Genomic DNA, 55,283 nt, shown 5'->3' on the forward strand with positions numbered 1-55,283 from the left:
TCCGACGGGTCGATCCAGAACGCGGTGCTCGCGGCGCCGCCCCACGCCAGCTCTCCGGCGCTGCAGAGCGTCCGGTAGCGGGTCGGGTCGAGCACCACCGACAGCCCGAGGCCGAACCCGACGCCGTCGAACGGCATCTCGGCGAACAGCGGCCGGCCGACCTCGGTCAGGTCGCCTCCGCCGGGTAGGTGATTGCGCCCCATGTAGGCCACGGTGCGCGACCCGAGGATGCGGACGCCGTCGAGCTCGCCGCCGCGCAGCAGCATCTGGGTGAAGCGGTGGTAGTCGGCGGCGGTGGACACCAGCCCGCCGCCGCCCGAGAGCCACGTCGGGGGCGCCAGGAACGAGGCGCCGAACGCGTCGGCCCGCACCCGGGACCCGTCGGCGGCACGGGCGTAGAGCGCGGCGGTGCGGGACGGGTCGTCGGCGGCGAACGCGGTCGCCGTCATCCCGAGCGGGCCGAGGATCTCCTCGTCGAAGAAGGCGTCGAGGCTCTGCCCCGAGACGACCTCGACGAGCCGCCCGAGCACGTCGGTGGCGTGGCTGTAGTTCCACTCGGTGCCCGGGGTGTGGACCAGCGGCAGCTTCGCCCAGGCGTCGACGCAGCCGGCGAGGTCGAGGTCCGAGGACACGCCCCACTCGAACCCGGCCGCCCGGTACATCTCGTCGACCGGGTGGGCGTGGTGGAAGCCGTAGGTCAGCCCGGCGGTGTGGGTGAGCAGGTGCCAGACGCGGATCGGCTCCGGGCTGGGCATCGTCAGCGGCGCGACAGCGGACCCGCGCACGTAGACCCGAGGCTCGGCGAACGCCGGGAGCCAGCGGCTGATCGGGTCGGTGAGCTCGAGCAGCCCGCGCTCCCAGAGGATGAGCGCGGCGACCGAGGTGATCGGCTTGGTCATCGAGTAGATGCGCCAGCGGGTGTCCGGCTCGACGGGCAGGCCCGCCTCGGCGTCGCGCAGGCCGGCCTCGCTCGCGTGCACGACCTCGCCGCGGCGGGTCACGACCGCCTGCCAGCCGGACAGGCGGCCGTCGTCGACGTAGCGCTGGAAGTGGTCGTCGATGCGGGCGAGGCGGGCCGGGTCGAACCCCAGGGCGGCGGGATCCTTCTCGACGGCGAGCGGGGAGGAGGTCATGCCCGCATCCTCACCCCGTCAGGCCCCGGAGAGGAACGACCGCAGCTCGCCGATCAGCTCCTCGGCGGCCTCTTCCGGGACGAAGTGCCCACATCCGTCGATCGCCCGGCCGGTGACCTGGTCCGCATTCCCGTGGTACTCCCGCCAGAGATCCAGGATCGGCAGCGTCGCCATCACCCCGTCAGCGCCCCACAGCGCGAGCAGCGGGGCCTCGATCCGCTGCCCGGCGTCGTAGGACTCGTCGTCGTGGGCGGCGTCGACGTCCTTCGCGCGGTAGTCGTCGAACCCGCAGCGCAGCGCGCCGGGCCTGGAGAACGCCTCCACGTAGACCGGCGCGGCCTCGTCGACGTGCTCGCGCGCCGTCGTCCACTTCTCGAAGAAGTACCGGAGGTAGCCGTCGACGTCGGCGCCGGCGAGCCGCTCGGGGAGGTCGGGCTGGAGGTGGAAGAGCCAGTGCCAGTACTTGGCCCCGAGGTCGGCGTCGAAGCGCGCCCAGGTGGCCCGGGTCGGCGCGATGTCGAGCACCGCCAGCCGGGTGACCTCGTCGGGGCGGTCGAGTGCCCAGCGGTGGGCCACCCGGCCGCCGCGGTCGTGCCCGACGACGGCGGCCCGGTCGAACCCGAGCTGCTGCACCAGGGCCGACAGGTCGGCGGCCATCGTCCGCTTGTCCATGCCGGTCCGGGCCTTGTCGGAGGCGCCGTAGCCGCGCAGGTCCGGGACGATCACGGTGTGGTCCCGGGCGAGGTCGTCGACCACGCGGCGCCAGCACCAACCGGTCTGGGGCCAGCCGTGGATCAGCACCACGGGCGGGCCGTCACCGGCCACCCGGTGGTGCAGCCGGATGCCGTTCACCGACGTCGTGGCGGGGGTCCAGGCAGGGGTCGTCACGGGCCTGGAGGGTAGGTGCGCTGCCGCGCTTGTGAGCAGTAATTGACGCCCTGGCATCAATTACTGCTCACGAGCGCGCAGCGCACCTACAACTCCCCGAGCACCTCGGCGACCTCGTCGACCGCCTCGCGGGCCCACAACCGGTCGCGCAGGCGCCGCGTGAGCCCCTCGGCGTGGGAGAGCGCGGCGAACTCGGCGACCCGGGCGGCGCAGGCGGCTCGGGCCGGGGCGCGCAACGTCTCGTAGCCCTCGAGGCCGGGGAGGATGCGGCCGTCGGAGCGGTCGAACGCCGCGCCGAGCGCGTGCGCGTCGAGCAGCGTCTGGTTCTCCTCCTCCCCGGCGTGCGGCAGGAACGGCTGGGCCGCGGCGCCGAGGACGGTGAGGCGGTTGCGCGTCCAGCGCGACAGCGGGCGCTGGTGGGCGAGGACCTGCTCGGGCTCCCGGGCGACGACGGTGCTCACGGCCCGCCGGAGCTCGGGCTCGAGCCGGGAGACGACCCACTCGCGCTCGGCCGGCGGCAGGTCGGCGCGCATGACCAGGACGACCTCGGCCCCGCCGTGGGGCGACGGCAGCCGCATCGCCTGCAGCTGCGGCCCCGACCACACCCGCAGCTCCGGGCTGGCGGGCTCGCCCGCGCTCGCCGCGACCGTGGTGCGGCGCACGACGAAGGTCGGCGAGAGCGCGCCCGCCCCGCTCTCGAGCAGGCCCCGGACGCGGCTGGACGCGCCGTCGGCGCCCACGAGCGCCTCGGCACGCCACTGCACGCCGCCCTCCAGGGTGACCAGGGCGGCGTCGCCGATGTCCTCGACCTCGGTCGGGCGGCTCTCGAAGTGGACGCCGATCATCTCGTCGCCGGCGCAGGCCTCGGCGAGCACGCGACGCATGTCGCGGCGGGCGACGATGAGGCACGGGTAGCCGAATCGGGCGCGGGCGACGTCGCCGAGCTCGACCTTGCGCAGCGGCTGCCCGCTGGCCGCGTCGAGGTGGGTGTAGCGCTGCACCTCCAGGGCCAGCGGGCGCAGCGCGTCGAGGAGCCCGAGGCCGTGCAGCACCCGCACCGCCGAGGGCCGCACGACCATCGAGCCGGTGGGCCCGGCGTCGTCGAGCGCCTGCGGATCCGGGCCGCGTTCCAGCAGCTCGACCGGGAATCCCTGGTGCGCGAGACACAGCGCGGCCGCGAGTCCGTCGATCCCGGAACCGAGGACCAGGAGCGGCACTTGCTCCATGTGGACCCCCGTTCCCTCGAGCTGTGCTGCGCCGAAAACCCTAGACAGCGCATTCGAGTGACGCCACGGGCGCACGAACACGAGATCCTCGGCTGTGCGTCAGCGTAGCGGGGGCGGAGATACTCCTTCCGAGGGATGGATCTCCGAGGGCCACGCTTCCAGCGCCACCGCAACCGCGAGGGCGATGGCCGCGAGCGCGCCGCCGAGCAGCCACCCCGCCAGGACGTCCGTGGTCCAGTGCACCCCGAGATAGGCCCGGCTCACCCCGATCCCCACGACGAGCACCACTCCGACCAGCACGGTTGCAGCCCGCCCGATGGCACGCCGGCGACCTCCGTCGGAGCCCAGCAGCGTGAGGACACCGAGCACCGCCAGCCCCAGTCCCAGAGCGGCCATCAGCGAGTGCCCGGAGGGCAGCGACGCCGACGTCTCGACGGTCAGACGCGTGTCGACCGGCGGCCGCGGCCGTTCGACGGCGGCCTTCAGGCTGCGGATGGTGAGTGATCCCACAAGCACCGCGACGGCCCAGACGGCTGCCCTGACCAGGCGACCGCGCGCCCAGAGCACCACCGCGGTCACGACGGCGAGCCCACCGGTCCCGACCGTGCCGCCGACCAGCGAGACCGTCTCGGCGATCCCCGTCCAGCCAGGCGTCCGGTGGCCGACCAGCCACGCCAGCACCGGCCCGTCCGCGCCGCGCAGGGCCTCGTCGTCCGCGACCAGCGCGAACACCACGGACGCGAGGACGGTGAGCACCGCCGCCGCCCCCAGGGCGGCCGTCACCGTCGTCGTCGCCCGTCCTCCGGGCCACCGGCGGACCCGGCACCCGACGGCGGCCGCGACGAGGAGCACCGCCGCCGCGGCGGTGCCCGCGACCACCCACCACCCCGCCGTCACCCGCGCCTCGCCGGGCCGCGGCGCCACGCGTGGGAGACGGACACCGGGCACACTCTGCCCAAGCGGCGCCCCGGTCGCCGGGCAGCGGCCCGGAACGGGTATCCGCGTCCCGGGTGCCGGCGGCAGCGAGGAGGAGCACGTGCTGGTCCTCGGTCTCGCGGCGGCCCTCGTGGCGGCCGCGGCCAACGCCGGCGCGGCGATGCTCGAGGCGATGGCGACACGGCGCGCCACCCATGCCGCCGGGGTCGTCACCAGCCCGCTCTACCTCACCGGCCTGACGCTGGACATCCTCGGCTGGGTCCTGACGGTCCTGGCGCTGCGCTACATGCCCATCGTGGCTGTGCAGGCGATCGTCTCCGGGCAGGTCGTGATCACCGTCGTCGCCTCGCACTGGGTGTTCGACACGCCGCTGCGGCGCCTCGACCTGATCGCGGCCGGCGCGAACGTCGTCGGGCTCGGGCTGCTCGTGGGCAGCGCCCGGACCGAGGAGCTGCCGCACGTCGGGGTCGGGGGCACGGTGGCGCTGCTCGCGGTGCTGGTGGTCCTCGCCGTCGTCGGGATCCTCACCGCGCTGCGCAGCAAGCACGCCACGCTCATCGCGTTCCTCTCCGGCCTCGCCTTCGGCGGCACGGCGGTGGCGGTGCGCCTGGTCGACCTGGACGGGTCGGTCGGGGAGATCGCGCACACCGTGGTGACCGACCCGGTGGCCTATGCGCTGCTCGGGTACGCGGCGCTCGGGCTCGGGCTATACACGGTGGCGCTGGCCCGCGGGGCGGTCGGCCCCGTGGTCGCCGTGCTGGCGGTGACCGAGACGCTCGCCCCGGGGCTGCTGGGGCTGCTCCTGCTCGGCGACGGGATCCGCGACGGCTGGGGGATCCCGTTCGTGGCCGGGCTGGTGCTGGCGCTGGGCGGGGTCGTGGTCCTGGCGCGGTCGCCCGCCCAGGCGTCGCTGGCCGGCGACGACGGGGTGGCCCGCCCGCCGCTCAAGCGGCTCTGAGGAGCGGGAACCGGCCGCGAACACACGTCCGGGCCGCGCCCATCGGCACGGCCCGGACGGTTCGCCGAAGCGGCGATCCAGGACTACTTGAAGGCGTCCTTGATCTTCTCGCCCGCGTTCTTCAGGTTGCCGGCGGCCTTGTCCTTCTTGCCCTCGGCCTTCCACTCCTTGTTGTCCGTGGCGTCGCCGAGAGCTTCCTTGGCCTTGCCCTTGAGCTCCTGGCCCTTGTTCTCGATCTTGTCATCAGCAGACACGCAGCGGCTCCTCGCGTTGATCACGTCTGGTGTCGTCGGTGTACCCCGACGGCGTGAGACTCAATCGACCACCGGCAGCAGGTGCTCGGTTGCGCTGGGATGGAGCACCACGTCGCACACGCTCTGTCGTCGGCTCAGGGTGATCCGCCCGACGTCGGGTCGACGCCCTGACGCGCGGACCACCAGTTGGTACATCCCCGGCGCCGTCGCCACGAGTCGGTAGGTGCCGTCCGCGGCGCCGTCGGTGCGGGCGGCCTGATGGCCCGCCTCGTCCACCAGGGTGAGCACGGCGTCGGGGACGGGTTCGCCGTCCTCGGAGCGCACCACCCGGCCCACCACGGTCGGGCCGATGCCGTCGGGTGGGGAGACGCCGTCGCCGTCGTGTGGGATCCCGTCGGCCGCGAGTCCGTCCTGTGGGACCCCGTCCCGCCGGAACCCGTCCTGGGACCCGCCGTCGCTTCGGACCCCGTCCTGGGACCCGCCGTCGCTTCGGACCCCGTCCTGCGAGCCGTCGTGCGGGACCCCGTCCCGCGACCCGCCGTCGTACGCCGGGGCGCGGCCGCCGGGCGCCGGTGTCAGCGCCGCCCGGGCGCTGCGGCGCCGCGCGATCCGCCCGCTGACGAGGTCGGCGATCCCCACGATCAGGGCGAGGACCACGAGCCCGACGGTGACGACGAGCCCGGAGCTGATCGACGAGGACCAGTTCCCGTGGCTCGACGCGAGGGAGCTGAAGAAGACCGAGCCGACCGCCGAGATCCCGATCGCCGACCCGACGCGCTGCCCAGTCTGCAGCACCCCGGCCGCCGTGCCGCCCTCGCGGGCGGGCACCTCCTCGAGGGCGAGGGTCTGGTTGGGCGCGACGACGAGGCCGCTGCCGATCCCGGCGACGAGCAGCGGGCCGGCGATGGCCCAGCCCACGTTGGACGGATCCAACCGCAGCACGATGTCGGTGGCGACCAGCCCGACGACGACCGCGAGCAGCCCGCCGACGACCAGCGGCTTGCCCATGCGCGAGATCAGCCGGCCGCCGAGCGCCGAGGACGCCGCCGACCCGAGCGCGAACGGGGTGAGGGCGAGGCCCGCCTCGAGCGGGGTGAACCCGCGGCCCTGCTGCAGGAACAGCGTGAGCACGAAGAAGATCGATGTGAAGCCCGCGAAGTAGACGAGGCCGAGCGTGGTGCCGAGCGCGTAGCTGCGGGTGCGCAACAGGCCGAAGTTGATCAGCGGGTGGCCGTGCGTCTGCTTCGCCCGCCGTTCCCATGCCACGAACACCAGCAGGAGCAGCACCGCGACGCCGACGAGCCACCACGGCGCGGAGGACGCCTGCTGTTCGGAGAGCACCAGCGGCAGCATCAGCGAGACGACGGCGGCGCCGAGCAGGACCGCGCCGACGAGGTCCAGGGGTCGGCGCTGCCCGCCGGGGACGACGGTGTCGCGCGGCAGCAGCCGCAGCCCGAGCCCCAGGGCGACGATGCCGATCGGGACGTTGACGTAGAACACCCAGCGCCAGCCCTCGGCGTCACCGCCGCACTGCAGCAGCAGACCGCCCGCCAGCGGGCCGACCGCGGTGGAGATGCCGATGGCCGCGCCGAACAGCCCGAACGCGCGCCCGCGCTCGCGGCCGGAGAACAGCTGCTGGATGACCCCGATGATCTGCGGATTCATCATGCCGCCGGCCACGCCCTGCAGCAGGCGCGCGACGACGAGCATCGTCGGGTTCACCGACAGCCCTGCGACCGCGCTGGTCAGGATGAACAGCGCCAGCGCGATGAGGAACATCTTCTTGCGGCCGCGGTCGTCGCCGAGCCGACCGGACGCGACGAGGACCAGGCCGAACGTCAGCGCGTACCCCGAGACCACCCAGGACAGCTCGGCCGACGACGCACCGAGGCTGCGCTGCATCGGCGGGAGCGCGACGTTGACGATGCTGACGTCGAGCAGGGTCATGAACCCCGCGACGAGGCACACCACCAGGGCGCGCCAGCGGTTCGGGTCGGGCTGATCCGGCGGCTGCGCCGGGGCGGCGGGCTGGTCGCGGGCGGTCACGCACGTCAGGATGCCCCCGCCGCCGGTGCCCAAGCACCCCGGAGCCAGGCCGATCCGACGAACGCGTCACGAGGAGGTGCACCGCCCGCGTGGAGGTGCTCAGCAGCAGGATCCTCATCCGTCCCCGCGACCCCGAGGCGGCGTGGGCGTTCTACGGGGGCACCCTCGGGCTCGCGGTCGCGCGCGAGTTCCCCGGGGGTGTCGTCTACTTCCTCGGGACCGGCTACCTCGAGGTCTCGGGGACGTCCTCGGACGCTCCGGTCGGCCCCGACGCGGTGTGGGTGCAGGTCCGCGACGTCGCGGCGACCGAGGCCGAGCTGCGCGCGGCCGGGGTGTCGGTCACCCGCAGCACCCGCACCGAGCCGTGGGGCCTGATCGAGTGCTGGATCGCGGACCCGGACGGCCGCGCGATCGTGCTGGTCGAGATCCCTCCGGACCATCCGATCCGGAAGGACCTCCGGCCCAGGTGAACGAATGTGGTCGCCAGGACGACCACATTCGTTCACATGAGCGAGCGTGCGAGCTCTTCCAGCGCCGGGCGCGGGTCGTCGAACGGGGAGTCGCCGAGGGCCTGGACGAGCACGTGGTCGGCGCCGGCGTCGAGGTGGGCGTGCAGGCTCGCCGCGGCGGTCTTCCCGTCCCCGATACCGACGAGCGCGCGGGCCAGCCGCTCGGAGCCGCCGCGGACCAGGTCGGACTCCTCGAATCCCTGGCGCAGCCACGAGTTCCGGTAGTTGGGGAGCCCTGAGTAGATCTCGAGGTGGTTGTGGGCGCGGCGCAGCGCGTCCTCCTCGGTCGAGCCGTTCACCCCGGTGAGCGCCACGGCCTGCTCCGGGACCACCCACTTGTCCGGCCCGAGCGCGTCCCGGGTGACCCGGGTCTGCTGCGGGAGCACGAGGTACGGGTGCGCGCCGTCGGCCGCCGACCCGGAGAGCTCGATCATCTTCGGTCCGAGCGCGGCCAGCAGGCGGGTCGGTCGCGCGCCGGGCTCGACGGTCTCCGACAGCGCGTCCATGCGCTCCAGGTAGTCGCGGGTCGTCGCCAGCGGCTTGGAGTAGGTGCCGCCGCGGCCACGCTCGACCAGCGGGCCGTGGCTGATGCCGAGCCCGAACACGAAGCGGCCGGGGTGCAGCGAGGTGAGGGTCCGGGCCCCGGACTCGGCGGCGATCGGGTCGCGCGCGTGGATGTTCGCGATGCCGGTCCCGACGACGAGGCGCTCGGTCGCGTTCAGGAACGCCCCGGCCTGCGTCAGGGTCTCCTTGCCGTAGGCCTCGCCGTAGAACAGCGACCCGTAGCCCATCTGCTCGATGTCCCGGGCGACCTCGCAGGCCGCGCCCATCGTCCAGGAGTCGCTGGACCACCAGACGCCGATGCGGGAGGGGAAGTCGACGGTCGGCCGGGTTCCTTCGGTGGTGCTCATGATCCCCGACGCTAATCCCCGGTGTCGGCACCCGCCCGTCCGCCGAGGAGCTGGACCGAGCAGTGCTCCTGGGCGAGGCGGCGCAGGGCCGCGAGCAGGGTGTCCCCGAGGACGGTCCCGACGACGGCGCCCTCGACGGTCCGCGCGCGGTCGCCCCGCTCGACGACGGCGGCCACCTCACGGCGCGCGACGCCCTCCATGGCCTCGGCGTAGAGCCCGAGCTGGCGGGCCAGGTCGTCGTCGCCGAGGCGGGTGTACGTGGCAATCACCCCGACGGCGGTGCTCCAGGCCGGGTTCGCCGGCGAGACCGCCCAGCCGCGGTCGGCCACCAGGTCCGCCAGCGCCTGCTCCGCGCCCGCGCGGGCCTCGTCGTCGGGGTCGGCGTCCTCGGCGTGCCGCGGTGTGGTCGTCGCCTGGGCCCGCCCGAGGGCCTCGTGCAGCGGCACCTCGGGGTCGTCGACCGCCGCGAGCACCCCCCGCGTGGCGGCCACCGACAGCCCGCCGACGTCGATCAGGGCCCGCACCATCCGCAGCCGCCGGACGTGGCCGTCGTCGTACGCGGCCTGGTTCGGGCCGGTCCGCTCACCGGGCGGGAGCAGGCCCTCCCGCAGGTAGTACTTGATCGACGCGACGCTCACGCCGCTGCGCCGGCTCAGCTCGCCGACCCTCATCCGCGCTCCCCTCTCGACATCCTCCTGCGGATAGTAGTACTGTCCGCTTATCGGACAGTACAGCTATCCATAACTGGTCTCCCGGAGGTCGAACATGAGCCCTTACGTGCGCCGTAGCGCGGAGATCGAGGGCGACTTCGTCGTGTTCGTCATCGGCACCCACATCAACCGCTGGCGGGACGTCCGCGCCTGGCTGCCGGTGGCACGGGCCATGCCGCGGATGATCCGTGAGCTCGAAGCTGACCCCTCGCTGGGGCTGCTCAAGGCCTACGGCGGCTGGCTGTTCGGCGGCCCGGCCTACATCCAGTACTGGCGCTCGTACGAGCAGCTGACCGCCTACGCGCGGAGCGGCGACGCCGAGCACCTCCCGGCCTGGCGGGCGTTCAACCGCGCCGCCCGCCGCTACCCGGACTCCGTCGGGATCTTCCACGAGACCTACCGGGTGTCGGCGGGGCAGTGGGAGACGATCTACGGCGCGATGCCCGAGATCGGCCTGCTCGGGGCGAGCCGCGGCGCCGACCTGCGCCGCGGCAGCACCTCGGCGTCGCGGATGGGCACCTTGTCCGAGTCGGCGGACATCGCCCCGGTGGCGGCGCCTGTCCCGTGAGTGGCGGACCTGCGGGGCTGGCGGGCGCGGCGGGCCTGCGGAAAGGAACGAACGGCACTTTGGTCACCTTCGAAGGTGACGAAAGTGCCGTTCGTGCCCTTCGGGGCTACCCCGGGCGGGCGCGGCGGGCGAGCGGGCGGCCGGCCGGCCACCGCTCCGCCCCGCACGGGACGAACGACTCGTTCGTCGCGATAGGCGCCACGAACGAGTCGTTCGTCCCAGAGGGCGGGAGCCGGGAGCTACAGGCCGAGCCGGCGCGCGATGAGCATCTTCTGCACCTCGCTCGTGCCCTCACCGATCTCGAGGATCTTCGAGTCGCGGTAGTGGCGGGCCACCGGGTACTCGTTCATGAAGCCGTAGCCGCCGAAGATCTGGGTGGCGTCGCGGGCGTTGTCCATCGCGGCGTTGCTCGAGAGCAGCTTCGCGATCGCCGCCTCCTTGGTGAACGACTTCCCGGCGGCCATCTTCTCGGCGGCGTCGTGCCAGGCCAGCCGGGCGGCGACGGTCCGGGACTCCATCTCGGCGATCTTGAACTGGATCGCCTGATAGGTCCCGATGGCCGCGCCGAACGCCTGACGCTCGTGGGCGTAGCGCACCGACTCGTCCACACAGCCCTGGGCCGCGCCGGTGGCCAGGGCCGCGATCGCGACCCGGCCCTCGTCCAGGATCGACAGGAACTGGCCGTACCCCTTGCCGCGCTGCCCGACGAGGTTCTCCTCCGGGACACGGCAGTCGGAGAACGCGAGCTCGTGGGTGTCCGAGGCGTTCCAGCCGACCTTCGAGTAGCTCGGCGCGACGGTGAAGCCCGCCGTTCCCGAAGGCACCAGGATGGCGCTGATCTCCCGCTTGTCCCCGGACCGCCCGGTGACCGCCGTGACAGTGACGTGCGAGGTGATCCGCGTGCCGGAGTTGGTGATGAACGCCTTCGAGCCGTTGATCACCCAGCCGCCGCCGTCCTGGGTCGCGGTCGTCCGAGTGGCCCCCGCGTCGGACCCGCCGCCGGCCTCGGTCAGGCCGAACCCGCCGAGCGCCTTCCCCGCCGCGAGGTCCGGGAGCCAGCGCTGCTTCTGCTCGTCGGACCCGAACCGCTGGATCGGCATGATCCCGAGCGAGACGCCGGCCTCGAGGGTGATCGCCACCGACTGGTCGACCTGCCCGAGTTCCTCCAGCGCGACGCACAGCGCGACGTAGTCCCCGCCCATCCCGCCGTACTCCTCGGGCACCGGCAGGCCGAACAGGCCCATCTCGCCCATGGTGGCGACGAGGTCGTACGGGAACTCCTCGCGGATGTAGTAGTCCGCGATCGCCGGCGCGACCTCCTTCTGCGCGAAGTCCTCGACCGTCGCGCGCAGGGCCTCGTGCTCTTCCGACAACTGCATGATCACTTCTCCGGTTCGGGCGTGACGGTGACGAGGGGGGCGTCGAGCGCGACGGTGGCCCCGGCCTTGGCGGGCAGGTCCGTGACGACGCCGGCCACCGGCGCGGTGAGCACGTGCTCCATCTTCATGGCCTCGACGACGACGAGGCGCTGACCGGCGTCGACCTGCTGGTCCAGTTCCACCTCGACGACGGTGACGGTGCCGGGCATCGGGCTGGTGACGGCGCCGTCGCCGGGTCCGGCGCTGCCTGCCGCGGCGAGCCGGGTCTGCTCGCGCAGTGCCCAGGCCGCGCCGTCGCGGGCGAGCCAGGCGATGCCGTCGGGGGTGGTGGCGGTGCGGTAGCGCCGGGTGACGCCGTCGAGGGTGACGACGAGGCCGGTCGCGTCGCGGTGCGCGGAGGCGGGCAGGCGCTCGGCAGCATCGATGGTCGAGCTTCGCTGCGCCGCGTCTCCGGCATCCAGGGCGACGGTCGCGTCGTCGGCGCGACCCCGGACGGCGACGTCGATCGGCTCGGGCTTCTCGACGCCGACCGGGACGAGCGTCCAGCGCGCCGGCGCGGGCTCGCCGCCCAACCGCCAGCCGCCGAGCCGACCGAACGGGTCACCCGACTCACCCGCGTCGGGCAGGCGCAACAGGCCGGCGAGGGCGGCGGCGACCACGACGTCGTCGGGCACCCGCGGATCCGGCGGCGACAGCCGGCCGATGAGGCCGGTGTCGAGGCGACCGGCGCGGACGTCGTCGTCGGCGAGCAGCGTCCGCAGCCAGGCGAGGTTGGTGCCGACGCCGAGCACGGTGGTCGCGGCGAGGGCGGCGTCGAGCCGGTCGAGCGCGGCGGCGCGGTCGGGGCCGTGCGCGATGATCTTGGCGAGCATCGGGTCGTAGGCGCTGCCGACCTCGGAGCCCTCGACGACGCCCGCGTCCACCCGGGCGTGCGCCGGCCACTCCAACCCGAGGATCCGTCCGCCGGTGGGTAGGAAGCCGCGCGCGGGGTCCTCGGCGTAGAGGCGGATCTCGACCGCGTGGCCCTCGAGCGTGATCTCGTCCTGGCCGTACCCGAGCGCCTCGCCCGCGGCCACGCGCAGCTGCTCGGCGACCAGGTCGATCCGGGCGCCCCTGACCCGGACGACCTCCTCGGTGACCGGGTGCTCGACCTGCAGCCGGGTGTTCATCTCGAGGAAGTAGAACTCGCTCGCGTCGGCGTTCGTGACGAACTCGACGGTGCCCGCGCCGACGTACCCGCAGGCCTTCGCCGCGTCGACCGCGGCCTGCCCCATCGCGTCGCGCTGCTTCTCGTCCAGCACCGCCGAGGGGGCCTCCTCGACGACCTTCTGGTGGCGTCGCTGCAGCGAGCACTCCCGCTCGCCGAGGTGCACGACGGCGCCGTGCGCGTCGGCGAGGACCTGGATCTCGACGTGGCGCGGGTCGGTGACGTAGCGCTCGAGCAGCAGCGTGTCGTCGCCGAACGATCCGCGGGCCTCGCGGCGGGCGGCGGCGATGGCGTCGGCCAGGTCGGCGTCGCGGGTGACGACGTGCATCCCCTTGCCGCCCCCGCCCGCGCTGGGCTTGAGCATCACCGGGAAGCCGACCTCGCGGGCGGCATCGGCGAGCTCGGCGTCGGTGAGGCCCTTCTCGTGCGAGCCGGGCACGAGCGGCACTCCCGCCGGAGCGACGGCGGCCTTCGCGGAGATCTTGTCGCCCATCATCTCGATCGCGGCGGCGGGCGGGCCGACCCAGGTCAGGCCCGCGTCGGTCACCGCACGGGCGAACGCCGCGTTCTCGGCGAGGAAGCCGTAGCCGGGGTGGACGGCCTCGGCGCCGGCCCGCAGTCCGGCCTCGACGATGGCCGCACCGTCGAGGTAGTCGTCGACGCGCACGGCGACGTCGGCGGCCTGCGGCCCGACCACATGCGGCGCGCCCGCGTCGGCGTCGGTGTACACCGCGACGCTGCGCAGGCCCCGCGCGCGCAGGGTCGACGCGATGCGGACCGCGATCTCGCCACGGTTGGCGATCAGCACGCTGGAGAACACGGTGCTCCTCACATCCGGAAGACGCCGAAGCGCGGGTCGTCGAGCGGCGCGTGCGCGCAGGCCGAGAGGGCCAGGCCCAGCACGGTGCGGGTGTCGGCCGGGTCGATCACGCCGTCGTCCCAGAGCCGGGCCGTCGAGTAGTACGGGTGGCCCTGGTGCTCGTACTGGTCGCGCACGCCCTCGGCGTCGGACGACCCGACCGTCCCGAGCACGGTCGCGGCCTGCTCCGCACCCATCACGCTGATCCGCGCGTTCGGCCACATCCACAGGAAGCGGGGCGAATACGCGCGGCCGCTCATCGCGTAGTTCCCGGCGCCGTACGAGCCGCCGATCACCACGGTCAGCTTCGGCACCCGTGTCGTCGCGACCGCGGTGACCATCTTCGCGCCGTCCTTGGCGATGCCGCCGGCCTCGTACTCACGGCCGACCATGAACCCGGTGATGTTCTGCAGGAACACCAGCGGGATGCCGCGCTGGTCGCACAGCTCGACGAAGTGCGCACCCTTGAGCGCCGACTCCCGGAAGAGCACGCCGTTGTTCGCGACGATTCCCACCGGGTGCCCGTGCAGCCGGGCGAACCCGGTGACCAGCGTGGTTCCGTAGTCGGGCTTGAACTCGGTGAGCTTCGAGCCGTCGACGAGCCGAGAGATCACCTCGCGGACGTCGTACGCCGACCGGCCGTCGACCGGCACGACGTCGTAGAGCTCCGCCGGGTCGGCCGTGGGCGGCACCGAGTCGCGGCGCTCCCACGGCGGACTCGGATCCGCCGGCAGGGTGTCGACGATGTCGCGCACCGTCGAGAGCGCATCGGCGTCGTCCTCGGCGAGGTGGTCGACGACGCCGGAGGTACGGGCGTGCAGGTCTCCCCCGCCGAGCTCCTCGGCGGTGACCTCCTCACCCGTCGCGGCCTTCACCAGGGGCGGGCCGCCGAGGAAGATCGTCCCCTGGTTGCGGACGATCACCGCCTCGTCGCTCATCGCCGGCACGTAGGCGCCGCCGGCGGTGCAGGAGCCGAGCACCGCCGCGATCTGCGGGATGCCGGCCGCGGACATCGTCGCCTGGTTGTAGAAGATCCGGCCGAAGTGCTCCCGGTCGGGGAAGACCTGGTCCTGCTGCGGCAGGAACGCGCCGCCGGAGTCGACGAGGTAGACGCAGGGGAGCCTGTTCTGCAGCGCCACCTCCTGCGCGCGCAGGTGCTTCTTCACCGTCATCGGGTAGTAGGTCCCGCCCTTGACGGTGGCGTCGTTGGCGACGACGACGCAGGTCCGCCCCGCGATCCGCCCGACGCCGGTGATGATGCCGGCGCCGGGTGCCGCGTCGTCGTACATCCCGAACGCCGCCAGCGGCGAGAGCTCCAGGAACGGCGACGACGGGTCGAGCAGCGCGTCCACCCGGTCCCGCGGGAGCAGCTTGCCCCGCTCCACGTGCCGCGCGCGGCTACGGTCCGGGCCGCCGAGGCGCACCGTCGCCAGCCGCGTCCGCAGGTCGTCGACCAGTTCCCGGTGCGCCGCCGCGTTGCCGCCGGCACCGTGACCGACCGAGGGCGCTCCCGCGTCCGCCAGGGTCACCACTGACCTCCCCGTCCGTTAACGTTGACTAACACCAGACGTTAGCGGGCGTTCACACGACGCCGCAAGGGCCGTAGGCTGCGAGCGTGGAACCGGGAAGCGTGGCGACGATCGACACCTGGTCGGGGCCGGGCTCCGCGCCCACCCGACGACGCGAGCAGATCCTCGTGGAGGCCTCGCGCCTGTTCGCCCGCCACGGCTTCCACGGCACCTCGATCGACGGGATCGGGTCGGCCGCCGGCGTGAGCGGGCCGGCGATCTACCGGCACTTCCCCTCGAAGGAGGGCCTGCTCGTCGAGATGCTCGTGGGCATCAGCGAGTACCTGCTCGACGGCGGGCGCCGGCTCGCCGACACCCATCCGGCCCCGACCGACCGCCTCACGGCACTCGTCGCCTTCCACGTGGACTTCGCCCTGCACCGCCCGGAGCTGATCTCGGTGCAGGATCGCGACCTGGCGAACCTCCCCGACGACGCCCGTCGTCGGGTCCGGGCGCTGCAGCGCGCCTACGTGGAGGTCTGGGAGGACGCGATCGCCCGCTCGGGCCCCGAGCGCTCCACGGACGAGGTGCGCATCGCCGCGCACGCTGCGTTCGGACTGATGAACTCGACGCCGCGCAGCGCGGCGCACACCACGCCGGCCACGGCCGCGCCGGTCCTCACGGCGATGGTCGAGGCCGCGCTCCGGTCGGAGACGGCCGCCGACGCCGCTCCGGTGGCGACGGCGCCGGCCGGCGGTTCCTAGACCGTGGCGGCGGACCGGTGGCGGGCCGACGCCGCCGGGCGCCGGAGCCGGGACACGATCAGCCGCGCCAGGCCACGGGCGAGGGTCCAGAGCAGGTAGCAGAGCCCGACCACCGGGAGCGCGAGGAAGAGCAGCCGGATACCGGTGGAGAGCCAGTCCAGCACCGGGTGCGCCGAGACCGACGCCCGCGCGACGAGCCCCCGGGCCTCGTCCAGGCCCGAGGTGACGATGTCGGGCAGGTGGGCCACGACGAACCCGAGCTGGATCGCGAGCGCGGGCACCACGCACATCACCCACACCGCGACCAGCCGCTGCGGCCAGGGCCGGAGCTCCTCGAGCCGCGGCTCGACCGGACGGCGCAGCAGGTGGCGACGCACGATCGGCCCGATGTACTTGAACAGGTCCGGGACCCCGGCGAGGTCGGAGACGATGTAGTAGCCGTCGAAGCGCAGCGAGGGCAGCAGCTGCTGCATGATCTCGAGGTTCGCCGCGATCACGGCCACCAACAGCGGCGGCCAGCCGGTCGCGAGGTACCCGGCGACCAGGCCGAGCACGACGACGGCGTTGAAGTAGACCCCGCCCAGGTCGGCGCGGATCCGGCCGGCCCGCCCGAGCTGGTAGGTGGCGGTGATGTCGGTGTAGAAGGCGGGCCACACCAGGTAGATCCCGGCGCCCATGCCCCCGGGGGCGACGCCGCCGAAGCGGCAGGCCGCGGCGTGCCCGGTCTCGTGGAACGCGGCCGAGCCGATCGCGAGCAGCAGCACGGTGAGCACGCCGACCGGGTCGAGCATCGTCGTGGTCAGCGCGCCGGTGGTGTCCGCGCTGGTGAACACCCAGGCCTGGGCGAGCGCGAACGCCACGAGCACGGCCACCACCACGGGGACCGCGAACATCCAGGCGAAGGCGCCGCCGACCCGCGAGGACCACTCCGGCGAGAGCAGGGTGGTGCGCAGGCGCAGCGAGAGCCACGGCGGGCGGCGCTCGACGTCGGGCGCGCTCCCGTCGCTCGCGTGCGCGAGGCCGAGCGGGGCGAGCTTGCGGTCGAGGAGGAACACGATGTGCTCGGCGGCGTACTCGTCGCCGGTGGCACGGGAGAGTGCCGCGGCGACCTCGTCGACCGTGCGGTAGCCGCGGGCCGGCGGACGCAGCCCGGCGAGCCCGGCGTCGGGCGTCCCGGTGCCCGCGCGCACGCGGCGCCGACGACGGCGGGGGCGCGCCGACACGTCGTGCGCGAGCAGCGCGACCAGGGCGTGCAGCAGCGGGGGCAGCCGGACCAGCTGCCCGTCGGCGCGGGCGACGAGATGCGGTGGGTCGACGTAGCCGGAGCCCTCGAACGGCCCGAGCATCCGCGTCCCCTCGACGAGGCGCGGCGCGGGCAGCTGGGTGGGCAGTTCGGCGGTGAGGGCCTCCGAGTGCCAGGACGGTCCGGGGTCGTCGACGGCCACCAGGACGTCGGTGTCCGGGCCCGCGGTGTCCGGTGCGGGGCGCGTCGGCGCGCACATCGAGGGGTGCCCTTTCGCCGAGGGTCACGGTGGCGGCGCGTACGGGTGCCCCGTCGTGCGCCCGCATCACCGGAACGGGGTCGCCGCGAATCCGCCCGCGGGGCGCGGACGCCCACGGCGGGTCATGGGGTAGGAATCACGGCACGACGGGCCGGCGGAGGAACGGCTAGGCCCCGCTCCTCCCCGACCCGTCGGCTCGCGCGTGCTGCTACCGCGTGACGACGGTGCTCGGTGTGCACGTCGTCGTGGTGTGCGGCTGCTCCGACCCGAGGCCCAGCGAGCCGAGCAGGCCCGGTGTGCCGTGGCTGGTCGTGGTCTGGCAGGAGTTCACCACGGTGGTGCCGTGACCCGAGCCGGACGAGGGCGCGGCCGGGGAGGCGCCGTGGAAGGGGCTGGACACCGTCGACAGGACGGTGCGCTCCGGGAGCACCTCGCCGTCCAGCGCGTCGAGGTCGGAGAGGGCGGGTCGGCCCATGGACGTGTCTCCTGACATGAGGACTCGTGCCCGGCTGCCGGTCGGCGCGAGCGGGAGGGCCGGCCGGGCCCGGCCCCCGGACGGCGGGTGGCACGCATGGGTGCACCCGCACGTCGGGGGCCGGACTCCGGCCATCGGGAGCGACGCGGTCGTCGCTCCCTAGGGACGACCTCAGGAGGTGCCGAAGGCACCCGGCGTCGAGGACAGGTCGGAGTGGGGGTTCTCCGAGCCGAGGCCCAGCGAGCCGAGGAGGCCCGGCGTGCCGTGGCTGACCTCGCCCTGCTGACCGTTGATGCCGGCGGCGCCGTGGCTGCTGTCCGAGCCGCCCGCGTTGTTGAAGGGGGTCGACACGGTGGACAGCACGGTGCGCTCCGGCAGGACCTCGCCGGTCAGGGCGTCGAGGTCACTGAAGTTGATCGCCACGAAGGATCTCCATCCGTCGTTTCGATCCGGAGTCGCTAGGCCCGACTCCGAATCTCGGGTCGCTCTCCGTGTCCGAAGAGCACGCCCTGTGTAACAGCCCGATCACGACGGTGTCGGCGGCGACGTCGATCACGCACCGACCACGCACCGCGGCAGGTGCTGGGCCGAGCGTGGGGCGCGCCTCCGTAGATCCTCGGGATCCGCCCACGGTCCGGCCCACCGGCCGCGCTGTGGAGATCTGAAGCCTGCGCCCGAGTGAGACGTGTGTCGTCATCGGCGTTCGGACCGATTTTCGACGACCACTCGTTCGGGTGAGCGGATCAGCCGAGCAGTTCGACGTCCTCCCGCATGCGGACCTGGCGCATGTGCATCTCCTCGAGCCGGGCCCGCACCGAGATCCGGCGCTGGATGAGCTCGCGGACGTAGTCGCCCCGGGCCCCCGCCTGCTTCTCGTGGATCTGGCGGGTCAGGTTGCGCTCGAAGGTCTCGAGGACCGTGACCTCGCTGTCGAGACGACGACGGCGGGCCTCCGCCTCCGCACGTCGGGCGCTCGCCGCTTCCTCGGGCGAGCCGATGATCTGCTCGGGCGAACTCGCTTCCGGCCTCGTCATGGCGCACCGCCTCTCGTGTGTCGTCGATCACCATCGTCCCCCGAGATCCGGCGGGATAAAAGACCTACTTCGGACGGTGACCCGCTCGTGACGGGTTGCCGGACGACGAGGCGGACGGAAACTGACCGCATCGGCCGCGACCATGGACCTCATGGCCGAGCTGAAGCCCTTCACCGTCGACATCCCGCAGGCCCGACTGGACGACCTGCGTCGTCGGCTGGAGGACGCCCGCCTCCCCGACCAGCCGTCGGGCGCGGGCTGGGGGTACGGCGTGACCCGGGGGTACCTCGGAGAGCTGGTCCGGCTCTGGCGCGACGAGTTCGACTGGGCTTTGGTCCGGGATCGGCTCAACGCGTGGCCGCAGGTCATGACGACGATCGGCGGGCAACCGGTGCACGCCGTCCACGCCCGCTCGTCGGCGCCCGACGCGGTGCCCCTGCTGCTCCTGCACGGCTGGCCCTCGACGGTCGCCGACTTCCTCGGCGTCCTCCCGGCGCTCACGGAGCGGTTCCACGTCGTCGCGCCGTCGCTGCCGGGCTTCGGCTTCTCCGGCCCGACCCTCGAGACCGGCTGGGACCTCGACCGGCACGCGGACACCCTGCTCGAGCTGATGACGCGGTGCGGGTACGAGCGCTTCGTCGTGCAGGGCGGCGACTGGGGCGGGCTGATCGGCCCGCACGTCGCCCGTCGAGCTCCGGACCGCGTGGCGATGGTGCACGTCAACGCGCTGGTCACCCCGGTGGACTGGACCTCGGGCGACCCGACGGCGGGTCTGTCAGCCGAGGACGCAGCCCGGGTGTTCGCCCTCGGCGCGGCATGGCGGGAACGGCAGGGCTACGCGGCGATCCAGAGCTCCCGGCCGCAGACGCTCGCCTACGCGCTGAACGACTCGCCCGTGGGTCTGCTCGCGTGGGATCTCGAATGGTTCGTCGACTACGACCCGGCGGCCACCGTGCAGACGCCGAACGACCCGACGGCGATCCTCACCGACGTCACGATCACCTGGCTCACCGGCACCGCGGGCTCGTCGGCGCGGCTCTACAAGGAAGGGGCCGCGGCGTTCGGTGGCGGGTTGCCGTCCTCGGGAGTGCCGACGGCCGTCGCGTGCTTCCCCGGGGACAACACGATCCGGGGGCTCGCGGAGCGCTCGCATCGGATCGTGCGATGGACGACGTACGAGCGGGGTGGGCATTTCGCGTCGCTGCAGGCGCCGGACCTGTTGGCGGCGGATCTCGTGGGGGCATGCGGGGAGCAGCAGGTGTGGTGACGGTCCGCGGCCGAACGTGCCGGGTGAGTCCAGCGGGAGCTCACCCGGCACGGTGGGCGGCTACCGAAAGTCGAATTCGCCCGCTTTGACCCCGAGCACGAAGTCTGACCATTCCTGCGCGGTGAAGCGATGGGGAGCGAGGGCCACGTTCTTGGAGTCACGCACGTCGACATCGCCACCGGGGAGCATCGCGACCTCGACACAGTTGCCGCCGCCGCAGAACGATGATCTACGGAAAGGCGGGTCGACCTCGACGTTCACAGACGAATCCTCTCGGGGGCGGGGAGCGGGGGCGAGGGTCCGGGACCCTCAACCGATCAAGCTTCGCACAGCCGCTAACGATTCGTCAGCCCCGAGGGATTCGGTCCACAACGCCCGGAAGGCGCCTTGGTACTCCAGCACGTCGGCGGCCTCCTCCAGGTAGTAGTCCCTCCCGGCGGCCTCGATGTTCACGACGGCGTGGTCCACGGTGGTCAGACGCGGATGGAAGATCGCGAAGGAACTGAGCGCGAAGCGTCGGACCGGGGCTGTCAGAGGCCGGACTCGCACCTCGACGCTCCCCATCACGTCTTGGAGCGCGATGAGTTGCTCCCGCATCACCTCGGGGCCGCCGACCATGCGCAGAAGCGCGACCTCGTCGAGGACCACTGAGACTCCGAGTGGGTTCTCCGCTCGCCGCAGCGCCGCCTGGCGACCCATCCGGATGTCCACGAGGCGGTCGAGGTCCCCCTCGCCGATGTGGTCGACGTCGACGAAGAGGTCGGCCAGCAGTGCGCGCGCGTAGGAACGGGTCTGGAGCAGAGCCGGCACCAAGGGGGCGTAGAGCGACACCGAGGCCGCCTCCGCCTCGAGCGAGATGTAGTAGTCGAGGTTCATCGGCAGGACGTCCGAATGCGGATGCCACCACCCGAAGGCCTTGCTCTCCTCGACCCATCCGAGGATCTGCTCACGCCGATCCGGATCCTCGACGCCGTACACCGTGAGGAGGTTGCGGACGTCCCAGGTCTTCGCCGCCGAGTGGCCGGTCTCGATCCGGCTGATCTTGGCGGGCGAGACCTCGAGCTCGGCGGCGACCTGCTCGAGCCGCAGGCCGGCGGCCTCACGCAGCCGGCGGAGAGTCACACCGAGGCGTCGACGGACGACCACCGGCCCGGACACGCCGGGCGATCCTGTGGTCATCCGGCCCCCAAGATCGGATGCGGGTCGTTCGGTTCAGCGCACTCGGACACTGCAATTTGCAGGACTCGTTCGATCCAGAGTGCAACTTGCAAACCAGCAAACTATCATCAGCCCCCAGCGATGCACTCGAAGGATCGTGCCGACACGCGGTCCGGTTCATCGCTCAGGGAGGGTCGCCCTCGATGACCACAGACGACACGCCGGAGCCGTCGAGCTGGGACGACGTGACCAGCTACCTCGCCCAGATGCACAACGCCTGGCAGTGGGGGTACTGCGACCGAGCACTCCAGCGCCGCGTGCGCCACCTCTTCGCCGAGCGGGCGGCAGGCCGGGGCGGTGACGGGACCCTCGACGAGCTGTTGATGGCGTGGCAGGTGCTCCACGGCTTCCCCCTGGAGTACCGGCTCCCGATCGGCGTCTGACCGCCGCCTCACCGACGCCTGACCGGCGTCGACGACTTCTCCCTGCACGTGCAGATCGCCCACGTGGCGTCCTGGCGTGTATGCCGAGTGCGTATTACGCTTCGGCACCACCTTGCGCGGGCGAGGGTGGAAGAGGGAGTCCGTTCATGGCCGAGTCCCCGGCGCCGACGACCTTCCGGTTGGCGCCCGAAGAGCGTGCGCTGCTGGAGGCGGTGGCGCACGCGAACGGACGCACGCTCTCGGCGTACGTCCGCGAGGCCGCGCTCGCGGCCGCCCGTGGGTACCTCGCGCAGGAAGGCGTGGAGAAGGTGCTCGAGCGGGACCGGGAGTACATGGAGGAGCGCTCCAGGACCTCCACCAAGATCGCCGACCACAAGCGGGCGCTCCTGGACCAGGAGAACTCCGACCACCGCTGACCCGTCAGCGCACGTAGGTCTCGCCACCGCCGGCGTTCACGTGCGCGGCGGCTACGGCGTTCGCCGCCATGGCGATCTTGTCGCGGATCTGCCAGACCCGGTTCGACCCGTCGAAGCGTCCGCACTCGTTCGCCAGATCCGAGAGCACCGAGTGCAGGCAGGCGCACGTGTTCACGATGCTGGTGATGCGGACCCGCACATCGGGCTTCGCCAGCAGGCGCAGCGACTGGATGTAGTGCAGTGCGAGTGCCGCGGTGGCCGCCACGCGCTCGTCGTCGGTCCACTCCCGATCGACCGATGACACGTCGAGCACGTGCTGATCCGGGACCCCGAAGAGCTCCCGGACGGCCGCGAACATCGGCGTTGTCTCGTCGTAGAGCGCCACCAGCTCGGCCGGCTTCTCCAGACACATCTGCGCTTCCCCCTCGCGCGCCCGTCCGCCGCCGGGGACGCCACTCCGTCACTCGGCGGAGCGCTTCAACCTAACCGACCCACGGCCGAGTGACCTGATACGACGACCCTCGGACGTCCGACCACTTGACGCGGCGACGAGTATGCGTACGCTGACTACGTATTACAAGCCGGTCCTCGGGGAGGCCGCCATGCCGTCACTGCTCGCGCTCCAACTCGCCGCCGCGGACGCACCACCTGCCGGCGCCACGACGGACCGCACCGGGCTGATCGTGCTGGGGGTCCTGGTCGCCGCGGCCTTCGTCGCGATGTGGCGCGTCGTCATCCGACTCCTGCTCATCGCGCTGGTGGCGCTGGTCGTCATCGGTCTCGGCGTCGTGATGACCCCCGACCGCGCACCGGCCAACGTCCCGTCGACCTCGACGCCGCAGACGCCCCAGGCGCCGGCACCCACGTCGACGCCCAAGCCCGCGCCCACCACGACGGCCCCGAGACCGACGTCCCCGGCTCCGGCCCCGCCCGACCCGCAGCGCGCTGCCCAGAGCGGCTGACGCGACGTCCGGGATCCATTCAGTACGTGACCGAGGTGTGACCGGAGCGTGACCGGCCAACCCCGATGTCCAGCCCACGACGGTCCTGGAGGGGGAGAACCGATGGGACGCCACACCCGACCCGAGGACGCTGAAGACGCCGGCGCCGGCGCCGCACCGACGGCCCGGCCGCGCCTGATCGTCACGATGCGAGCCGTCAACCCGCGGCCACCGCTGACCGCGACAACCGCCGTCGTCACGACCATGTCCGCGCCACCGCCGGCCCGGGGCGTGCTCGGCCCGACACCGGGGATTCCGCCGGCCCCGGTCATCGAGCCGATCGGACCACCCGCGGCGGTCGGGTGGCGCGGGCGCCGTGCCGGTCGACGTCAACAGGCGGAGGCCGAGGCGCTGGCCGCACGGATCGCCCGGGCCCAACGACGAGCCCGGCAGGTCGCGCTCTCCGGCGCGCCCGCACCGTCACCCGCCCTGACGCCCGGCCCGGCGCAGATCCCGGTGCCCCGGCCCGCCGACGACGCCGCCCCACCCTGGCGCTCGGAACTGCCGTCGCCGCGGGAGTCAGCCGGCTGAGCGCTCCTGGTCCCGGAGCACGTTCTTCTGGATCTTGCCGGTCGACGTCTTCGGCAGCTCACCGAACACCACGCGCTTCGGCGCCTTGTAGCGGGCGAGGTGGGTCCGGACGTGCTCGACGAGCGCGTCCGGCTCCACCTCCTCGCGCACGCTGACGTAGGCGACCGGGATCTCGCCCCAGCGCTCGTCGGGAGCGCCGACGACCGCCGACTCGATCACCGCCGGGTGGCTGTCCAGCACCCGCTCGACCTCGACCGACGCGATGTTCTCCCCACCGGAGATGATCACGTCCTTGCTGCGGTCCCGGATCTCGACGTAGCCGTCGGGATGCACGACACCGAGGTCGCCGGTGCGGAACCAGCCCACGGCGTCGACCTCCGCCGTCGCCGCGGGATCGCGGTAGTAGCCGAGCATGACGTCGTTGCCCCGCAGCACCAGCTCGCCCATCGATTCGCCGTCGGCGGGCACGTCGTGGCCCGTCGTCTCGTCGACGACCCGCAGCCGCGCCGCGACGACGTTCCCGACGCCCTGCCGGGCCTGCAGCCGCGCGCGCTCCTCGCCGGAGAGCTCGTCCCACTCCGGGTGCCAGTCGTTGACGACGGCGGGTCCGTAGGTCTCGGTGAGTCCGTAGAGGTGGGTGACGTCCATGCCGAGGTCGCTCATGCGGGAGAGCAGCGTCGGCGACGGCGGCGCGCCACCGGTGGCGACGGTGACCCGGTGGTCGAGCGCCGGACCGTCGGCGGTCGGGGCACCGGCGATCATCGTCAGGACGGTCGGCGCCGCGCAGAAGTGGGTGACCCCCTCGGTCCGCAGCAGGCGCCAGATCTCCTCCGCGTCGATCGCGCGCAGGCACACGTGGGTGCCACCCGCCGCGGTCACCGCCCACGGGAAGCACCAGCCGTCGCAGTGGAACATCGGCAGGGTCCACAGATACCGGGACTCCGGGGCGAGCCGCACGTGGAAGGCCATCGCGAGCGCCTGCAGGTAGGCCCCGCGGTGGTGGTACATCACGCCCTTGGGCCGCCCGGTGGTCCCGCTCGTGTAGTTGATCGCGAGCAGGCCCCGCTCGTCGGCCACCGGCACCACGCTCGGCGCCGCCGACGCGAGCCGGTCCTCGTACTCCGCGCCCTCCACCAGCAGGGTCGCCCCGGTGCGCTCGGCGACGACGGTGGCGAGCTCGGCCAGCTCCGTCGTCGCGAGCATGACCCGCGCGCCGGAGTGCTCGACGATGTGGATCAGCTCGTCGGCGGAGAGCCTCGTGTTCAACGGCACCAGGACCGCGCCCGCGTAGGGCACGCCGTGGTGGGCCTCGAGCATGACGTGGCTGTTGGTCGCCAGCACCGCGACGCGGTCGCCCGGGTTCGCCCCGAGCGCGCCGACGACCCCGGCGAGCCGGCGGGAGCGCTCCGCGAACTGCCGGTAGGTGAAGCGTCGCTCGACCGGCGACTCGCCCGTCGCCGAGCTCGCTCCGGGGTCGACGATCGCGGTGCGCTCGGCGAAGGCGTGCTCGGAGCGGTCGAGGAACGCGGTCGGCGTCAGTTCGGCGAACGTGAACGGTGCGGGCATCGGCGTGTTCGACATGAACGGGCCGGTGGTCACGGTGTCCTCCCGCGGGGCGACGGTGCGCGGACCCCGAGCGTAGGACCCGCCGCCCGGATCATGCCTGTTCGGCACTGCACCACCACGTCGTGCGGGTCCCGACGGTGCCGCGCTCCATCGGCGCGCCGCACCGCGGGCAGGCCACGTCGCGCTGCCGGTGGGGGATCACCTCGCCGGTGTGCACGCCGCCGTGCTTGATCGCCGCGCGGGTGGCCTTGCGGAGCACCCGGCGCAGTTCGTCGAGCTCGGGCTCGGAGAAGGTTCCCGACGGCCGGTGCGGGTCCACCTTCGCCTGCCACAGCGTCTCGTCGGCGAGCAGGTTCCCGACGCCGGAGAGCACGGACTGGTCGAGCAGCCGCGCCTTGATCGGCGCGGTGCCCCGGCCGACCCGGGCCCGGAAATCGTCGCGGGAGATCTCGGCGGCGTCCGGGCCGAGGGCGTCGAGGTCGGGCTCGAGGCGCACCCGCCCGAGGCGACGCTTGTCGAAGAGCCGGAACGACCCGCCGTCGTCGAAGCTGACCGTGACCCGGTCCCATTCGTCCTTCTGCTTCTCCTCGGCCGACTTCTTCGGCAGCCCGCCGGCGAGCTCGCCCTCGCGCGCGCCGCCCGGCCCGGTGATCCGGACCCGTCCGCCCATCCCGAGGTGGACCCCGAGGTGCGGACCCGGATCGCCGTCGGCGGTGACCGTCTCGCACCACATCGTCTTGCCGCGGCGGTGCGCCGCGACCAGCTTCCCGCCGACGAGGGCCTTGGCGATCTCGCCGGGGCGGTGCGGGCGGCAGACGTAGGAGTCGGAGTCGTCGACGTCGGTGATCGTCCGGTCGAGGGCCTTCTCGAGCACCTGGCGGGCGTTCTCGACCTCGGGAAGCTCGGGCACGTCCGGGTGTTCCCCGGCGGAGCGGTCCTCACGCGGCGGACACGGAGGGGAAGCGTGCGGTCACGGGCGGTGCGGAGGTCGCGCGCGCCACGTCCCCGGGGCGTGTCTTTAACGGTGTTGTTACCTCGGAACGGGACGCCAGGGGTGACAGTGTCGCCCGTGATCCCCGGTCCGCACGAGATGCTCGCGGTTGCGCTGGAGCAGGCCCGTCTCGGCGCGGCGGCCGGTGGCGTGCCCGTCGGGGGAGCGCTGTTCGCCGCGGACGGCACGCTGCTCGGCGCCGGGCACAACCGCCGGGTGCAGGACGGCGACCCCGCCACCCACGGCGAGACCGCCGCCTTCCGCGCCGCGGGCCGCCTCCCGCACTACGCGGGCACGACGATGGTCACGACGCTCTCGCCCTGCTTCTTCTGCGCCGGCCTGATCCGCCAGTTCCGCATCCCGCGCCTCGTCGTCGGGGAGGCCCGGAGCTTCGGCGGGCAGCACGAGTGGCTCGCCGAGCACGGCGTCGAGGTCACGGTGCTCGACGACCCGGAGTGCGCCGAGCTGATGAGCCGGTTCGCGGAGGAGTTCCCCGACATCTGGATCGAGGACATCGGCGGCCCGGAATGAGCCGACACCACACGCCCTGAACCGTCCACCCCGAGACCCCGGAAACGGAGACCCGAGTGTCCATCGTCGACGAGCCCACCGACGTCGTCCTGCGCGACGGCGTCTACGGCGACCGCGTGGTCGCTGTCGAACCGGGTGGGGCGGAGTTCATCCCGCTCGCCGAGCGGCACGGGAAGCCCCGCCAGCTCTTCTGGACGTGGTGCTCGCCCAACCTCGAGTTCGCGACGATCTTCGTCGGGGTGCTCGCGGTCAGCGCCTTCAGCCTCGGGTTCTGGGGCGCGGTCCTCGGGATCCTGGTGGGCACGGCGCTCGGGTCGCTGACCCACGGGCTGCTCTCGTCGCGCGGCCCCGCGGCGGGCGTGCCGATGATGGTGCTGTCGCGGCTCGGGTTCGGGTTCATCGGCAACGCGCTGCCGGCCGGGCTCAACGCGGTCGTCGGCGGCATCGGCTGGTTCGCGGTCAACAGCGTGTCCGGCGCGCTCGCGCTCTCGACCCTGACCGGCATGCCCGCCTGGCTGGGGCTGCTGATCGTCGCGCTGGTGCAGATCGGGGTGGCGCTGCTCGGGCACAACCTGATCCACGGTTTCGAGAAGGTCGTGCTCCCGGTGCTCGCCGTCGTCTTCGCGATCACCTCGGTGACGATCCTGACCCAGGTCGACCCATCCTTCGTCCCGACCGACGGCCAGCCGGCCGGGACGACGGCGGGCTTCCTGCTGACCGTCGGCGCGACCTTCGGGTACGCCGCCGGCTGGAACCCCTACGCCACCGACTACACCCGCTACCTGCCGCGCGACGCCAGCCCGAAGGCCGTCGGCTGGGCCGCCGGGCTCGGGGTGTTCGTGCCCTGCCTGATCCTCGAGATCGTGGGCGCCGCGTCGGCCACCCTCGCCACCGACCCGAACGCCACCCCGACCGCCGCGTTCACCGAGCACCTGCCCGGCTGGCTGGCCGCGCTGACGCTGCTGTGCATCGCGGTGGGCGCGGTCGCCGCGAACGCGATCAACATCTACTCCGGGTCGATGTCGTTCGTCGCGCTCGGCATCCGGCTGCCGCTGACGCTGCGCCGCGCGCTCGCCGTCGGGATCTTCGGCGTGCTCGGCTTCGTCGTGGCGCTCTTCGGCCTGGCCGACGCGGGCGAGGCGTACGAGGGCTTCCTGCTGATCATCGCGTACTGGATCGGGCCGTGGCTCGCGGTCGTGTTCGTCGACTGGTACCTGCGCCGCGGTCAGGACACCGAGCCGCTGCTGTTCGACACGAGCCACCGCAACGTCGCCGGGCCGGTCGCGATGCTCGCCGGGATCGTCGTGTCGATCGTGCTGTTCTCGAACCAGACCTCGTTCACCGGCTTCGTCGCCCAGGCGGTGCCGCAGATCGGGGACATCGCCTTCGAGGTCGGCTTCGTCGTCGCGGCCGCCGTCTACTGGCTCATGCGGAGGTCGGCTCCGGCTCGGTGAGCCGCAGCGCGAGGACCCCGTCGACCGCCGCCGCGACGGCGCCGGCGGGGTCCGCCGCGTCCCGGGCCGCCGTCTCCGCGACCCCGAGCCCCCGCAGCAGGGTCAGCGCGAACTCGGCGGCGACCGCGCCGGGCTCGAGGCGGCCATCGGGGTCGAACCACGTCCACATCCAGTGCAGCGAGCCGAACATCTGCAGGCTCCGCAGCCGCGCGTCCCCGGGCACGAAGGTGCCGTCGGCCTCGCCGTCGCGCAGCACACCGACGACGAGATCGCGGTAGGCGTCGCGCAGCGCCCGGGCGGACTCCATGCCCGGCCGGTCGACGAGACGGACCACCTCGCGCTGGAACGCGACGGTCGTCGCGGGCTCGTCGGCGGAGTAGCGGACGCCGGCGTGGACGAGCGCCGCGATCCGCTCCGCCGCCCCGGGGAGGCGCGCGAAGAGCGCGTTCGCCTCCGCGAGCCGGGTGCGCATGTAGCGCTCCTGGACCTCGGCGAGCATCCGGTCCTTGGTCCCGAAGTGGTGGACGATCGTGCCCTTGCTCATCCCGAGCTCGGCCGCGACGTCGGAGAAGTTCGCGCCGTCGTACCCCCGCTCGGCGACGTGCCGGGTGAACGTCCCGAGGATCTCCGAGCGCCGGCCGCCCCGCGCGTGGCCCGCCATGCCGGACTCCCTCGCTGACTGACCGCTTGCTCACTGACCGCACGTACGGGCAAAGTATGGCACGGCACCGGGCGGCGAGGAGGCGGCGCGATGGACGAGGGCATCGGGGCATGGGTCGCCCGTCGGGCGGAGCGTTCGCCGGACGCCGTCGCGCTGGTCGACGGACCGACCGGCGCCCGCACCTCCTACGCGGAGCTCGACGAGCGCGTCGGCGCGCGGGCGGGTCGGCTCGCCTCGCTCGGCGTCGGTCACGGGGACCGGGTGGCCCTGCTCGGGGAGAACTCGACCGGGTACCTGGAGTGGCTCTTCGCGGCCGCCCGGCTCGGCGCGATCGCGGTACCGATCAACATGCGGCTCGCGGCGGCCGAGGTCGCGTACGTGCTCACCGACTCGGGCGCGGGCGTGCTGGTCCGCTCGACGGCGTTCGCCCCGCTCGCCGACGCCGGCTGCGCGCTGCTCACGACACCGCCGCAGCTCGTGGACGTCGCCGGAACCCCGGACGGGGCGGTGCGGCGCGAGCCCGAGCCGACGGCCGACCGCGGCGCCGAGCCCTGCGTGATCATGTACACGTCGGGGACCACGGGACGCCCGAAGGGCGCGGTCCTCACCCACGACAACATGCTGTGGAACGCGATCAACATGCTCTCCGCCGGCCCGGGCATCGCCTCGACCGACGTGACGATCGCCGCGGCGCCGCTGTTCCACATCGGGGCGCTGGGCCTCTCGGCGCTGCCGCTGATCTACGCGGGCGGCACCGTCGTCGTCGTGCCGTCGTTCGACCCGGCCGGCTTCCTGGATCTCATGGCTGCCGAGCGGGTGACCACCCAGTTCCTCGTGCCCGCAATGTGGGCGGCACTGACCCGGGTGCCCGACCTCGACGACCGCGCGTTCCCCGCGCTGCGCTTCGCGATCTCGGGCGGCGCCCCGTGCCCGGTGACCGTGATCGAGCGGTTCCTGGAACTGGGCTGGATCTTCACCGAGGGCTTCGGCATGACGGAGCTCTCGCCCTGTGCGCTGTTCCTCGACGCCGCCGACGTCGTCACCCACGCCGGCTCGGTCGGGCGGCCGTTCCTGCACGTGGACGCGCGCCTGGTCGACGAGGCGGGCGACGACGTGGCCGTCGGGGAGGTCGGCGAGCTGGTGCTGCGGGGCCCGACGGTGTTCGCCGGCTACTGGAACCGGCCGCAGGAGACCGCCGAAGCGATGCGTGGGGGCTGGTTCCACTCCGGCGATCTCGGCACCCGCGACGACCGCGGCTTCGTCACCCTCGTCGACCGCAAGAAGGACATGATCATCACGGGAGGGGAGAATGTGTACCCGGTCGAGGTCGAACAGGTGCTGCACCGGCACCCGGGGGTCGCCGACGTCGCCGTCGTCGGCGTCGGGGACCCGCAGTGGGGCGAGGCGGTGCTCGCCGTCGTCGTGCCCGCGGACCCGGCCGCGCCGCCCCCGTCCGACGAGGTCATCGCCTTCGCACGGGCACGGATCGCCCACTTCAAGGCGCCCCGGCGGGTGGAGGTCGTCGAGGAGCTGCCGCGCAACGCCACCGGCAAGCTGCTCAAGCGGGTGCTGCGGGAGCGGTTCGCCGGGTCGGCCGCGGCAGTCTCGCGGTGACGGCGCTCGGTTCCCCGCCGGTCAGCGCGCACGACGCCTGGGAGACCCCGGAGCGCCGCGAGCTGCGGGCGCTGGTGCGGCGCTTCACCGAGCGGGAGATCGTGCCGCACCTCGACGCATGGGAGGACGCGGGCGAGCTGCCGCGCTCGCTGCACCGGCGGTCGGGTGAGCTGGGTCTGCTCGCGCTCGGCTTCCCGGAGGACGCGGGCGGGGACGGCGGGCACCTCGACACCGCGCTCGTCGCCGAGGAGCTGATCCTCGCAGGCGGGTCGAGCGGGGTCTGCGCCGGCCTGTTCACCCACGGGATCGCGGCGCCGCACATCGCTCTGAACGGCTCGACCGAGCTGGTGGACCGGTTCGTGCGCCCCACGCTGCGCGGCGAGCTGATCGGCTCGCTCGGCATCACCGAGCCCGGCACCGGTTCCGACGTCGCCGGGATCACCACCCGCGCGGTCCGCGACGGCGAGGACTACCTGGTCACCGGCGAGAAGACGTTCATCACCTCCGGGGCCCGCGCCGACTTCGTGACCACCGCCGTCCGCACCGGTGGACCGGGCCACCGCGGGGTGTCGCTGCTCGTCGTCGAGACCGACCGCCCCGGCGTCGCACGCACGAAGTTGCGCAAGATGGGCTGGCACTGCTCGGACACCGCGACGATCCACTACGACGAGGTGCGGGTGCCGGCGACGAACCTCGTCGGCGCCGAGGGCAGCGGGTTCCGGCAGATCATGGAGCGGTTCGCCTCCGAGCGGCTCTCGCTCGCCGTGCAGGCGTACGCGACGGCGCTGCGCTGCGTCGAGCTGACCATCGCCTGGGCCCGGCAGCGCGAGACGTTCGGCGCGCCGCTGTCCTCCCGCCAGGTCGTCCGGCACCGGATCGCCCAGATGGCCCGCCGCGCGACGGTGGCCCGGACCTACGTGCGTGACGTGCTCGCCCGGTACGAGGCCGGCGCGGACGTCGTCACCGAGCTCGCGATGGCGAAGAACGCCGCGGTCGAGGCCTGCGACCAGGTGGTCGACGCGGCCGTCCAGCTGCACGGCGGCGCGGGCTACCTGCACGGCGTCGAGGTGGAGCGCCACTACCGCGACGCCCGCATCCTCGGGATCGGCGGAGGGACGAACGAGATCATGGACGAGGTCATCGCCGGGCGTCTGGGGCTCGACGGATGAAGGTCGACGCCACCCTGGTGACCGGCTCCCCCGACGACTTCGTCGACGCCGCGGTCAGCGCCGAGAAGAGCGGCTACGACGCCGTCTGGGTCGCCGAGACCCAGCACGACCCGACCGTCGGGCTCACCCTCGCGTCCACCCGCACCGAGCGGATCACGCTGGGCACCGCGATCACCGTCGCGTTCGCCCGCACCCCGATGACCACCGCGATCACCGCCAACGACCTGCACGCGGTCTCCGGCGGGCGCTACGTCCTCGGGCTCGGCACCCAGATCCGGCCGCACGTCACCAAGCGGTTCTCGATGCCGTGGTCGCGCCCGGCCGACCGGATGCGCGAGTACATCCAGGCGGTCCGCGCGATCTGGGCGACGTGGAACGACGGGGAGCCGCTGCGCTTCGTCGGCGAGTTCTACACGCACACCCTGATGACGCCGTTCTTCTCGCCGCCGCCCAACCCGTACGGCACGCCGCCGATCCACCTCGCCGGGGTCGGGCCGCGGATGACCGAGGTCGCGGGCGAGGTCGCCGACGGGTTCCTCGCCCACGCCTTCACCACCGAGCGCTACCTGCACGAGGTGACGCTGCCGGCGCTGTGGCGGGGCTTCGAGACGGCCGGGCGGGGCGGCAGCGGGTTCGAGTTCTCGGGCACCGCGCTCATCGCGACCGGCTCCACGGAGGAGGAGTTCGCCGCCTCGGTCCGCGACGTCCGTCGGCAGGTCGCGTTCTACGGCTCGACGCCCGCCTACGCGGGAGTGCTCGAGCTGCACGGGTGGGGCGAGCTCGCCACGGAGCTCAACCGGCTCTCCAAGCACGGCGACTGGGACGCGATGGGCGACCTGGTCGACGACGAGGTGCTGCACGCGATCGCCGTCGTGGCCGAGCCCGACGACGTGGGCCCGGCGCTCGCGCGCCGCTTCGGCGGCATCGCGGCGCGCATCCCCTTCTACGCGCCGACCGGCGCCGACCTGGACCGGTGGGAACCGGCCCGCCGCTACCTGCAGGACATGACGGGAGAGCACTGAATGGTGGCGTTCACCGAGGAGCACCAGGCGTTCCGCAAGGCGGTGCGCGGGTTCGTCGAACGCGAGATCGACCCGTACGTCGACGCCTGGGAGCGCGACGGCGCGATGCCCACCCACGAGCTGTTCGCGAAGATGGGCGCCCTCGGCTACCTCGGTCTGGAGTACGACCCGGCCTACGGCGGCGGCGGCGCGGACCACCTGTTCGCGGTGGTGCTGGCCGAGGAGATCGGCCGGTGCGACGCGGCCGGGGTCGGGATGGCGATCGCCGTCCAGACCGACATGGCGACGCCGTCGCTGGCCCGCTTCGGGAGCCACGAGCTCAAGGAGCGCTACCTGCGCCCGGCGATCGACGGCGAGATGGTCGCGGCGATCGCGGTGACCGAGCCCGACGCCGGGTCCGACGTCGCGGGTCTGCGGACGCGCGCGGTGCAGGACGGCGACGACTGGGTGATCGACGGCTCGAAGCTCTACATCACCAACGGGGTGCAGGCCGACTGGCTGTGCCTGCTCGCCAGGACCTCGGACGAGGGCGGCGCGCGCGGGATGAGCCAGATCATCGTCCCGACCTCGACGCCCGGGGTCAGCGTCTCCCGGAAGCTCGACAAGCTGGGCAACCGCTGTAGCGACACCGCGGAGCTCGCGTTCGACGGCGTCCGGGTGCCGGTCTCGAACACCATCGGCACCGCGGGTCGCGGATTCCAGCAGCAGATGGCGCAGTTCCAGAACGAGCGGATGGTGGCCTGCTACGGCCGGGTCGGCGCCTGCGAGCGGGCCCTGGACCGCACCCGCGACTACCTCAAGAGCCGCCGCGCGTTCGGCGGCCCGCTGATCGACAACCAGTACCTGAGCTACCAGCTCGCCGAGCTCTACGCCCGCGTCGACATGTGCCGGCACTACAACTACGCGTGCGCCGAGGCCTACGAGCGCGGCGAGGACACCTCGCGCTTCGCGACGGTCGCCAAGCTGGCGATCGGTCGGCTCTGCGAGGACGTGGCCCGGACCTGCCTGCAGTACCACGGTGGGCTCGGCTACATGGAGGAGACGTGGACCGCGCGGTTCGTCCGCGACATGCGGATCACGTCGATCGGCGGGGGCGCGGACGAGGTGATGCTGCAGGTCGTGGCCAAGATGCACGGCATGTAGCGGCGATGTCGTAGGTTCCGCCGGGTGACTGCCCCGTCCGGCCCCGGTGACTCGTCCGAGCAGCCCTCCACGGTCCGCACCGCGTTCGTGGTGTGGGTCGGGGCGCTCGGGCTGTACCTCGTCGGCCAGATCCTCGCGGTGCTCTTCCCGCCGTCGGCGGCGGACTACGCCACCTACGTCGCGAGCCTGCATCTCCCGCCGGCCCAGCAGGCGCAGGTCCTGCGGACCGTGAGCTCGCTCTCCGGCGGGGCGGCGCTCTTCGGGCTGATCGTCACCGCGCTGATCGTCATCCCGGGCGTCTGGATCGGCCTGCGCATGCGGGCCGGTGTGGGGTGGGCGCGGATCGTGACGCTGGTCGGGGCCGGGCTGGGCATCCTGAACGGGCTGGGCAGCGGGCTCCCGGCGCTGGTGAGCACCCTCCCCACGCCGGCGGGCGGGGCCGTCGCGGTGGTGCAGGTCATCACGGGGCTGCTGCTCGTCGGCTACCTGGTCCTCCTTTTCCGGCCGGCGTCGACCCGGTACTTCACGGCGGTCTCCGGTCGGTCGTGACGCCCGGCGTGCGGTAGAACGGCGGGGTGGAATCCGGCCGTCAGCAGGACCGCCCCTGGGGCTTCGCGACCCGCGCCGTGCACGCCGGCGCCGTGCCCGACGGGGCCACCGGTGCGCGTGCGGTGCCGATCTACCAGTCGACGAGCTTCGTCTTCGAGGACACGGCCGACGCCGCGAACCTCTTCGCGCTGCAGAAGTACGGCAACATCTACAGCCGGATCGCGAACCCGACGGTGGCCGCGTTCGAGGAGCGGGTCGCGAGCCTCGAGGGCGCGCTGGGTGCCGTGGCCACGGCGTCGGGCCAGGCCGCGGAGTTCCTCACCTTCGCGTGCCTCGCGGGCTCGGGCGACCACGTGGTCAGCGCCGCCAGCCTCTACGGCGGCACCGTCACCCAGCTCGACGTGACGCTGCGCCGGTTCGGCGTCGACACCACCTTCGTCGCGGGTGACGACGTCGAGGGCTTCCGGGCCGCTCTCCGGCCCGAGACCCGGTTCCTGTTCGCCGAGCTCGTCACCAACCCGTCCGGCGAGGTCACCGACGTCGCCGCGCTCGCCGAGGTCGCACACTCCGCGGGCGTCCCGCTGATCATCGACGCCACCACCGCCACCCCGTACCTGTGCCGGCCGATGGAGCACGGCGCCGACATCGTCATCCACTCGGCGACGAAGTTCCTCGGCGGCCACGGCACGACCCTCGGCGGCGTGGTCTGCGAGTCGGGCCGGTTCAACTGGGGCAACGGGAACTTCCCGCAGATGACCGAGCCGATCCCCTCCTACGGCAACCTCACGTGGTGGGGGAACTTCCAGGAGTACGGGTTCCTCACCAAGCTGCGCTCCGAACAGCTGCGCGACATCGGCGCCACGCTCTCCCCGCACTCGGCGTTCCTGCTGCTCCAGGGCGTGGAGACGCTGCCGCAGCGGATGCGCGCGCACGTCGCGAACGCCCAGCGGATCGCGGAGTGGCTCGACGCCGACGACCGCGTCGACTGGGTCCGCTACGCCGGGTTGGCGTCGCACCCGCATCACGAACGGGCGCGGCACTACCTGCCGGAGGGGCCCGGGTCGGTGTTCGCGTTCGGGGTCCGCGGCGGCCGCGAGGCGGGGCAGCGATTCATCGAGTCGGTGCAGCTGTGCAGCCACCTCGCCAACATCGGCGACGCCCGCACCCTGGTGCTGCACCCGGCGTCGACCACGCACCAGCAGCTCTCCGAGGACCAGCTGCGCGAGGGCGGGGTGCGCCCCGACCTCATCCGGATCAGCGTGGGCATCGAGGACGTCGACGACATCCTCTGGGACCTCGACCAGGCGCTGACCGCCGCAGTGAAGGAGACGACCTCGTGACCGCGACGACCTGGACCGGACCCGGCGCGTTGGAGCGCCAGGAGATCCTGCGGCGGACGAGGACCGTGGCGATGGTGGGCGCGTCGGCGAACCCGGCGCGGGCGTCGAACTTCGTCGCGACCTACCTGCTGTCGTCGACCGAGTTCGACGTCTACTTCGTCAACCCGAACGCGGACGAGATTCTCGGCAAGCCGGTCTGGCCCTCGCTGGCCGCACTGCCGGTGGTGCCCGACCTCGTCGACGTGTTCCGCCGCCCCGAGGACCTCGGCGGCGTGCTCGACGAGACGATCGCCGTCGGGGCGTCGACGTTCTGGCTGCAGTTCGGGCTCTACGACGAGGACCTGGCCCGTCGCGGCGAGGCGGCCGGGCTGACCGTCGTCATGGACCGCTGCCTCAAGGTCGAGCACGCCCGCTTCCACGGCGGCCTGCACCTGGCCGGGTTCAACACGGGCGTGATCAGCTCGCGTAGGTGCGCTCCGCGCTTGTGAGCACTCATTGACGCTCTGGCATCAATGAGTGCTCACATGCCGTCAGGCACCCAGGACCGGATAGCCCGACGGCGGGTCGGTGCGGTCCGGGTCGAACGCGTACCCCTCGGGACGGACCACCTCGTCCGGGACCTTCGGCGTCGAGCCCGGCGGATAGTGCTTGCCGTCGAGGGGCCAGTCGTAGCCCTCGAGCTCGTCGGTGTGCGTCCCGAGGATCTCGCCCGACCGCTCGTACTCCTCGAGCACGGCCGGCAGCCCGTAGGCCTGCACCGGGCAGACCTTCATGCACACCGAGCACCCGGCTGCCTGCGTGACGATCGGCAGGCACCGCTTGGTGTTGAGCTTCGCCTTGACGACGCCGCGGTGCTCGCGCCGCCGTCCCGGGATCGCCCCGACGGGACAGCGCCGGACGCACGCCTGGCAGCGGTCGCACACCCCCTCGATCCCGAAGTCGACGGGCTCGTCGAGCGGGAGCGGCGCATCGGTGTGGATGACGTTGATCCGGCACCGCGAACCGGCGTGCGGGGTGAGCAGCTGGCCGTTCAGGCCGAGCTGCCCGAGACCGGCCGCCACCGCGTAGTGGATGAACATCGACTCGCCGATGTAGGACTCGGCGCGGGCGGAGAACCCCCGGGCGTGCAGCCAGCGCGTGAGCTCGACGAGCCGGTCCTGCAGCTGCGCGTACGTCGAGAGGGCCGCCTGCTCGGAGCGCTCGGCCGGGATGCGCTGCGTCGCCTCGTAGTTCTGCTCGAGGATGCAGACGATGACGCGGTCGCCCACCTCGGGCCCGGGGAACTCGGCGAACTGGTAGCGCGGGTCGTACGACGTCACGCCCGTCGCCGAGATCCCGAGCGCAGCCGCCTCGGCCCGCAGCGACCCGGCGAGCGTGGTCGGATCCTCGGCCGTGGCCCGCCCGGCCGGCTCGCTGCGGGAGGCGATCAGCTGCGTCGTCGAACGGACCAGGCGCGGCGCGACCGACACCAGCGCCGGCCACAGGTACCCGGACACCTTCGCGACGGCATCGGCGTGCAGCGCGAAGAAGTGGTGCAGCGGGCGGTCGCGGGCGGCCTCGTCCTCCGCCGCGGACGTCCGGCCGATCCCGGGCTGGGTCCGCAGCTCCGCGGGCGGTTCCGGGACGGCCGCGGTCCACGGCCGGGCGGGCGAACGCAGCCGCGGCACCGCGGACGCCGGCACCGCGGGCACGCGCCCGAGCCACGCCAGACGGGCCGGGTGCACGAGCCGCCCCATCACCGGTTCCGCCCGGTGGAGCACCTCGTGGCTGAGCCGCATCCACGTCCGGCCGACGAGTCCCCGGGGGCGCACCGTTTCCTGGGTCACACCCGATTGTTGCCCCGAGCTAATGATTCCTAATCGTCAGCGGTTCCTCGCGGTGGGCAGGAACGCCCAGACCGCCACGACGACGGCGCCGATCGTCAGGATCATCGCCCCCGGGACGTGGATGTAGAGGGTCCGACCGCTGCCGTACCAGGCCTGGACGAAGGTCAGGACGAAGACCACCGCGGCGACGACCCCGGGCCACAGCGGCGCCCCGCGCAGCCGCCAGTAGGCCAGCGCCGCGAGGGCCGCCAGGCCGGACAGGACGTGCAGCACGATGGCCCCGCCGGCGTGGATCGGCTCGACCGCCTCGTTGCCGCCCCGGGTGACCAGTTCGCCCGCGGTGAGGAACTGCACGAGCAGGTTCAGCACGGTCAGCGCGGCGAACACGCGCAGCGTCGTCAGGAGCGGGTCGGACGTGCGCACGGCAGGCATGGCGCCGGTCGTGTGAGCCATTCGGGGTCCTCTCGGATGGTGGGGGGACGATCGGAGTACCCGCCACGGAGGCGCGGGGACCGAATTCGCACGGTTGAAGGAACAATATGTTGTCACCCGTCCTGGCGACATGTGAGATCGCTGGGGATCCGCTGTTCGTCCGGCGAGCGGTCGCCGACGACGTCCGGGCGCTGGCCGCACTCCTGGGCGCCGACCCGGTGACGGCGGCCCGCGGCGACTCCGGCGACGGCGACCTCGCCGACTACGGGCGCGGGTTCGCGGCCGTCGACGCCGACCCGCACCAGTTGCTCGTCGTGCTCACCGGCGCCGAGGCCGTCGTCGGGACCCTCCAGATCTCCTTCCTGCCCGGCCTGGCGCGACGAGGCGCCTGGCGGGGTCAGCTGGAGTCGGTGCACGTCGCGGCGTCGGCGCAGGGCCGGGGGCTCGGCTCGTGGCTGGTCGGGTGGGCGGTCGACGAGTGCCGACGGCGGGGGTGCGGGCTCGTGCAGCTGACGAGCGCCTCGGAGCGCGAGGGGGCGCATCGCTTCTACGAGCGGCTGGGGTTCGCCGCGAGCCACGTCGGCTTCAAGCGCACCCTCTAGCCGGGGGACGGCGAACGCCGGTCAATGATCAGGGAGTTGCCACACGGACGAATCACGATCCGCGGGCCGTGCAGCGACTCCCTCGCCCATCCTGCGGTGGGTTTCCCGGCGGCCGGTGCCCGCGAGGGGTGCTGGAGGCAGGCAGCAGCCGTGCTCGAGGTGCGTGACGTGCTCCTGATCAACGCGCCCGGGCCGGCCCACACCACGAGGGGCACAACAGTCATCACACCGGCGCGCCCGCGCGGCGTGATGTGCTCCTGATCAACGTCCCCCGTCCGCACGGAGCCGCCGCCCCTCGACGTCGTCGGGAATCCGCTCGCGCCGCGGGGGACAATGGAATGCCGGAGCGCACGCACGCGCTGATCCACGAGCACCGCTTCACGACCCCGGGACCGGAGTGACCACACCCACCATCGACCACCGCGAGCTGACCACCCGTGTCCGCGCCCTCGGCGGCGCCGACGCGCACCGGCTGGCCCGCCGGCTCGACGGCACCCGGAAGATCGCCGACGAGGCGAAGCGGGCCGGGACGCTGGAGCGGATCGCGGCCGACGTCGAGAAGGCCGAGCAGCGTCTCGAGCGCCGCCGGGCGTCGGTGCCCGCGGTGTCGTACCCGGAGCAGCTCCCGATCTCGGAGCGGGTCGACGACATCAAGGCGGCGCTCGAGAGCCACCAGGTCGTGGTCGTCGCGGGCGAGACCGGGTCGGGCAAGACGACGCAGCTGCCCAAGATCGCGCTGGAGCTCGGGCGCGGGGTGCTCGGGACGATCGGGCACACCCAGCCGCGGCGGATCGCGGCGCGCACGGTCTCGGAGCGGGTGGCCGAGGAGCTCGGGACGCAGGACTCCGACGTCGTCGGGTACCAGGTGCGCTTCACCAGCCACGCGAGCGAGGACACGCTCGTCAAGCTGATGACCGACGGCATCCTGCTCGCCGAGATCCAGCAGGACCGGCTGCTGCGCCGCTACGACACGCTGATCATCGACGAGGCCCACGAGCGCAGCCTCAACATCGACTTCCTGCTCGGCTACCTCGCGCAGCTGCTCCCGCGCCGGCCCGACCTCAAGGTGATCATCACCTCGGCGACGATCGATCCGGAGCGGTTCTCGAAGCACTTCGGCGACGCGCCGATCATCGAGGTCTCCGGGCGGACGTTCCCCGTCGAGGTCCGCTACCGGCCGCTGGTCGATCCCGACGATGCCGGCGGGGCGAGCGGAGCGACGGGGAACGGCAGCGCAGCCGAGGAGCGCGACCAGCTCGACGGCATCGTCGACGCCGTCGAGGAGCTGCGCCGCGAGGGCCCGGGCGGCGACGTGCTCGTGTTCCTCGCCGGCGAGCGGGAGATCCGCGACACCGCCGACGCCCTGAACGCGCTCCCGGACCGACCGACCGATCCGCTCGACGTCCTCCCGCTCTACGCACGCCTCTCGGCCGCCGAGCAGCACCGGGTGTTCGAGCCCGGGCGGAGCAACCACCGGCGCATCGTCCTCGCCACCAACGTCGCCGAGACCTCGCTGACGGTGCCGGGCATCCGTTACGTCATCGACCCCGGGCTCGCCCGCATCTCGCGCTACAGCCAGCGCACCAAGGTCCAGCGGCTCCCCATCGAGAAGATCTCCCAGGCCAGCGCCACCCAACGCGCCGGGCGCTGCGGCCGCGTCGCCGACGGCATCTGCGTCCGGCTCTACTCCGAGGACGACTTCGACGCCCGCCAGGAGTTCACCGACCCGGAGATCCAGCGCACCAACCTCGCGTCGGTGATCCTCCAGATGGCCGGCGCCAAGCTCGGGCCGATCGAGGAGTTCCCCTTCGTCGACCCGCCGGAGACGCGGGCGATCCGGGACGGCGTCCGGCTGCTCACCGAGCTCGGGGCCGTCGTCGACGGGGACGCCACGCGGCTGACCGACATCGGGCGCAACCTCGCGCGGCTGCCGGTGGACCCGCGGATCGCCCGGATGATCCTGGCCGCGGACCAGCTCGGCTGCCTGCACGAGGTCACCGTGATCGCCGCCGGGCTCTCCGCCCAGGACCCCCGCGAGCGGCCGACCGAGAAGATCGCCGAGGCGGACGCGGCGCACGCGCGCTTCACCGACGCGCGCTCGGACTTCCTGTCGTGGCTGCACCTGTGGGAGCACGTCCGGACCAGCCGCCGCGAGCTCTCCGGCAACCGGTTCCGCAAGCAGTGCGCCGCCGAGTACCTGAACTTCCTGCGCATCCGCGAGTGGCAGGACCTCGCCGCGCAGCTGCGCCAGCTCGGCGACGAGCTCGGGCTGACCCGCAACGAGCCGGGACAGGAGATCACCAAGGACCTGGCCGACCGGGTGCACCAGGCGCTGCTCACCGGCCTGCTCTCGCAGCTCGGGCTGGCGCACGAGCCGCCGAAACCGAAACAGGGCCAGCCGAAGCCCAAGCGGAAGCCGATCACCGAGTACGAGGGCTCCCGCGGCGCCCGGTTCGCCGTCTGGCCCGGCTCGACGCTCGCCAAACGGCCCCCGACCTTCGTCATGGCCGCGGAACTCGTCGAGACCTCCCGGCTGTGGGCCCGCACCGTCGCCGGCATCGATCCCGCCTGGGCCGAACAGGCGGCAGGGGACCTCGTCACGCGCACCTACTCCGAGCCGCGCTGGTCGAAGCGACGGGGCAGCGCGGTCGCCACGGAGCGGGTGACGCTGTTCGGGGTGCCGCTGGCGATGGACCGCTCGGTCGACTTCGGACGCATCGACCCGGAGCTCTCACGCGAGCTGTTCCTGCGGCACGCGCTGGTCGAGGGCGACTGGAACGGCAGGCACGCGTTCGTGCGCCGCAACGCCGCCGAGCTGGAGCGGGTCGCGGAGATGGAGCGCCGCGCCCGCCGCGAGCTGCTGGTCGACGAGGACACGATCTTCCGGTTCTACGACGAGCGGGTCCCGGCGTCGGTGGTCTCGGCCCGGCACTTCGACCGCTGGTGGCAGAAGGCGTCCCGCCGGGATCCGCACCTGCTCGACCTCGACCCGCGCGCGCTGCTCGCCCACGAGGCTCCCGACGCCGAGGCGTACCCCGACGAGTGGCGCGCGGGCGGCCTGACGCTGCCGCTGTCCTACGCCTTCGAACCGGGCGCGGAGCACGACGGCGTCACGGTGACCGTCCCGCTCGCGGTGCTCGGGCAGGTCCGCGCCGAGGACCTGGCGTGGCAGGTCCCGGGGCTGCGCGAGGAGATGCTGACCTCGCTGGTCCGCTCGCTGCCCAAGCCGCTGCGCCGGTCGCTCGTCCCCGCCCCGGACACCGCCCGGGCGCTGCTCGCCCGGCTGGCGGCCGACCGGCGACCCGCCGACGGCGAACCGCTGCTGGGCGCCGTCTCCGACGCGGTCAAGCGCCTCTCCGGCGTCGACGTGCCGGTCGACGCGTGGAACGTCGCCGGGCTCCCGTCGCACCTGCGACTCACGTTCCAGGTGATCGACGACGACGGGTCGGCGGTCGCCGACGGCACGGACCTGAACGCGCTGCGGCGCACGTACGCGCAGGAGACGAAGGCCGCCGTCGCGAAGGTGGCCGACGGACTGGAGCGGCGCGGGCTCACGTCGTTCGCCGAGGTCGGCGAGCTGCCGCGGACGCGGGAACAGGAACGCTCCGGCGGCACCGTCACCGCGCACCTCGCACTGGTGGACGAGGGGACCCGCACCGACCCGGCGGGCAGCGTCGGGGTCGGCGTCTTCGACTCGGCCCTCGAGGCCCGCGACGCGATGCGCGCCGGCACCCGGCGGCTGCTGCTGCGCGCGGTGAGCTCCCCGGCGAAGGCCCTGGTGCGCTCGCTCGACAACCGGGCGGTGCTGCGGCTGCGCGGGTCGATGGCCGAGTCGGGGTACCGCGACGTCGCCGACCTCGCGGACGACTGCGTGGTCGCCGCGATCGACGGCCTGGTCTCCGCCCGCGGCGGACCGGCGTGGAATCCGCCGGCGTTCGAGACGCTGCGCGCCGACGTCACGGCCCGCCTGGCCGGCGGCGCGGCGGAGGTCCTCACCCGCGCCGAGGCGGTGCTGGCCGAGGCGAACACCGTCCGGCTGGCCCTCGACGAGCTCGCCGCGCGCCCCGGCAGCGGCATGCTCGACGCGGCCCTCGACGACGTCCGGGCGCAGCTGTCCGCGCTGGTCGGCGGCCGGTTCGCCTCCCGGCACGGGGTGACCCGCCTGCCCGACGTCGTGCGCTGGCTGCGCGCGGCGGCGAAGCGGCTGGAGAAGCTGCCCACCGCCCCGCGACGCGACGCCGAGCTGACCGACGAGGTGCACGCCGTCGCGGCCGACTACCGGGCACGTCGGGAGAAGGCGGAGCAGGAGCCGCGCACGTTCGACCGCGACGCCTGGGACGCCGTCGCCGCGATGATCCAGGAACTGCGGGTCAGCCGGTTCGCCCAGGAGGTCGGCACCGCCGGGTCGATCTCACCGCAGCGGATCGCGAAGGCCCTGGGTGCGCTGACGCGCCCGTGAGCAGTAATTGACGCTATAGCATCAATTACTGCTCACAAGGCCGAAGGCCACCTAGGGGTAGACCCGACCCTGGCGCAGCGCCCACACCACCAGCGTCGTCGGGATGACGACGAGCAGCGCCACCGCGGCGATCGCGAGCACCCACGCCGAGGAGAGCACCAGCGGCCCGACGGCGACCGGCACGACGACGGCGAGCACCAGCAGCAGCGTCCGCCAGCGGTGCCCGGGCCGCCGCACGTCACCCGTCGCCAGGGAGTCGGCGAACCCGGCGTCCCACCGATGCTCGTGGGCCGAGATCGCGGCGAGCACGGCCTGCTCGTGGCCGGTCAGCGGGGAAGGGTCGGGCGGGGTGGCGGGATTCATGGCGGTGCTCCGGAACGACGTCGTTGTCCTCCGCCGACCAGGATGCCCCGCGCACGCCTCCCGCCCCACCCCCGAACCCGGGTGAATCGATGCGATCTAGGGCTCCAGGCCCGTCGCGGCGAGGAACGAGCCGTCCATGTGGAACGGCACCGACTCGTGCTGGTGGACGATCAGCCAGCGCCCGTCGATGCGCCGCAGCCCGTACGTCGACCGGAACCACAGCGTGAACTCGCCGCCCTTCGTCCCCGTCATCGAGCTCAGCGTGTGCACGAACGCGACGTCGCCGTCGACGTGCACCGTGGGGTCCCGGTGCGCGAGCCGCGGCGGGGCGTCGAACGAGGCGATCCAGCCGGCGAGGGCGGCGACGTCTCCCTCGCGCGAGCCGGTGCCGTCGACGAGCGGCGGCGCGAGGCTGAAGACCACGGTGCCCTCGGCACACGTGTCCAGGGCCCGCGCGGCGTCGCCGGCGCCGATCGCGGCGTGCATCTCGTCGAGGGTGGCCAGGATCGCGTCGGTGTCGGTCCGGGTCTCGGTGCTGGTCATCGCTGAACCTCCGTGAGTGGTGTCGGCCGGGTGTCGAAGCCGCGCCCCGGGTCTCGACACCCCGGCGAAGATTTCCTCGCGGACACCAGGAGGCCGGAAGTGAAGTTCATGATCCTGTTGCACTCGAACCCGCGGTTCGCCGAGCGCTGGGAGGCGCTGCCCCCGGAGCAGCGGTCGCGGTTCGGGGTCGACCACCTCGCGCTGACCCGCGAGCTCGCCGAGTCCGGGGAACTGGTCGCGTCCGAGGGGCTCGCCGACCCGTCCCTGGCGCGCTGGGTGTCCACCGCCGACGGCAGCCCGGTGGTGGCCGACGGCCCGTTCGCGGAGACCAAGGAGCACCTGGCCGGCTTCTACCTCGTCGACGTGGAGTCGGCCGGACGGGCGGAGGAGATCGGGGCGCGCGTGCCGGACGCGGTGTGGGGGCTCGTGGAGGTGCGGCCGATCCTCGACATGAGCGGCTGGGACGTGTGACCGGGACCGTCGACGTCCTGCGCGAGGTCGCCCCGTCGGTCCTCGGGGTGCTGGTCCGCCGCCACCAGGACTTCGACGCCTGCGAGGACGCCCTCCAGGAGGCACTCCTCGCGGCGTCCACGACCTGGGCCGCCGACGGGATCCCGGCCAACCCGACGGGCTGGCTGGTGACCGCGGCGTCGCGGCGCCTGGTCGAGGCCTGGCGGCGGGACTCCGCGCGGCGGCGGCGCGAGGAGAACGACGCCCGACGGGACCTGCCCGACGCCGAGCCGGTGCCGGCCGTCGACGACACCCTCGCGCTGCTCCTGCTGTGCTGCCACCCGGACCTGCGCCCGCCGAGCCAGGTCGCCCTGACCCTGCGGGCCGTCGGGGGCCTGACGACCGCCGAGATCGCGCACGGCCTCCTGCTGCCCGAGCCGACGGTCGCGCAGCGCATCAGCCGCGCCAAGGCGCGCCTGGCCGACGGACTCACCCGGCCCCGGGAGGTGTTCGCCCCGCCCACCGAGGAGCAGCGCCGGGAACGGGTGCCCGCCGTGCTCGCGGTGCTGTCGCTGGTGTTCACCGAGGGCCACACCGCGACCGCGGGCGACCGGCTCCACCGCACCGACCTGACCGCCGAGGCGATCCGGCTCACCCGGGCACTGCTCGCCGCGCTCCCGCCGGAGGCGGGCGAGGCCGGGGAGGTCGCGGGCCTGCTGGCCCTGATGCTGCTCACCGACGCGCGGCATCGGGCCCGGACCTCCGACGACGGCGCGCTGGTGCCGCTCGCGGAGCAGGACCGGACGCGGTGGGACGCCGCGATGATCGCCGAGGGGACGGCGCTCGTGACCGCCGTGCTGCGCGACGGCGTGCCGGGCCCGTACGCGGTGCAGGCCGCGATCGCCGCGCTGCACGACGAGGCGGCCGACGCCGCGGACACCGACTGGGCCCAGATCCTGGCGCTCTACGACACGCTCGTCGGGCTGTGGCCGGACGCCATGTCGCGGCTCGGGCGCCTGGTCGCGCTCGGCGAGGTGCACGGGCCGGACGCCGCCCTCGCCGAGCTCGGCACCCTCGCCGACGACCCGGCCCTGCGCGGCCACCACCGGGTGGCCGCGGTCCGGGCGCACCTCGAGCAGACCGCCGGACGCCCCGGGCCGGCCGTCGTGGCCTACCGCGAGGCCGCCCGGCTCACCCGCTCCGCGCCCGAGCGGGCCTACCTGCTCGACCGGGCCTCCCGGCTGACGTGAGCCCCCAGCGGCACGTCACCGACGCGGCATGATCACCCAGAGCGCCAGGTAGATGATGAACTGCGGGCCCGGGAGCAGGCAGGACAGCACGAAGATCAGGCGCACCACGTTGGCGGGCACGCCGAAGTACTCCCCCAGTCCGGCGCACACCCCTCCGAACCAGGCGTCCTCGCGGTTGCGGGTCAGCACGGCCATGACAGGTCCTCCGGTGCGTCGTGACGCGGCGGGCACCGCGTCGGGATCGGTCGTCCCCCACACTCGTCCAACGTCCGGGCCCCGGCCTCCGTGCCCGACCCCGGTTCCTCTCGGGGTCGTCCCCGAGGGGTGGGAGGGGTGTGAGGCGCCCGACCGTCCGTTTCAGGGCGTCCATGTGTCCCACATCGAGACAGGCACGGGGGCGTCGACCCTCCTATGTTCGTGGTGTGAGCGAGGACACGTCGGGCGCGCGGTCACTGAAGACGGCGGCGATGGTGCTCAGAGCGCTGCGGCTGCTCGGGGACCATCCCGAAGGTCTGTCGCCCGCCGACATCGGCGCCCAGCTGGGCAAGAGCTCGGCGACCGCCCGCTACATGGTCAACACCCTCGTGGAGGCGGGTTTCGCCCGTCGCGACACCTCCGGGCGGTGCCGGCTGGGGGCGGCGCCGCCCTGGGGGGCCTGGGTGCCCGCCGAAGGTGCCGACGATCCCGAGCCGACGGCCGCGCCCGACCTGGGCCCCGAGGACCCCGCGCCCGGCGCGATCCTCGCGGAGGCGGTCACCGAGCTGTACCGCCGCACCCGGCAGCGGGCCTACCTGGTCCGGCGCACCGGCTCCGTCGTCGCCAGCATCACCGACGTCCGCGGCCACCAAGGTCTCGCCCGCCTGCCCGGACTGGACACCCACATCCCGCCGGAGCGGGCGCACGCGCTGGGCCTGACGAAGGTGCTGCTCGCCGCGTCGCCGGTGTACCGCGAGGCGGTGTGCAGCGAGCAGCTGGAAGCGGTCACCCCGCAGACCGTGACCTGCCCGGTCCGGTTCGCCCACGAGCTCGACGACGTCGCGGCGCGCGGCTGGGCCCTCGACGACGGCGAGTTCGCGCTCGGCTTCGCGACCGTCGCCGCGCCGGTCATCGCGCCGTCGGGGACCTCGACGGTCGCCCTGGGCCTGTCCTGCTCGACGCGCCGGCTCGCCGCGCAGCGCGACGAGCTGGTGGCCGCCGTCGTCGAGGTCGCCGCGCAGGCGCGCCGTCAGTGGGGCACCGGCGGGTGCGACGACGGGTGCGGGCTCGGCAGCGCCGACGACGCCGACCACGAGGACGACGTCGAGGTCGCCGAGCACCGTCCCGCGGTCGAGGAGCGGATGCTCGCGCGCACCGGCACGCTCCGACGGCGTCCGGGACGGACGGTCACCGTCCGACGTCGGTGAGGCCGAACGCCCGCAGGCGCCGGTAGAGGGTCGCGCGGCCCATCCCGAGCGCGGACGCCGCCTTCACCCGGTTCCCCCGCGCCTCGATCAGCGCGCCGACGATGAGGTCGCGCTCGGCGGTCTCCAGCGGCGTCAGGCGACGGCGGGTGCCGTGCACCGCGACCTCGGCGGGCAGGTCGCCGGCCTCGATGTCGCCGGCGGGCCGGGCGACCAGGGCCCGACGCAGCACGTCCTCGACCTGGGCGACGTTCCCGGGCCACCGGGCGCCGCCGAGCAGGGCCATCGCCTCGGAGCTACATCGCACCCTCCGCCCCGGCGCCAGCCGCGCGAGCAGGGCCTCGACCAGCGGGGCGACGTCCTCGGGACGGCGACGCAGCGGCTCGATCGACAGCGACCCGTCGAACCGGCCGAGGACGTCGTGCACACGGCGTCCCTCCCCGACCTCCTCGCCGGTGACCAGCGCGGCCACCCACACCTCGGCGGCCGCGGTGTCGATGACCTGGGCGAGGGCTGCGGCACCCTGCTCGTCGAGCGCCTCGACCCGGCGCACCACGACCGTGGCCGGGTCGGTCCCCAGCTCGACCGGCAGGGTCGCGAGCTCCTCGGCCGCGGTCGGCGCCTCGCCGTCGACGACGACGAGGCGGGCGGCGGGGCGGACCTCCCGGTGCGCGGCCCGGACCGCGGCCGCCTTGCCGACGCCGGTCTCGCCGAGGACGACCGTGCTGTTCACCCCGGCCGCGGCGGCCCGCAGCGCGGCCGAGGTCGAGCGCCAGGAACGGGACGTCCCGGCCAGCCCGACGAGGGGCCGGGCGGGCGGAGCGGGATGGGCCGCGGGACCGCGCGGCGGCACGACGCCCGCCCCGCCGGTGCCGCCGGCGAGACGCAGCGTGCTGGTGCTGCGCAGGACCTCGACGACGACGCCCGACGGCCGGTGCGCGGGGGACGGCGTGAACAGCAGGCGGACCGGGCCCTCGGCCAGCAGCACCCGCTCCTCGCCGGGACCGCCACGGCGGTGATCGGCGGCGTGGCGGGCGACCAGGTCGCGGTCCTGGGCGTCGAGGGTCTCGTGGGCGGAGCGGTTGGCGATGACGAAGTCCTCGGCGAGCGCGAGGACCGGCCCACGGGCCCGGACGCAGGCGGTGCGGAAGGCGGCCATCACGGCGCGGGCCCCGGCGCTGCCCCGCTCGCGCAGCACCTCCTCGATGTCCTTCGCGGTCTGCCGGGCGAGGAAGCGCATGAGGTCGTTGGCCTCGGCGGCCAGGCAGGTCACGTCGAGGATGCCGGCGAGCGAGCCGCCGGGCCGGTACACCGGGGCGCCCGCGCAGGCGAAGGCGCGCAGCCGGTCGGTGAAGTGCTCGGCGCCGATCACCATCGCGTGGGCGGAGCCCTCGAGCGCGGTGCCGACCCCGTTGGTGCCTGCGAACTCCTCGGCGTAGCTGAAGCCCGGAGCGAGCGAGATCGCGTCGAGCCGGCGCCGCAGCTCGCCCTCCCCGACCCGCCGGTCGAGCACGTTGCCCTCGGCGTCGGAGAGCACGACGGCGACCGCCATGCCCGAGAGCCGCTCGGTGAGGTCGTCGAGGACCGGGCTGGCGCAGTGCACCAGGCTGCCCTCGAAGTCGAGGTCCGGGTCGTAGGGCAGCGCCAGGTGATCGGCGTCCACCCCGGCGCGCCGCGAGCGTTCCCAGGACTGCACGATCTCCGGGCGGACCACTCCCCGCTCGTCGACCGTGCCGTCACCCAGGAACCGTTCGCGGGCACGGTCGAGGCCGGGATCGGTCCGTGCGTCCATGGGCCACCTCGCCTGCTGCGCCCCGCTCGACCTCGAAGGATGCGCAACCGGGGATGGTAGGCGTGATCGGCGCCACGACGCGAGTCCCTGACGTCTCGATCCGAGACACCCGCTGTTCAGCTCCGGTCTCAGCCCGTGATCGTGTCCACCAGGAGCACGACGTTGAGGCACACCACGACCGCGCTGATGGTCCCCAGCACGGCGGTCATCCCGCGGCCGATCGCCTCCGACCCGAGCACCCGTTCGTCCCGGGCCACCTTGAGCAGCGCGAACAGCGCGAAGGGGATGCCGAACGAGAGCACCACCTGGCTGCCGACCAGCGCCGTCGTCGGGCTGGTCCCGATCGCCAGCAGGACGAGCGCGGGCAGCATCGTCACCGTGCGGCGGACCGTCGGTGAGAGCCGGACGTCGACGAAGCCCTCCATCACGACCTGGCCGGAGTAGGTCCCGACGGCGGCCGACGAGAGCCCGCTGGCCAGCAGGGTCGCCGCGAACGCCAGGGCGACGGCACCGCCGGCGAGCTGCCCCAGCCCGGCGTGGGCCGCCTCGAGGCCGTCCACGCCCTCGCCGGCGGGCGAGCTGCCGAACACCCGCGCGGCGACCAGCAGCATCGCCAGGTTGACCAGGCCGGCGATGGTCAGGGCGCCGATGACCTCGGTGCGCTGGAACGCCAGCAGCCGCTTGCGGCCGGGGCGGCCGACCCCGCGGGAGCGCCCGGCCGTCAGCGCGGAGTGGGCGTAGATCGCGTGCGGCATCACGGTGGCCCCGACGATGCCGACGGCGAGGACGAGCTCGGCGGAGCTGTCCAGCCCCGGGACGAGTCCCGCCGCGACGCCCCCGGGGTCGATCCCCACCGAGGCGAGCTGGAACCCGACGCCCGCCACCACGAACGCCAGGAAGGCGACGATCCCGACCTCGAAGGGCCGGTGGCCGCGCCGTTGCAGCGCGAGCACCCCGAACGCGATCACCGCGGTGATCAGCCCGGAGGGCAGCAGCCCCAGCCCGAACAGCAGTTGCAGCCCGACCGCGGCGCCCAGGAACTCGGCGACGTCGGTGGCCATCGCGACCACCTCGGCCTGCAGCCACATGAGGACCCGGGTCGGCTTGGACATCACCTGCCGGCAGGTGCGCGGCAGGCTCCGTCCGGTGACGATGCCGACCTTGGCCGCGACGTACTGGACCGGCATCGCCATCAGCCCGGCCGCGACCACCACCCAGGCGAGCGCGTAGCCCGAGGTGGCCCCGGCGACGCTGTTGGTGGCGACGTTGCCGGGGTCGACGTAGGCGACGGACGCCACGAAGGCCGGGCCGGCGAGCACCACCGGGGGGCGTCGGAACACGGGTCAGTGATCCTGTCCCGACTCGGGCGGCTCGGAGGTCGGCCCGGACCCCCCGAAGTCGTCCGCGGTGACCTGGTCGAGGAAGTCGCGCATCTCGTCGACCTCCTTGCTCTGCGGGTGCGGGTCGTCGCCCTGCAGCTCCTTCCACGACTGCCCGGCCTGCTCCATCACCTCGTCGTCGACCCCGATGGGCAGCGCGTCACGGACCGCCAGGGCGAGCGCGTCGCTCGGACGGGCCGGGAGGCGGGTGCCGTCGTCGAGCACCAGGACCGCGTGGAAGCGGTCGTCGACGAGGTCGGTGATCTCCGCGCCGGCCAGGCTGCGCCCGAGCGCCGCCGCGAGATCCGCGACCAGATCCTGGGTGAGGCGGGAGTCGTCGTCGCGCGTGGGGTGCGGCCCCTGGGCCATGACCTCGGCCTGCTGCGGGCGGACGGAGACGACGAGGCACTGGTCCTCCTCGGCGTCGCCCAGCACCGCCAGCGGCTCACGCGTCATGGCGTGGACCACGAGCGTCACCAGGTGAAGCTCCTGCACGGCGACCTCCTCCCGTCCTCTCCGGCGCCGATCCGGGCGGCTCAGCGTCCCTCGGAGCCGGTCTCCGAGTCCACGGGTTCGAACAACGACCGGATGTTGGCGAGCTGGTCCTGGATCTGCTCGGGGTCCTGCCCCCGCGCCCACGACGGGTCGCCCGGGGTGATGCCGAGCGCGCGCAGCAGTTCGCCGGCGGGCTCGGACGGGTCACCCGAGTCGCCGAGCACGGGGTGCAGGCCCTGCGCGGACAGGTGGTCGAACACGAGGTGCACCACCGACCAGGGATTGAAGCGCTCCTCGGTACCGGGCTCCTCGCTCACGACGTCGTCCCCTCCCCGTCGCCTTCCGGCGCGGCCTCGTCGGCGGGCCCGGGCGGCGGGCGCCCGTCCCCGGTCACCTCGATCTCGTCGAGCGTCTCCAGCTCCTGCTGCGAGAGCGCCGCGGCCCCGGCGAGCACCGTGGCCTGGTGCTCGGCGATCCGCGCATCCACGAGCTGGGTCAGGGCGTACACGAGCGCGCCGGTCTGGCGCACCGTCTGCTCGTCGACCGGGACCTGGCGGGTGGACGTGATCGCCACGCCCGCGGGCTTCCCCTCGGCGACCGCGACCCCGATGGTGAACTCCTCGCGGGGGTTGGCGGCCGGGTCGGCGAAGTGCTTCTTGAGCCGGCGGAGCATCCGGTGCCAGGCGAGCTTCTCGCCCTGCAGCTCGAGGCCCTCGATGTCGTCCTCGGTGAGACCCATGCCCCGCTCGCCGCCGGCGAAGCAGCGCGAGTAGGAGATCAGCGCGGTCGTCCAGAGGGACTCGACGACGACCTCGTCGACCTGGCGGCCGACGCCGGGACGGACCTCGCTGACGAGCCGCTCGCAGCAGAGCAGCACGGTCTGCAGGTCCTCGAACATCGCCGCGAGATCCGCGAGCGCCGCCGCGGCGGGCGAGCCGATCCGCCGCACGGTGTGCGGTGCGGTGGCGCTGGTCATGCCGTCAACGCCTCCTCTCGTGGGTGGTGGTGGGTGTCAGGAGCACCGTCGGTGCCGGTGACCACGTCGAGCGCGTCGTCGAGCAGCGCGGAGAGGACGCCGTCCCGCTCCGGACTGCCGGCCGGGCCCGCGACCGCGAGGACCGCGTGGAAGGCCCCGACGAGCTCGTCGAGCGCGCCGAGGCCGACCGCGACCAGCGCGGCCCGCGGGAGGCGCGTGCGCAGCCCGCCGGGCAGCACCCACGCCATCCGCCCGCGGGCACGACCGCTGCGGGCGAGCCGCCGGCGGGCGGCCGCGTCGCCCGGGGACCGGGCGAGCACGGCCGTCGCGCACACCTCGACCAGGCGCCAGCCCAGCCCCGGGTCGTCGCTGTCCGCCCGGCGCAGCCGCTCCGCGCGGCTCACCAGCGCGGCGCGCCCGGCGTCGGACGTCCGGTCGTTGACCTGCATGACGAGTGCCGCGAGCGCCGGGTGGGTGCAGCGCGGCAGCGGCCCGAAGCGTCCCCCGTCGAGCACGGAGACGTACTCCATCAGGCAGCAGCCCGCGTCCGGGTCGGGGTGGTTGCCGCGATCGAGACGGATCGCGTCGCGCGACATGGTCTCGCTCCTCTCACGGGGATGCGGTCAGCTCGCGTCGGTGGTCGAGAGCCCGTAGCGGACGGCGAGCTGTCCGCGACAGATGCTCGTGTTGGCGTCGACCCCGACCTGGAACGAGCGCGCCTTGCGCAGGTGCAGGGGCAGCGCCTCGACGCCGACCTTGCGACCGCTCGGGTCCACGACCAGCGGGTCCTCGTCGGAGGACGGGATGCCGAGCTCGCGACGTCGCCGCCGCAGCCGGGTCAGGTCCTCGGAGTCCGGGGCGTCGCCCAGCGTCATCGCCGCCAGCTCCTCGGGGGTGCTCCCCGCCTTCGCCAGCGGCCGGACTACGAGGTCGGTCCCGGCCATGAGCGCCCGCTCGGTGAACTGCCTCCGCAGCGTGTCGAGCTCCTCGACGGCCTCGCCGACCTCGGTGCCCGCCATCGAGTGCACGAAGCCGGCACGCGCGGCGACACCCCGGTTGATGGCGTCGGCGGCGAAGTGGTCGATCAGCTCCACGTCGACGTCGCTGAGCCCGTCGACGGTGGAGGTCGCGTCCCAGGCGTCGGCCACCATGAGGAACGCGAAGTTGGGTGCGCAGAAGTACGTGGGGAGGCGCAGACGCACGTGCGCGACCCGGTGCTCGTCGACCTCGCAGGAGGCGACGAAGTCCAGGGAGACCACGTCGTTGTCCAGCTCGGGGTCGCGCACCGTGCGCAGCGCCTCCCACACCCGCCCGACGACGGCGGCATCGTCGCTGTCGGCCGGGCGGGTGAGGAAGGAGATGCTCATGCCTGGGCCACCTCGCGCTGTCCGAGCTGGAGCTCCGCCGGGACCTCGATGTCGTAGAGCTTGGCGGCGTTGAGGCCGAGGATCTTCCGCTTCCCGTCCTGGCCGAGGCGCGGGTAGTCGGAGAACTCGTCGGACGGGTAGTCCCAGTCGAGGAGGCCCTCGATCTGCCACTTCGGCGTCCAGATGTTGTAGTCCGAGCCGAAGGTCATCTTGTCCTCGCCGACCCAGAAGAGCAGCTCGCCCATGACCTTGGCGAAGAACTTCGGGCGGGCGTGCATGAGGCCGCCCAGCACGACCGAGAGGCCGGCGTAGACGTTGGGCTCCTGCGTCGCCATGAAGCAGAAGTCCTCGATGCGCGGCAGGCCGACGTGCTCGACGATGAAGTTCAGGCCCTGGAAGTCGGTGGCCGCGTGGTCGACGTCGGAGACGTCGAACGCGTCCTTGTCCAGCGGCCAGATCGTCGGGCCCTTGTGGACGTGGATGTTCTTGACCCCGAGCTCCTGGGCACGCTCCAGGAAGCGGTAGGCCTCCGGGTCGGTCAGCTTGAAGCCGCGCGACTCGCCGTTCCACTCCGCGGTGTAGAGCTTGGCGCCCTTGCAGCCGAACTTCTCGACATTGCCCTCGAACTCACGCATCCCGGCGTCGCCGTCACGCGGGTCGAAGCGGGTGTTCAGGATGAACTTCCCGGGGTACTTCTCGGCGAGGTAGCCGTTGCGCTCGGTGGTGTTGAAGCCGTCCTTGTACCACTCACGCAGGTAGGTCGACTGGAAGATCGCGACGTCGACGCCACCCTCCTCGAACTCCTCGCGCATCAACTGCTCCTCGGAGACCTTCTGGAACTCCTCGAGCGGCTGGTGCGTGTCGGCCGGGCCGAGACCCTGGTAGGCGTGGAAGCACTCGATCCACCCCTTGGCGTACTGCTCGGCGCCCTTGACCCAGTTCTCGGGCGAGGCGTCCCAGTAGTGCATGTGGGAGTCGACGATGAAGTACTTCTCGCCATCCTTCTCGTACATGGTGGAATTCCTCCGCGCAGTTCGTGGTGGTTGCGGCTGGATGTGATGAGAGGGTCAGGGAACCAGAATGGCCCGACCGCGGACCTTCCCCGCGTCGAGATCGTGCAGTGCCTCCAGTGCGCTCGCGAGCGGATACTGGACGGTGTGGAGGGTGACCTTCCCCGCCTGCGCGAGCACCATCAGTTCCGCGAGGTCGTTGTAGGTGCCCACGATGTTGCCGATCACGTTCTTCTCGCCGGCCACGAAATCCAGGGTCGGCGCCCGGAACTCACCGCCGTACCCGAGCACGAAGCAGTAACCGGCCGGGCCGGTCATCGCCCACGCGTCGAGCTCGGCGCCCTGCTCGGCGACGAAGTCGAACACCACCGTCGCCCCGCCGCCGGTCAGGTCCTGGACCGCGGCGACGTGGTTGCCGTCGGCCACCACGGTCTCGTCGGCGCCGATCTGCTTGGCCAGCTCGAGCGCCGCCGGGTTCCGGTCCACCACGATGATCTTCGTGGCGGTCAGCGCGGCCAGCGCCTGGACCGCGATGTGGCCCAGGCCGCCGACACCCTGCACCACCGCGGTCGTGCCGGGGTAGAGGTAGGGCACCGCCTTGCGCACCGCGTGGTACGCGGTGATCCCGGCGTCGGCCAGCGCCGCGACGTCGGCGGGGTTCGTGTCCGGGTTGAGCTTCACGCACGCCCGGGCGGTGGTGCGCAGGTACTCGGCCATCCCGCCGTCGTTGTTCGACAGCCCGGGGAAGAACGCGTCCCCGGTGCACTGCATGTCCCGCCCGGCCCGGCAGGACAGGCACAGCCCGCAGGAGGGCTGCGGGTGCAGGATCACCGTGTCGCCGACCTTGACGTTGGTGACCGCGTCCCCGACCTCGTGGACCCAGCCGGCGTTCTCGTGCCCGATCACGTACGGCAGTGACGGGTTCTGGATCGCCTCCCAGTCCCCGTTGACGATGTGCAGGTCGGTCCGGCACACCCCGGCGCCACCGACCTTCACGATCACGTCCAACGGCCCCTGGAGCTTCGGCTCCGGAATGTCGTCGATCGATGGATCCGACTTGTACTCGTGCACGCGCACGGCCTTCACGACAGGCTCCTCTCCGTCACAACACTGGGTCGGGTTCGCACCGGCGTTCGATCAGCCCATCGAGGGACCGAGGCCCATCGACTGCGGCGTGCTCGAGTCGGGGGCCGGCTGCGGCAGGCCCTCGTCGAGC

At 73.3% G+C, this 55,283-nt stretch carries 59 protein-coding genes (2 of these 59 cut by a window edge); 23 read left to right on the forward strand and 36 right to left on the reverse strand.

Annotation, left to right across the window (positions count from 1 at the left end; all coding sequences use genetic code 11):
• The 4 genes from LQ327_RS04985 to LQ327_RS05000 form a co-directional block, all read right to left on the reverse strand.
• Positions 1-1,133, reverse strand: the 5' portion of a protein-coding gene (locus LQ327_RS04985; RefSeq protein ID WP_230730411.1) for a serine hydrolase domain-containing protein. Its footprint begins 118 nt before the window's first position; only the first 1,133 of its 1,251 coding nucleotides appear in the window; the start codon lies at positions 1,131-1,133; its stop codon lies off the left edge, out of view.
• Between the two features lie 18 nt (positions 1,134-1,151).
• The gene (locus LQ327_RS04990) at positions 1,152-2,021 is read right to left on the reverse strand and encodes an alpha/beta fold hydrolase (RefSeq protein WP_230730412.1); all 870 of its coding nucleotides are present in this window, start codon (positions 2,019-2,021) and stop codon (positions 1,152-1,154) included.
• Between the two features lie 86 nt (positions 2,022-2,107).
• Entirely contained in the window at positions 2,108-3,247 is a 1,140-nt protein-coding gene (locus LQ327_RS04995; RefSeq protein ID WP_230730413.1) for an FAD-dependent monooxygenase, read from the reverse strand.
• Positions 3,248-3,346: 99 nt separating this feature from the next.
• Positions 3,347-4,171: a phosphatase PAP2 family protein gene (locus tag LQ327_RS05000; RefSeq protein WP_230730414.1), complete on the reverse strand. Its 825-nt coding sequence runs from the start codon at positions 4,169-4,171 to the stop codon at positions 3,347-3,349.
• 112 nt (positions 4,172-4,283) lie between these two features.
• Here LQ327_RS05000 and LQ327_RS05005 point away from each other — a divergent pair, with 112 nt between their 5' ends.
• On the forward strand, positions 4,284-5,141 hold the full coding sequence (locus LQ327_RS05005) for a hypothetical protein (protein WP_230730415.1): 858 nt from the start codon (positions 4,284-4,286) through the stop codon (positions 5,139-5,141).
• An 83-nt stretch (positions 5,142-5,224) separates the two neighbouring features.
• Here LQ327_RS05005 and LQ327_RS05010 read toward each other — a convergent pair whose 3' ends face one another.
• Complete coding sequence (locus LQ327_RS05010; protein ID WP_230730416.1) at positions 5,225-5,395, reverse strand: CsbD family protein; 171 nt, start codon at positions 5,393-5,395, stop codon at positions 5,225-5,227.
• Positions 5,396-5,455: 60 nt separating this feature from the next.
• A complete protein-coding gene (locus LQ327_RS05015; RefSeq protein WP_230730417.1) occupies positions 5,456-7,441 on the reverse strand; it encodes an MFS transporter in 1,986 nt (661 codons plus the stop codon).
• 89 nt (positions 7,442-7,530) lie between these two features.
• On the opposite strand from LQ327_RS05015, the gene LQ327_RS05020 reads away from it, so the two are divergent.
• On the forward strand, positions 7,531-7,911 hold the full coding sequence (locus tag LQ327_RS05020) for a VOC family protein (RefSeq protein WP_230730418.1): 381 nt from the start codon (positions 7,531-7,533) through the stop codon (positions 7,909-7,911).
• Between the two features lie 32 nt (positions 7,912-7,943).
• On the opposite strand, the gene LQ327_RS05025 is transcribed toward LQ327_RS05020, so the two are convergent.
• Complete coding sequence (locus LQ327_RS05025) at positions 7,944-8,861, reverse strand: TIGR03620 family F420-dependent LLM class oxidoreductase (protein WP_230730419.1); 918 nt, start codon at positions 8,859-8,861, stop codon at positions 7,944-7,946.
• Between the two features lie 11 nt (positions 8,862-8,872).
• Positions 8,873-9,532 (reverse strand): MerR family transcriptional regulator, encoded by a 660-nt coding sequence (locus LQ327_RS05030; RefSeq protein WP_230730420.1) that lies wholly within the window; start codon positions 9,530-9,532, stop codon positions 8,873-8,875.
• Between the two features lie 94 nt (positions 9,533-9,626).
• On the opposite strand from LQ327_RS05030, the gene LQ327_RS05035 reads away from it, so the two are divergent.
• Positions 9,627-10,139, forward strand: coding sequence for a DUF4188 domain-containing protein (locus tag LQ327_RS05035; RefSeq protein ID WP_230730421.1), 513 nt, complete (start codon positions 9,627-9,629; stop codon positions 10,137-10,139).
• Between the two features lie 239 nt (positions 10,140-10,378).
• Here the strand turns inward: LQ327_RS05035 and LQ327_RS05040 are convergent, their stop codons facing one another.
• The 3 genes from LQ327_RS05040 to LQ327_RS05050 are packed head-to-tail and all read right to left on the reverse strand — an operon-like array spanning position 10,379 to position 15,107.
• Entirely contained in the window at positions 10,379-11,518 is a 1,140-nt protein-coding gene (locus tag LQ327_RS05040) for an acyl-CoA dehydrogenase family protein (protein ID WP_230730422.1), read from the reverse strand.
• Positions 11,519-11,520: 2 nt separating this feature from the next.
• Complete coding sequence (locus tag LQ327_RS05045) at positions 11,521-13,545, reverse strand: acetyl/propionyl/methylcrotonyl-CoA carboxylase subunit alpha (protein WP_230730423.1); 2,025 nt, start codon at positions 13,543-13,545, stop codon at positions 11,521-11,523.
• Positions 13,546-13,553: 8 nt separating this feature from the next.
• The gene (locus LQ327_RS05050; protein WP_269069506.1) at positions 13,554-15,107 is read right to left on the reverse strand and encodes a carboxyl transferase domain-containing protein; all 1,554 of its coding nucleotides are present in this window, start codon (positions 15,105-15,107) and stop codon (positions 13,554-13,556) included.
• 116 nt (positions 15,108-15,223) lie between these two features.
• Between LQ327_RS05050 and LQ327_RS05055 the strand changes: the two genes are divergently transcribed.
• A complete protein-coding gene (locus LQ327_RS05055; protein ID WP_372460646.1) occupies positions 15,224-15,856 on the forward strand; it encodes a TetR/AcrR family transcriptional regulator in 633 nt (210 codons plus the stop codon).
• On the opposite strand, the gene LQ327_RS05060 is transcribed toward LQ327_RS05055, so the two are convergent.
• From LQ327_RS05060 to LQ327_RS05075, 4 genes are all read right to left on the reverse strand, one after another.
• On the reverse strand, positions 15,853-17,358 hold the full coding sequence (locus LQ327_RS05060) for a hypothetical protein (RefSeq protein WP_230730426.1): 1,506 nt from the start codon (positions 17,356-17,358) through the stop codon (positions 15,853-15,855). The two genes, LQ327_RS05055 and LQ327_RS05060, sit on opposite strands and share 4 nt — an antisense overlap.
• A gap of 208 nt (positions 17,359-17,566) precedes the next feature.
• Positions 17,567-17,833 (reverse strand): hypothetical protein, encoded by a 267-nt coding sequence (locus LQ327_RS05065; RefSeq protein ID WP_230730427.1) that lies wholly within the window; start codon positions 17,831-17,833, stop codon positions 17,567-17,569.
• A gap of 171 nt (positions 17,834-18,004) precedes the next feature.
• Entirely contained in the window at positions 18,005-18,256 is a 252-nt protein-coding gene (locus LQ327_RS05070) for a hypothetical protein (protein WP_230730428.1), read from the reverse strand.
• 320 nt (positions 18,257-18,576) lie between these two features.
• Positions 18,577-18,867 (reverse strand): hypothetical protein, encoded by a 291-nt coding sequence (locus LQ327_RS05075; RefSeq protein ID WP_230730429.1) that lies wholly within the window; start codon positions 18,865-18,867, stop codon positions 18,577-18,579.
• A 151-nt stretch (positions 18,868-19,018) separates the two neighbouring features.
• Between LQ327_RS05075 and LQ327_RS05080 the strand changes: the two genes are divergently transcribed.
• The gene (locus LQ327_RS05080) at positions 19,019-20,134 is read left to right on the forward strand and encodes an epoxide hydrolase family protein (RefSeq protein ID WP_230730430.1); all 1,116 of its coding nucleotides are present in this window, start codon (positions 19,019-19,021) and stop codon (positions 20,132-20,134) included.
• Between the two features lie 60 nt (positions 20,135-20,194).
• On the opposite strand, the gene LQ327_RS05085 is transcribed toward LQ327_RS05080, so the two are convergent.
• Both LQ327_RS05085 and LQ327_RS05090 read right to left on the reverse strand, forming a co-directional pair.
• Entirely contained in the window at positions 20,195-20,395 is a 201-nt protein-coding gene (locus tag LQ327_RS05085; RefSeq protein WP_230730431.1) for a DUF397 domain-containing protein, read from the reverse strand.
• A 48-nt stretch (positions 20,396-20,443) separates the two neighbouring features.
• Complete coding sequence (locus LQ327_RS05090; RefSeq protein ID WP_230730432.1) at positions 20,444-21,292, reverse strand: helix-turn-helix domain-containing protein; 849 nt, start codon at positions 21,290-21,292, stop codon at positions 20,444-20,446.
• A 203-nt stretch (positions 21,293-21,495) separates the two neighbouring features.
• On the opposite strand from LQ327_RS05090, the gene LQ327_RS05095 reads away from it, so the two are divergent.
• Positions 21,496-21,735: a hypothetical protein gene (locus LQ327_RS05095; RefSeq protein WP_230730433.1), complete on the forward strand. Its 240-nt coding sequence runs from the start codon at positions 21,496-21,498 to the stop codon at positions 21,733-21,735.
• 146 nt (positions 21,736-21,881) lie between these two features.
• Positions 21,882-22,151, forward strand: a complete 270-nt coding sequence (locus tag LQ327_RS05100) for a type II toxin -antitoxin system TacA 1-like antitoxin (RefSeq protein WP_230730434.1) — start codon at positions 21,882-21,884, stop codon at positions 22,149-22,151.
• Positions 22,152-22,155: 4 nt separating this feature from the next.
• Here the strand turns inward: LQ327_RS05100 and LQ327_RS05105 are convergent, their stop codons facing one another.
• Positions 22,156-22,563 (reverse strand): hypothetical protein, encoded by a 408-nt coding sequence (locus LQ327_RS05105; protein ID WP_230730435.1) that lies wholly within the window; start codon positions 22,561-22,563, stop codon positions 22,156-22,158.
• 190 nt (positions 22,564-22,753) lie between these two features.
• On the opposite strand from LQ327_RS05105, the gene LQ327_RS05110 reads away from it, so the two are divergent.
• Together LQ327_RS05110 and LQ327_RS05115 are read left to right on the forward strand one after the other, a co-directional pair.
• Positions 22,754-23,113, forward strand: a complete 360-nt coding sequence (locus LQ327_RS05110) for a hypothetical protein (protein ID WP_230730436.1) — start codon at positions 22,754-22,756, stop codon at positions 23,111-23,113.
• A gap of 243 nt (positions 23,114-23,356) precedes the next feature.
• On the forward strand, positions 23,357-23,683 hold the full coding sequence (locus LQ327_RS05115) for a hypothetical protein (RefSeq protein WP_230730437.1): 327 nt from the start codon (positions 23,357-23,359) through the stop codon (positions 23,681-23,683).
• On the opposite strand, the gene LQ327_RS05120 is transcribed toward LQ327_RS05115, so the two are convergent.
• Positions 23,672-25,249: an acyl--CoA ligase family protein gene (locus tag LQ327_RS05120; protein WP_230733051.1), complete on the reverse strand. Its 1,578-nt coding sequence runs from the start codon at positions 25,247-25,249 to the stop codon at positions 23,672-23,674. The two genes, LQ327_RS05115 and LQ327_RS05120, sit on opposite strands and share 12 nt — an antisense overlap.
• 91 nt (positions 25,250-25,340) lie before the next feature.
• Positions 25,341-26,159: an Fpg/Nei family DNA glycosylase gene (locus tag LQ327_RS05125; RefSeq protein ID WP_230730438.1), complete on the reverse strand. Its 819-nt coding sequence runs from the start codon at positions 26,157-26,159 to the stop codon at positions 25,341-25,343.
• Between the two features lie 180 nt (positions 26,160-26,339).
• On the opposite strand from LQ327_RS05125, the gene LQ327_RS05130 reads away from it, so the two are divergent.
• Entirely contained in the window at positions 26,340-26,771 is a 432-nt protein-coding gene (locus LQ327_RS05130) for a nucleoside deaminase (protein WP_269069507.1), read from the forward strand.
• Positions 26,772-26,827: 56 nt separating this feature from the next.
• Complete coding sequence (locus LQ327_RS05135) at positions 26,828-28,225, forward strand: purine-cytosine permease family protein (RefSeq protein WP_230730439.1); 1,398 nt, start codon at positions 26,828-26,830, stop codon at positions 28,223-28,225.
• On the opposite strand, the gene LQ327_RS05140 is transcribed toward LQ327_RS05135, so the two are convergent.
• Complete coding sequence (locus tag LQ327_RS05140; RefSeq protein ID WP_230730440.1) at positions 28,197-28,886, reverse strand: TetR/AcrR family transcriptional regulator; 690 nt, start codon at positions 28,884-28,886, stop codon at positions 28,197-28,199. The genes LQ327_RS05135 and LQ327_RS05140 overlap by 29 nt on opposite strands.
• A gap of 90 nt (positions 28,887-28,976) precedes the next feature.
• Here LQ327_RS05140 and LQ327_RS05145 point away from each other — a divergent pair, with 90 nt between their 5' ends.
• Genes LQ327_RS05145 through LQ327_RS05175 form a run of 7 tightly spaced genes read left to right on the forward strand, consistent with a single transcriptional unit; the run spans position 28,977 to position 36,211 of the window.
• A complete protein-coding gene (locus LQ327_RS05145) occupies positions 28,977-30,500 on the forward strand; it encodes an acyl-CoA synthetase (RefSeq protein WP_230730441.1) in 1,524 nt (507 codons plus the stop codon).
• The gene (locus tag LQ327_RS05150) at positions 30,497-31,669 is read left to right on the forward strand and encodes an acyl-CoA dehydrogenase family protein (RefSeq protein ID WP_230730442.1); all 1,173 of its coding nucleotides are present in this window, start codon (positions 30,497-30,499) and stop codon (positions 31,667-31,669) included. The genes LQ327_RS05145 and LQ327_RS05150 overlap by 4 nt, the downstream gene beginning before the upstream one ends.
• The gene (locus LQ327_RS05155; RefSeq protein ID WP_230730443.1) at positions 31,666-32,691 is read left to right on the forward strand and encodes a TIGR03617 family F420-dependent LLM class oxidoreductase; all 1,026 of its coding nucleotides are present in this window, start codon (positions 31,666-31,668) and stop codon (positions 32,689-32,691) included. The genes LQ327_RS05150 and LQ327_RS05155 overlap by 4 nt, the downstream gene beginning before the upstream one ends.
• The gene (locus tag LQ327_RS05160; protein ID WP_230730444.1) at positions 32,692-33,834 is read left to right on the forward strand and encodes an acyl-CoA dehydrogenase family protein; all 1,143 of its coding nucleotides are present in this window, start codon (positions 32,692-32,694) and stop codon (positions 33,832-33,834) included.
• A 24-nt stretch (positions 33,835-33,858) separates the two neighbouring features.
• On the forward strand, positions 33,859-34,383 hold the full coding sequence (locus tag LQ327_RS05165; protein WP_230730445.1) for a hypothetical protein: 525 nt from the start codon (positions 33,859-33,861) through the stop codon (positions 34,381-34,383).
• 26 nt (positions 34,384-34,409) lie between these two features.
• Entirely contained in the window at positions 34,410-35,723 is a 1,314-nt protein-coding gene (locus tag LQ327_RS05170; RefSeq protein ID WP_230730446.1) for an O-acetylhomoserine aminocarboxypropyltransferase/cysteine synthase family protein, read from the forward strand.
• Positions 35,720-36,211: a CoA-binding protein gene (locus LQ327_RS05175; protein WP_230730447.1), complete on the forward strand. Its 492-nt coding sequence runs from the start codon at positions 35,720-35,722 to the stop codon at positions 36,209-36,211. The genes LQ327_RS05170 and LQ327_RS05175 overlap by 4 nt, the downstream gene beginning before the upstream one ends.
• Before the next feature lie 42 nt (positions 36,212-36,253).
• On the opposite strand, the gene LQ327_RS34560 is transcribed toward LQ327_RS05175, so the two are convergent.
• Together LQ327_RS34560 and LQ327_RS05185 are read right to left on the reverse strand one after the other, a co-directional pair.
• Positions 36,254-37,549 carry a 4Fe-4S dicluster domain-containing protein gene (locus tag LQ327_RS34560; RefSeq protein WP_230730448.1) on the reverse strand — a complete coding sequence of 432 codons (1,296 nt, stop codon included), beginning with the start codon at positions 37,547-37,549 and terminating at the stop codon, positions 36,254-36,256.
• Positions 37,550-37,585: 36 nt separating this feature from the next.
• Positions 37,586-38,002: a hypothetical protein gene (locus LQ327_RS05185; protein WP_230730449.1), complete on the reverse strand. Its 417-nt coding sequence runs from the start codon at positions 38,000-38,002 to the stop codon at positions 37,586-37,588.
• An 86-nt stretch (positions 38,003-38,088) separates the two neighbouring features.
• Here LQ327_RS05185 and LQ327_RS05190 point away from each other — a divergent pair, with 86 nt between their 5' ends.
• Positions 38,089-38,583, forward strand: coding sequence for a GNAT family N-acetyltransferase (locus LQ327_RS05190; RefSeq protein ID WP_230730450.1), 495 nt, complete (start codon positions 38,089-38,091; stop codon positions 38,581-38,583).
• Between the two features lie 397 nt (positions 38,584-38,980).
• Entirely contained in the window at positions 38,981-43,042 is a 4,062-nt protein-coding gene (gene hrpA / locus LQ327_RS05195) for an ATP-dependent RNA helicase HrpA (RefSeq protein WP_230730451.1), read from the forward strand.
• A gap of 51 nt (positions 43,043-43,093) precedes the next feature.
• Here hrpA and LQ327_RS05200 read toward each other — a convergent pair whose 3' ends face one another.
• Positions 43,094-43,405: a DUF3040 domain-containing protein gene (locus LQ327_RS05200; protein ID WP_230730452.1), complete on the reverse strand. Its 312-nt coding sequence runs from the start codon at positions 43,403-43,405 to the stop codon at positions 43,094-43,096.
• A 96-nt stretch (positions 43,406-43,501) separates the two neighbouring features.
• A complete protein-coding gene (locus tag LQ327_RS05205; RefSeq protein ID WP_230730453.1) occupies positions 43,502-43,948 on the reverse strand; it encodes a YybH family protein in 447 nt (148 codons plus the stop codon).
• Between the two features lie 108 nt (positions 43,949-44,056).
• Here LQ327_RS05205 and LQ327_RS05210 point away from each other — a divergent pair, with 108 nt between their 5' ends.
• Positions 44,057-44,419, forward strand: coding sequence for a YciI family protein (locus LQ327_RS05210; protein WP_230733055.1), 363 nt, complete (start codon positions 44,057-44,059; stop codon positions 44,417-44,419).
• Positions 44,416-45,648, forward strand: a complete 1,233-nt coding sequence (locus LQ327_RS05215; protein WP_230730454.1) for an RNA polymerase sigma factor — start codon at positions 44,416-44,418, stop codon at positions 45,646-45,648. Before LQ327_RS05210 ends, LQ327_RS05215 begins: the two co-directional genes overlap by 4 nt.
• Before the next feature lie 15 nt (positions 45,649-45,663).
• Here LQ327_RS05215 and LQ327_RS05220 read toward each other — a convergent pair whose 3' ends face one another.
• Positions 45,664-45,843 carry a PspC domain-containing protein gene (locus tag LQ327_RS05220; RefSeq protein WP_230730455.1) on the reverse strand — a complete coding sequence of 60 codons (180 nt, stop codon included), beginning with the start codon at positions 45,841-45,843 and terminating at the stop codon, positions 45,664-45,666.
• 227 nt (positions 45,844-46,070) lie between these two features.
• Here LQ327_RS05220 and LQ327_RS05225 point away from each other — a divergent pair, with 227 nt between their 5' ends.
• Positions 46,071-47,051 carry an IclR family transcriptional regulator domain-containing protein gene (locus tag LQ327_RS05225; protein ID WP_230730456.1) on the forward strand — a complete coding sequence of 327 codons (981 nt, stop codon included), beginning with the start codon at positions 46,071-46,073 and terminating at the stop codon, positions 47,049-47,051.
• On the opposite strand, the gene LQ327_RS05230 is transcribed toward LQ327_RS05225, so the two are convergent.
• The 10 genes from LQ327_RS05230 to groL form a co-directional block, all read right to left on the reverse strand.
• Positions 47,032-48,840, reverse strand: a complete 1,809-nt coding sequence (locus LQ327_RS05230; protein WP_230730457.1) for a sigma-54-dependent Fis family transcriptional regulator — start codon at positions 48,838-48,840, stop codon at positions 47,032-47,034. The genes LQ327_RS05225 and LQ327_RS05230 overlap by 20 nt on opposite strands.
• A gap of 128 nt (positions 48,841-48,968) precedes the next feature.
• Positions 48,969-50,180 carry an Nramp family divalent metal transporter gene (locus tag LQ327_RS05235; protein WP_230730458.1) on the reverse strand — a complete coding sequence of 404 codons (1,212 nt, stop codon included), beginning with the start codon at positions 50,178-50,180 and terminating at the stop codon, positions 48,969-48,971.
• A 3-nt stretch (positions 50,181-50,183) separates the two neighbouring features.
• The gene (locus LQ327_RS05240; protein WP_230730459.1) at positions 50,184-50,714 is read right to left on the reverse strand and encodes a bifunctional nuclease family protein; all 531 of its coding nucleotides are present in this window, start codon (positions 50,712-50,714) and stop codon (positions 50,184-50,186) included.
• Between the two features lie 41 nt (positions 50,715-50,755).
• Positions 50,756-51,031 (reverse strand): hypothetical protein, encoded by a 276-nt coding sequence (locus tag LQ327_RS05245; RefSeq protein ID WP_230730460.1) that lies wholly within the window; start codon positions 51,029-51,031, stop codon positions 50,756-50,758.
• Positions 51,028-51,690, reverse strand: coding sequence for a hypothetical protein (locus tag LQ327_RS05250; RefSeq protein WP_230730461.1), 663 nt, complete (start codon positions 51,688-51,690; stop codon positions 51,028-51,030). The genes LQ327_RS05245 and LQ327_RS05250 overlap by 4 nt, the downstream gene beginning before the upstream one ends.
• On the reverse strand, positions 51,687-52,286 hold the full coding sequence (locus tag LQ327_RS05255) for a hypothetical protein (RefSeq protein WP_230730462.1): 600 nt from the start codon (positions 52,284-52,286) through the stop codon (positions 51,687-51,689). Before LQ327_RS05255 ends, LQ327_RS05250 begins: the two co-directional genes overlap by 4 nt.
• 27 nt (positions 52,287-52,313) lie before the next feature.
• On the reverse strand, positions 52,314-53,057 hold the full coding sequence (locus LQ327_RS05260; RefSeq protein ID WP_230730463.1) for a metal-sulfur cluster assembly factor: 744 nt from the start codon (positions 53,055-53,057) through the stop codon (positions 52,314-52,316).
• Positions 53,054-54,070 carry an amidohydrolase family protein gene (locus tag LQ327_RS05265; protein WP_230730464.1) on the reverse strand — a complete coding sequence of 339 codons (1,017 nt, stop codon included), beginning with the start codon at positions 54,068-54,070 and terminating at the stop codon, positions 53,054-53,056. Before LQ327_RS05265 ends, LQ327_RS05260 begins: the two co-directional genes overlap by 4 nt.
• Positions 54,071-54,124: 54 nt before the next feature.
• On the reverse strand, positions 54,125-55,153 hold the full coding sequence (locus tag LQ327_RS05270) for an NAD(P)-dependent alcohol dehydrogenase (RefSeq protein ID WP_230730465.1): 1,029 nt from the start codon (positions 55,151-55,153) through the stop codon (positions 54,125-54,127).
• A 51-nt stretch (positions 55,154-55,204) separates the two neighbouring features.
• Positions 55,205-55,283: the final stretch of a chaperonin GroEL gene (gene groL / locus LQ327_RS05275; RefSeq protein ID WP_230730466.1), read on the reverse strand. Its footprint extends 1,610 nt past the window's final position; only the last 79 of its 1,689 coding nucleotides appear in the window; the start codon falls outside the window, past its right edge; the stop codon is at positions 55,205-55,207.

Origin of the sequence: Actinomycetospora endophytica, from assembly GCF_021026375.1 — a bacterium.
Classification (GTDB): domain Bacteria; phylum Actinomycetota; class Actinomycetes; order Mycobacteriales; family Pseudonocardiaceae; genus Actinomycetospora; species Actinomycetospora endophytica.

Coding starts and splice junctions, on each gene's coding strand:
- LQ327_RS05095 (WP_230730433.1), top strand. CDS start 21,496: ATGACCACAGACGACACGCCGGAGCCGTCGAGCTGGGACGACGTGACC.
- LQ327_RS05160 (WP_230730444.1), top strand. CDS start 32,692: ATGGTGGCGTTCACCGAGGAGCACCAGGCGTTCCGCAAGGCGGTGCGC.
- LQ327_RS05220 (WP_230730455.1), bottom strand. CDS start 45,843: ATGGCCGTGCTGACCCGCAACCGCGAGGACGCCTGGTTCGGAGGGGTG.
- LQ327_RS05205 (WP_230730453.1), bottom strand. CDS start 43,948: ATGACCAGCACCGAGACCCGGACCGACACCGACGCGATCCTGGCCACC.
- LQ327_RS05250 (WP_230730461.1), bottom strand. CDS start 51,690: ATGACCAGCGCCACCGCACCGCACACCGTGCGGCGGATCGGCTCGCCC.
- LQ327_RS04995 (WP_230730413.1), bottom strand. CDS start 3,247: ATGGAGCAAGTGCCGCTCCTGGTCCTCGGTTCCGGGATCGACGGACTC.
- LQ327_RS05025 (WP_230730419.1), bottom strand. CDS start 8,861: ATGAGCACCACCGAAGGAACCCGGCCGACCGTCGACTTCCCCTCCCGC.
- LQ327_RS05260 (WP_230730463.1), bottom strand. CDS start 53,057: ATGAGCATCTCCTTCCTCACCCGCCCGGCCGACAGCGACGATGCCGCC.
- LQ327_RS05265 (WP_230730464.1), bottom strand. CDS start 54,070: ATGTACGAGAAGGATGGCGAGAAGTACTTCATCGTCGACTCCCACATG.
- LQ327_RS05065 (WP_230730427.1), bottom strand. CDS start 17,833: ATGGGCCGACCCGCCCTCTCCGACCTCGACGCGCTGGACGGCGAGGTG.
- LQ327_RS05145 (WP_230730441.1), top strand. CDS start 28,977: ATGGACGAGGGCATCGGGGCATGGGTCGCCCGTCGGGCGGAGCGTTCG.
- LQ327_RS05190 (WP_230730450.1), top strand. CDS start 38,089: ATGTTGTCACCCGTCCTGGCGACATGTGAGATCGCTGGGGATCCGCTG.
- LQ327_RS05130 (WP_269069507.1), top strand. CDS start 26,340: ATGCTCGCGGTTGCGCTGGAGCAGGCCCGTCTCGGCGCGGCGGCCGGT.
- LQ327_RS05075 (WP_230730429.1), bottom strand. CDS start 18,867: ATGACGAGGCCGGAAGCGAGTTCGCCCGAGCAGATCATCGGCTCGCCC.
- LQ327_RS05140 (WP_230730440.1), bottom strand. CDS start 28,886: ATGGCGGGCCACGCGCGGGGCGGCCGGCGCTCGGAGATCCTCGGGACG.
- LQ327_RS05060 (WP_230730426.1), bottom strand. CDS start 17,358: ATGTGCGCGCCGACGCGCCCCGCACCGGACACCGCGGGCCCGGACACC.
- LQ327_RS05100 (WP_230730434.1), top strand. CDS start 21,882: ATGGCCGAGTCCCCGGCGCCGACGACCTTCCGGTTGGCGCCCGAAGAG.
- LQ327_RS05210 (WP_230733055.1), top strand. CDS start 44,057: ATGATCCTGTTGCACTCGAACCCGCGGTTCGCCGAGCGCTGGGAGGCG.
- LQ327_RS05185 (WP_230730449.1), bottom strand. CDS start 38,002: ATGGCTCACACGACCGGCGCCATGCCTGCCGTGCGCACGTCCGACCCG.
- LQ327_RS05255 (WP_230730462.1), bottom strand. CDS start 52,286: ATGTCGCGCGACGCGATCCGTCTCGATCGCGGCAACCACCCCGACCCG.
- LQ327_RS05110 (WP_230730436.1), top strand. CDS start 22,754: ATGCCGTCACTGCTCGCGCTCCAACTCGCCGCCGCGGACGCACCACCT.
- LQ327_RS05105 (WP_230730435.1), bottom strand. CDS start 22,563: ATGTGTCTGGAGAAGCCGGCCGAGCTGGTGGCGCTCTACGACGAGACA.
- LQ327_RS05115 (WP_230730437.1), top strand. CDS start 23,357: ATGTCCGCGCCACCGCCGGCCCGGGGCGTGCTCGGCCCGACACCGGGG.
- LQ327_RS05040 (WP_230730422.1), bottom strand. CDS start 11,518: ATGCAGTTGTCGGAAGAGCACGAGGCCCTGCGCGCGACGGTCGAGGAC.
- LQ327_RS05080 (WP_230730430.1), top strand. CDS start 19,019: ATGGCCGAGCTGAAGCCCTTCACCGTCGACATCCCGCAGGCCCGACTG.
- LQ327_RS05230 (WP_230730457.1), bottom strand. CDS start 48,840: ATGGACGCACGGACCGATCCCGGCCTCGACCGTGCCCGCGAACGGTTC.
- LQ327_RS05120 (WP_230733051.1), bottom strand. CDS start 25,249: ATGCCCGCACCGTTCACGTTCGCCGAACTGACGCCGACCGCGTTCCTC.
- LQ327_RS05200 (WP_230730452.1), bottom strand. CDS start 43,405: ATGAATCCCGCCACCCCGCCCGACCCTTCCCCGCTGACCGGCCACGAG.
- LQ327_RS05155 (WP_230730443.1), top strand. CDS start 31,666: ATGAAGGTCGACGCCACCCTGGTGACCGGCTCCCCCGACGACTTCGTC.
- LQ327_RS05035 (WP_230730421.1), top strand. CDS start 9,627: ATGAGCCCTTACGTGCGCCGTAGCGCGGAGATCGAGGGCGACTTCGTC.
- LQ327_RS05030 (WP_230730420.1), bottom strand. CDS start 9,532: ATGAGGGTCGGCGAGCTGAGCCGGCGCAGCGGCGTGAGCGTCGCGTCG.